This window comes from Chromobacterium sp. W521, from assembly GCF_052805975.1.
Window position 1 is genome coordinate 336,365 of record NZ_JBRBAF010000003.1, and the last position, 57,179, is coordinate 393,543.

Annotated in this window: 47 protein-coding genes and 2 tRNA genes (2 of these 49 running past the window's edge); 28 read left to right on the forward strand and 21 right to left on the reverse strand. The window is 63.1% G+C overall.

Annotated features, from left to right (window positions below; translation table 11 throughout):
• From ACUXV1_RS06200 to ACUXV1_RS06230, 7 genes are all read left to right on the forward strand, one after another.
• Positions 1-210, forward strand: the 3' portion of a protein-coding gene (locus ACUXV1_RS06200) for an HU family DNA-binding protein (RefSeq protein WP_019101406.1). It extends 60 nt beyond the left edge of the window; only the last 210 of its 270 coding nucleotides appear in the window; the start codon falls outside the window, past its left edge; the stop codon is at positions 208-210.
• Positions 211-254: 44 nt separating this feature from the next.
• A tRNA-Val gene (locus tag ACUXV1_RS06205) sits at positions 255-330 on the forward strand.
• 6 nt (positions 331-336) lie between these two features.
• Positions 337-413 (forward strand) — tRNA-Asp (locus ACUXV1_RS06210).
• A gap of 72 nt (positions 414-485) precedes the next feature.
• Positions 486-2,321, forward strand: a complete 1,836-nt coding sequence (locus ACUXV1_RS06215) for a SurA N-terminal domain-containing protein (RefSeq protein WP_446015088.1) — start codon at positions 486-488, stop codon at positions 2,319-2,321.
• 370 nt (positions 2,322-2,691) lie between these two features.
• On the forward strand, positions 2,692-3,429 hold the full coding sequence (locus tag ACUXV1_RS06220) for a methionine ABC transporter ATP-binding protein (protein WP_052052234.1): 738 nt from the start codon (positions 2,692-2,694) through the stop codon (positions 3,427-3,429).
• A complete protein-coding gene (locus tag ACUXV1_RS06225) occupies positions 3,429-4,115 on the forward strand; it encodes a methionine ABC transporter permease (RefSeq protein ID WP_043641827.1) in 687 nt (228 codons plus the stop codon). Before ACUXV1_RS06220 ends, ACUXV1_RS06225 begins: the two co-directional genes overlap by 1 nt.
• Positions 4,116-4,183: 68 nt before the next feature.
• Positions 4,184-4,993 carry a MetQ/NlpA family ABC transporter substrate-binding protein gene (locus tag ACUXV1_RS06230; protein ID WP_019101410.1) on the forward strand — a complete coding sequence of 270 codons (810 nt, stop codon included), beginning with the start codon at positions 4,184-4,186 and terminating at the stop codon, positions 4,991-4,993.
• A gap of 268 nt (positions 4,994-5,261) precedes the next feature.
• On the opposite strand, the gene ACUXV1_RS06235 is transcribed toward ACUXV1_RS06230, so the two are convergent.
• Positions 5,262-5,537 (reverse strand): metal/formaldehyde-sensitive transcriptional repressor, encoded by a 276-nt coding sequence (locus ACUXV1_RS06235; protein WP_019101411.1) that lies wholly within the window; start codon positions 5,535-5,537, stop codon positions 5,262-5,264.
• A gap of 133 nt (positions 5,538-5,670) precedes the next feature.
• Between ACUXV1_RS06235 and ACUXV1_RS06240 the strand changes: the two genes are divergently transcribed.
• Positions 5,671-6,810: a HoxN/HupN/NixA family nickel/cobalt transporter gene (locus ACUXV1_RS06240; RefSeq protein ID WP_446015090.1), complete on the forward strand. Its 1,140-nt coding sequence runs from the start codon at positions 5,671-5,673 to the stop codon at positions 6,808-6,810.
• 381 nt (positions 6,811-7,191) lie between these two features.
• On the opposite strand, the gene ACUXV1_RS06245 is transcribed toward ACUXV1_RS06240, so the two are convergent.
• From ACUXV1_RS06245 to ACUXV1_RS06260, 4 genes are all read right to left on the reverse strand, one after another.
• Complete coding sequence (locus tag ACUXV1_RS06245) at positions 7,192-9,636, reverse strand: alpha/beta hydrolase family protein (RefSeq protein WP_446015091.1); 2,445 nt, start codon at positions 9,634-9,636, stop codon at positions 7,192-7,194.
• A 103-nt stretch (positions 9,637-9,739) separates the two neighbouring features.
• A complete protein-coding gene (locus ACUXV1_RS06250) occupies positions 9,740-10,735 on the reverse strand; it encodes an LD-carboxypeptidase (protein ID WP_446015092.1) in 996 nt (331 codons plus the stop codon).
• Positions 10,736-11,098: 363 nt separating this feature from the next.
• A complete protein-coding gene (gene fliD / locus ACUXV1_RS06255) occupies positions 11,099-12,457 on the reverse strand; it encodes a flagellar filament capping protein FliD (protein ID WP_043641832.1) in 1,359 nt (452 codons plus the stop codon).
• 286 nt (positions 12,458-12,743) lie between these two features.
• Positions 12,744-14,795, reverse strand: coding sequence for a site-specific recombinase (locus tag ACUXV1_RS06260; protein ID WP_143330169.1), 2,052 nt, complete (start codon positions 14,793-14,795; stop codon positions 12,744-12,746).
• A 229-nt stretch (positions 14,796-15,024) separates the two neighbouring features.
• Here ACUXV1_RS06260 and ACUXV1_RS06265 point away from each other — a divergent pair, with 229 nt between their 5' ends.
• The 3 genes from ACUXV1_RS06265 to ACUXV1_RS06275 are packed head-to-tail and all read left to right on the forward strand — an operon-like array spanning position 15,025 to position 16,972.
• Positions 15,025-15,609 (forward strand): TetR/AcrR family transcriptional regulator, encoded by a 585-nt coding sequence (locus ACUXV1_RS06265; RefSeq protein WP_081554726.1) that lies wholly within the window; start codon positions 15,025-15,027, stop codon positions 15,607-15,609.
• Positions 15,610-15,665: 56 nt separating this feature from the next.
• Positions 15,666-16,160, forward strand: a complete 495-nt coding sequence (locus tag ACUXV1_RS06270; protein ID WP_227108215.1) for a DUF4442 domain-containing protein — start codon at positions 15,666-15,668, stop codon at positions 16,158-16,160.
• Positions 16,157-16,972 (forward strand): crotonase/enoyl-CoA hydratase family protein, encoded by an 816-nt coding sequence (locus ACUXV1_RS06275; protein WP_446015094.1) that lies wholly within the window; start codon positions 16,157-16,159, stop codon positions 16,970-16,972. Before ACUXV1_RS06270 ends, ACUXV1_RS06275 begins: the two co-directional genes overlap by 4 nt.
• A gap of 111 nt (positions 16,973-17,083) precedes the next feature.
• Here the strand turns inward: ACUXV1_RS06275 and ACUXV1_RS06280 are convergent, their stop codons facing one another.
• The 5 genes from ACUXV1_RS06280 to ACUXV1_RS06300 all read right to left on the reverse strand — a co-directional run bounded on the left by ACUXV1_RS06280 (position 17,084) and on the right by ACUXV1_RS06300 (position 24,796).
• Entirely contained in the window at positions 17,084-18,307 is a 1,224-nt protein-coding gene (locus tag ACUXV1_RS06280) for a branched-chain amino acid ABC transporter substrate-binding protein (RefSeq protein WP_081554727.1), read from the reverse strand.
• Positions 18,308-18,586: 279 nt separating this feature from the next.
• A complete protein-coding gene (gene hemH / locus ACUXV1_RS06285; protein WP_446015096.1) occupies positions 18,587-19,675 on the reverse strand; it encodes a ferrochelatase in 1,089 nt (362 codons plus the stop codon).
• Positions 19,676-19,895: 220 nt separating this feature from the next.
• The gene (locus ACUXV1_RS06290) at positions 19,896-22,193 is read right to left on the reverse strand and encodes a DNA translocase FtsK (protein WP_081554729.1); all 2,298 of its coding nucleotides are present in this window, start codon (positions 22,191-22,193) and stop codon (positions 19,896-19,898) included.
• A gap of 171 nt (positions 22,194-22,364) precedes the next feature.
• On the reverse strand, positions 22,365-23,462 hold the full coding sequence (locus ACUXV1_RS06295; RefSeq protein WP_446015097.1) for an anhydro-N-acetylmuramic acid kinase: 1,098 nt from the start codon (positions 23,460-23,462) through the stop codon (positions 22,365-22,367).
• Entirely contained in the window at positions 23,462-24,796 is a 1,335-nt protein-coding gene (locus ACUXV1_RS06300; RefSeq protein WP_043641850.1) for a M23 family metallopeptidase, read from the reverse strand. The genes ACUXV1_RS06295 and ACUXV1_RS06300 overlap by 1 nt, the downstream gene beginning before the upstream one ends.
• A 241-nt stretch (positions 24,797-25,037) precedes the next feature.
• On the opposite strand from ACUXV1_RS06300, the gene ACUXV1_RS06305 reads away from it, so the two are divergent.
• The 10 genes from ACUXV1_RS06305 to ACUXV1_RS06350 all read left to right on the forward strand — a co-directional run bounded on the left by ACUXV1_RS06305 (position 25,038) and on the right by ACUXV1_RS06350 (position 35,689).
• On the forward strand, positions 25,038-26,045 hold the full coding sequence (locus ACUXV1_RS06305) for a hypothetical protein (RefSeq protein ID WP_446015099.1): 1,008 nt from the start codon (positions 25,038-25,040) through the stop codon (positions 26,043-26,045).
• Positions 26,046-26,051: 6 nt separating this feature from the next.
• Positions 26,052-27,767 (forward strand): single-stranded-DNA-specific exonuclease RecJ, encoded by a 1,716-nt coding sequence (recJ, locus tag ACUXV1_RS06310; RefSeq protein WP_446015100.1) that lies wholly within the window; start codon positions 26,052-26,054, stop codon positions 27,765-27,767.
• 28 nt (positions 27,768-27,795) lie between these two features.
• Positions 27,796-28,053 carry a hypothetical protein gene (locus tag ACUXV1_RS06315; protein WP_146176101.1) on the forward strand — a complete coding sequence of 86 codons (258 nt, stop codon included), beginning with the start codon at positions 27,796-27,798 and terminating at the stop codon, positions 28,051-28,053.
• A 110-nt stretch (positions 28,054-28,163) separates the two neighbouring features.
• Positions 28,164-29,534, forward strand: a complete 1,371-nt coding sequence (rmuC, locus tag ACUXV1_RS06320; RefSeq protein ID WP_446015101.1) for a DNA recombination protein RmuC — start codon at positions 28,164-28,166, stop codon at positions 29,532-29,534.
• Between the two features lie 134 nt (positions 29,535-29,668).
• Positions 29,669-32,380: a DNA gyrase subunit A gene (gene gyrA / locus ACUXV1_RS06325; RefSeq protein ID WP_446015103.1), complete on the forward strand. Its 2,712-nt coding sequence runs from the start codon at positions 29,669-29,671 to the stop codon at positions 32,378-32,380.
• Positions 32,377-32,844, forward strand: coding sequence for a PaaI family thioesterase (locus tag ACUXV1_RS06330; protein ID WP_043641856.1), 468 nt, complete (start codon positions 32,377-32,379; stop codon positions 32,842-32,844). The genes gyrA and ACUXV1_RS06330 overlap by 4 nt, the downstream gene beginning before the upstream one ends.
• Complete coding sequence (locus ACUXV1_RS06335; protein WP_446015105.1) at positions 32,841-33,281, forward strand: PaaI family thioesterase; 441 nt, start codon at positions 32,841-32,843, stop codon at positions 33,279-33,281. The genes ACUXV1_RS06330 and ACUXV1_RS06335 overlap by 4 nt, the downstream gene beginning before the upstream one ends.
• A gap of 104 nt (positions 33,282-33,385) precedes the next feature.
• Complete coding sequence (gene serC, locus ACUXV1_RS06340; protein WP_043642033.1) at positions 33,386-34,474, forward strand: 3-phosphoserine/phosphohydroxythreonine transaminase; 1,089 nt, start codon at positions 33,386-33,388, stop codon at positions 34,472-34,474.
• Between the two features lie 129 nt (positions 34,475-34,603).
• A complete protein-coding gene (locus ACUXV1_RS06345; protein WP_446015107.1) occupies positions 34,604-35,260 on the forward strand; it encodes an ankyrin repeat domain-containing protein in 657 nt (218 codons plus the stop codon).
• 84 nt (positions 35,261-35,344) lie between these two features.
• On the forward strand, positions 35,345-35,689 hold the full coding sequence (locus ACUXV1_RS06350; RefSeq protein ID WP_081554736.1) for an MliC family protein: 345 nt from the start codon (positions 35,345-35,347) through the stop codon (positions 35,687-35,689).
• Here ACUXV1_RS06350 and ACUXV1_RS06355 read toward each other — a convergent pair.
• From ACUXV1_RS06355 to ACUXV1_RS06390, 8 genes are all read right to left on the reverse strand, one after another.
• Positions 35,686-37,290: an EAL domain-containing protein gene (locus ACUXV1_RS06355; RefSeq protein WP_194426424.1), complete on the reverse strand. Its 1,605-nt coding sequence runs from the start codon at positions 37,288-37,290 to the stop codon at positions 35,686-35,688. The genes ACUXV1_RS06350 and ACUXV1_RS06355 overlap by 4 nt on opposite strands.
• A 33-nt stretch (positions 37,291-37,323) precedes the next feature.
• Positions 37,324-37,848 (reverse strand): DUF2165 family protein, encoded by a 525-nt coding sequence (locus ACUXV1_RS06360; protein WP_043641866.1) that lies wholly within the window; start codon positions 37,846-37,848, stop codon positions 37,324-37,326.
• Positions 37,849-37,997: 149 nt separating this feature from the next.
• Complete coding sequence (mgtA, locus tag ACUXV1_RS06365; protein ID WP_446015109.1) at positions 37,998-40,754, reverse strand: magnesium-translocating P-type ATPase; 2,757 nt, start codon at positions 40,752-40,754, stop codon at positions 37,998-38,000.
• Between the two features lie 257 nt (positions 40,755-41,011).
• Complete coding sequence (locus tag ACUXV1_RS06370; RefSeq protein WP_043641870.1) at positions 41,012-41,371, reverse strand: hypothetical protein; 360 nt, start codon at positions 41,369-41,371, stop codon at positions 41,012-41,014.
• 260 nt (positions 41,372-41,631) lie between these two features.
• Positions 41,632-41,997, reverse strand: coding sequence for a hypothetical protein (locus ACUXV1_RS06375; protein ID WP_081554739.1), 366 nt, complete (start codon positions 41,995-41,997; stop codon positions 41,632-41,634).
• Between the two features lie 295 nt (positions 41,998-42,292).
• Positions 42,293-42,664, reverse strand: coding sequence for a hypothetical protein (locus tag ACUXV1_RS06380; protein WP_446015111.1), 372 nt, complete (start codon positions 42,662-42,664; stop codon positions 42,293-42,295).
• Positions 42,665-43,194: 530 nt separating this feature from the next.
• A complete protein-coding gene (locus ACUXV1_RS06385) occupies positions 43,195-43,869 on the reverse strand; it encodes a glutathione S-transferase family protein (RefSeq protein WP_446015113.1) in 675 nt (224 codons plus the stop codon).
• Positions 43,870-43,883: 14 nt separating this feature from the next.
• Positions 43,884-44,357 (reverse strand): Lrp/AsnC family transcriptional regulator, encoded by a 474-nt coding sequence (locus tag ACUXV1_RS06390; RefSeq protein ID WP_176219467.1) that lies wholly within the window; start codon positions 44,355-44,357, stop codon positions 43,884-43,886.
• Between the two features lie 139 nt (positions 44,358-44,496).
• Between ACUXV1_RS06390 and ACUXV1_RS06395 the strand changes: the two genes are divergently transcribed.
• A complete protein-coding gene (locus tag ACUXV1_RS06395; protein WP_446015114.1) occupies positions 44,497-45,537 on the forward strand; it encodes a histone deacetylase family protein in 1,041 nt (346 codons plus the stop codon).
• Positions 45,538-46,077: 540 nt separating this feature from the next.
• Here ACUXV1_RS06395 and ACUXV1_RS06400 read toward each other — a convergent pair.
• Entirely contained in the window at positions 46,078-47,223 is a 1,146-nt protein-coding gene (locus tag ACUXV1_RS06400) for an acyl-CoA dehydrogenase family protein (RefSeq protein WP_446015115.1), read from the reverse strand.
• Positions 47,224-47,412: 189 nt separating this feature from the next.
• Between ACUXV1_RS06400 and ACUXV1_RS06405 the strand changes: the two genes are divergently transcribed.
• The 3 genes from ACUXV1_RS06405 to sbcC all read left to right on the forward strand — a co-directional run bounded on the left by ACUXV1_RS06405 (position 47,413) and on the right by sbcC (position 52,602).
• Positions 47,413-47,886 carry a hypothetical protein gene (locus ACUXV1_RS06405; RefSeq protein ID WP_043641881.1) on the forward strand — a complete coding sequence of 158 codons (474 nt, stop codon included), beginning with the start codon at positions 47,413-47,415 and terminating at the stop codon, positions 47,884-47,886.
• A 73-nt stretch (positions 47,887-47,959) separates the two neighbouring features.
• A complete protein-coding gene (sbcD, locus tag ACUXV1_RS06410; protein ID WP_446015116.1) occupies positions 47,960-49,180 on the forward strand; it encodes an exonuclease subunit SbcD in 1,221 nt (406 codons plus the stop codon).
• On the forward strand, positions 49,177-52,602 hold the full coding sequence (sbcC, locus tag ACUXV1_RS06415) for an exonuclease subunit SbcC (RefSeq protein WP_446015117.1): 3,426 nt from the start codon (positions 49,177-49,179) through the stop codon (positions 52,600-52,602). Before sbcD ends, sbcC begins: the two co-directional genes overlap by 4 nt.
• An 81-nt stretch (positions 52,603-52,683) precedes the next feature.
• Here the strand turns inward: sbcC and ACUXV1_RS06420 are convergent, their stop codons facing one another.
• Complete coding sequence (locus ACUXV1_RS06420) at positions 52,684-53,163, reverse strand: GNAT family N-acetyltransferase (protein ID WP_081574110.1); 480 nt, start codon at positions 53,161-53,163, stop codon at positions 52,684-52,686.
• Positions 53,164-53,186: 23 nt separating this feature from the next.
• Between ACUXV1_RS06420 and ACUXV1_RS06425 the strand changes: the two genes are divergently transcribed.
• Positions 53,187-54,185: a LysR family transcriptional regulator gene (locus ACUXV1_RS06425; RefSeq protein ID WP_446015118.1), complete on the forward strand. Its 999-nt coding sequence runs from the start codon at positions 53,187-53,189 to the stop codon at positions 54,183-54,185.
• 170 nt (positions 54,186-54,355) lie between these two features.
• Positions 54,356-55,021, forward strand: coding sequence for an O-methyltransferase (locus ACUXV1_RS06430; protein WP_446015119.1), 666 nt, complete (start codon positions 54,356-54,358; stop codon positions 55,019-55,021).
• A 192-nt stretch (positions 55,022-55,213) separates the two neighbouring features.
• Here ACUXV1_RS06430 and ACUXV1_RS06435 read toward each other — a convergent pair whose 3' ends face one another.
• Complete coding sequence (locus ACUXV1_RS06435) at positions 55,214-56,767, reverse strand: MFS transporter (protein ID WP_446015120.1); 1,554 nt, start codon at positions 56,765-56,767, stop codon at positions 55,214-55,216.
• A gap of 159 nt (positions 56,768-56,926) precedes the next feature.
• On the opposite strand from ACUXV1_RS06435, the gene ACUXV1_RS06440 reads away from it, so the two are divergent.
• Positions 56,927-57,179: the 5' end (the start) of a LysR family transcriptional regulator gene (locus ACUXV1_RS06440; RefSeq protein WP_446015121.1), read on the forward strand. The gene runs 710 nt beyond the window's last position; the window shows 253 of its 963 coding nt (coding positions 1-253); the start codon lies at positions 56,927-56,929; the stop codon falls past the right edge of the window.

The following is a 57,179-nucleotide window of genomic DNA, read 5'->3' on the forward strand; positions in this document are numbered from 1 at the left end:
GCCGCCAAGGCGCTGGATGGCATGGTGGCCGCTGTAACCGACGCTCTGAAAAAGGGCGACACCGTGACCCTGGTGGGCTTCGGCACCTTCTACGTTGGCGAACGCGCTGAACGCAGCGGCCGCAACCCGAAGACCGGCGCCACCATCAAGATCCCGGCAGCTCGTTCGCCGAAGTTCCGTGCTGGCAAGGCACTGAAAGACGCGCTATAATTAGCGGCCTTGGCAGCCCCTAGCGGCTGGCAAGGTGTTTCGAGGGGCGTTTAGCTCAGTTGGTAGAGCGTCTGCCTTACAAGCAGAATGTCGGCGGTTCGACTCCGTCAACGCCCACCACAGTCCGGAGCGGTAGTTCAGTTGGTTAGAATACCGGCCTGTCACGCCGGGGGTCGCGGGTTCGAGTCCCGTCCGCTCCGCCAGAACTCACAAAAAGGTGAACGAAATTCAGCGTTCACCTTTTTTTTTGACAAGGGTGGCTCAAGCCAATCGCCATGTTCGAGTTTGTCCAGAACAATAAAGTCTTCATTCAGGTTGTATTGGGAGCTGTTGCGTTGACCTTCGTGGGCTTCGGCGTGGGCAGCTATGAAGCAGCTTCCGACGACCCTTATCTCGCCAAGGTAGGTTCCTCCAAGATTTACAAGCGCGATCTGGATCGAGCCTTGGAAGGCCAGCCCACCGATCCGGCCAGCCGTCAGGCCGCGCTGGAAAACCTGATTCGTCAAGAGCTGCTGCTGTCCGACGCACACGACCGCGGCGTCACCGTCAGCCCCGAGCAGTTGCGCAAAGTCATTGCCTCCATTCCCGCCTTCCAGGACAACGGCAAGTTCAGCCCGGAACGTTATCGCGAGTTCCTGCAAAACCGCTACCCGTCGCCTGAGGCATTCGAAACCCAGGTCAAACGCGACCTCGTGCTGCAAAGCCAGCTGACCGGTATCGCCGGAACCGAGTTCGTCGCGGGCACGGTGGTCAATCGCTTGGCCGGCCTGTTGGGCGAGGGCCGCGAAGTGCGTTCCTTGCTGTTGAAGCCGGCGGACTTCGCCGCTGAAGTCAAAACCGACGAAGCATTGCTCAAGGCCTTCTACGACGCTAATTTGAAGCGTTTCCGCGTGCCGGAGCGGGTCAAGCTCGATTATGTGCTGCTGTCCCAGGACGCGTTGGCTCAAGGCGTCAAGCCCAGCGACGCCGAGCTGCAGAAGTACTACGAAGAACACAAGGCCGAGTTCAGCAATGAGCAGCGCCGTGCTTCTCACATCTTGCTGACGGTGGCCAAGGACGCCAAGCCGGAGCAGAAGGCCAAGATCAAGGCGGAAGCCGAGGCGTTGTTGAAGGATGTTCGCGCTAATCCGGCTCGTTTCGCGGAGTTGGCCAAGGCCAAGTCGCAAGACCCGGGTTCCGCGGCCAATGGTGGCGATCTGGGCTTCTTCGGCCATGGCATGATGGTGAAGCCTTTCGACGACGCGGTGTTCCGGATGAAGCCGGGCCAGATCAGCGAAGTGATCGAGACCGAGTTCGGTTATCACATCATCAAGCTGGACGAGGTCAAGGCGCAGGACTTCACCGAAGTGAAGGCGGCTATCGCCGAGAAGCTGCAGCGTCAGCAGGCGGGCAGCCTGTTCCGCAGCCAGGTCGACAAGCTGACCGAGTTGGCTTACCAGCAGGGCGACTCATTGAAGGCTCTGCAGGAGCAACTGAAGCTTCAGCCTCAGCATTCGGATTGGCTGAGCCGCGGCAAGCCGGCGGCGGACCCTCTGCTCAACAGCCCCAAGGTGCTTGAAGCGGCGTTCAGCGAGGACGTGCTGAAGAAGAAACACAATAGCGAGCCAGTGGATATCGGCAACAACCGCCTGTTGGTAGTGCGCGTGGCCGAGCATCAGCCGGAACGTCAGCAGTCGATGGACGAAGTGCGCGATGTAATCAAGGCCGAACTGGTGGCCAAGGAAGGCGCCAAGTTGGCCGAGAAGAAGGGCCAGGCCCTGTTGGCTGAGCTGAAGGCGGGCAAGGGAGATGGCAAGGCCTGGGGCGAATCCAAGACCCTGCTGCGCCGCGATCCGGCCGGGTTGCCGATTGCCGACGCGCGCGCCGTGTTCGCCGCTCAGGCGGGCAAGCTGCCGGCCTTCGCCGGCGCCAAGCGTGATAACGGAGAATACGCGCTCTATCGCATCGACAAGGTGATTCCTGCGCCAGCGGCCAGCGAGGCCGAACGCGGCCAACTGAGCGCCATTTTGGGCGAGATGAACGCCAACGCTCAGTTGTCCAGCTATCTCGACACGCTGCGTCAGAAGTACAGCGTGACGATGGGCAAGCAGGGTTTGTCCGACGCTCAATAAACCCGTGTTGGAGTTGTCTCATCGCCGCCGTCAGCGCTTGCTGGCGGCGGTTTTTCATATGTTTTGCGCTGATTTGTTTATAGCTATTCCCGCTAAGAGAGACGTTTTTTTGAACTGGATGAGACAATTTCAATGTTTTTTGGGGCGGGGCTATTGACTGAAAACGAAAAAAGATGTTCAATCATAAACAAATTTAGTCGCCGATTTGAACACAGCTTGCGGGCGTAAAACAGCTAAAGCGTGGGTAAGCAGACCCAGGAAACAAACCAGCATCTGCTTACAGTAATCTCGATTCAGCAGTGATTCCGAAGATTCCCATGCAAGGCCCGCCAAGTTCATTGGCGGGCCTTGTGTTTTTGGAGTGTTTGGAATGATTCATCTGCAAAATGTTCGTAAGCGTTTCCGTCATCCCGAGGGTGGCTGGTTCGACGCGGTCACGGACACCTCTCTTACCATTCGTCCGGGCGAAGTCTTCGGACTGATCGGCTTTTCCGGCGCCGGCAAGTCCACTTTGCTGCGCCTGATCAATTTACTGGAGCGCCCGGACCACGGCGCGGTCATCGTCGATGGCGAAGACCTGACCAGCTTGTCCGCCAAGGCTTTGCGCCGCGCGCGCCAGAATATCGGCATGGTGTTCCAGCAGTTCAATTTGATGGCCAACCGCACCGTGGCCGGCAATGTCGCCTTCCCGCTGGAAGTGGCGGGCTGGGCTAAGACGGACATAGACAAGCGCGTCAACGAATGTCTGGAAGTGGTGGGTTTGCTGGACCGCGCCAACCACTACCCGGCCCAATTGTCCGGTGGTCAGAAGCAGCGCGTCGGCATTGCCCGCGCCCTGGCACCCAGCCCCAAGGTGATTCTGGCCGATGAGCCCACATCGGCGCTGGACCCGAAAACCACTCAAGCCGTGTTGGAGTGCCTGAAAGACATTAATCAACGCTTTGGCGTCACTATCGTCATCGTCACTCATGAGATGGGCGTGGTGCGGGCGATCTGCCATCGCGCGGCGGCTTTGGACGCCGGCCGAGTGGTGGAAGTGGTGGATGTGTCGGATAACGAAGTGGCGGCGGATTCCGATCTGGCGCGCTCGCTGCTGGAGGCCGCGTAATGGATGCCGCAACCCTGAACGAAGCATTGCAAAACCTGGCGAGCATGGGGCCGGAAATCTGGCAGGCCTTCCAGGAAACGCTGGTGATGCTGGGCATAGGCCTGAGCGCGGCCGTCTTGCTGGGCGGCCCGCTGGGCATCGTGCTCTACCTGACCCAGCCGGGCCAGCAGTTCGCCAACCGCGCGTTGAACGGCGTGTTGGGCTGGGTGGTGAACCTGGTGCGTTCCTTCCCCTTCATCATTCTGATGGTGTCGTTGGTGCCGCTGACGCGGGCGCTGGTGGGCAGCACCATTGGTCCGGTGGCGGCTTCGGTGCCGCTGGCCTTCGCCGCGATTCCGTATTTTGGTCGTCTGGTCGAGCAGACGCTGCGCGAGATTCCTCGCGGAGTGGTGGAGGCGGCCGAAGCGATGGGCGCCAGCCCGCTGCAGATCATTTGCAAGGTGCTGCTCAACGAGGCGCGCTCCGGCCTGATTTCCAGTCTGACCATCCTCACCATCAGCTTCCTGAGCTATACCGCGGTGGCGGGGGTGGTGGGCGGCGGCGGCATCGGCGACTTGGCCATCCGCTATGGCTACTACCGTTATCAGACCGATGTGATGGTGGCCATGGTGCTGATGCTGGTGGTGCTGGTACAGATCATCCAACTGCTGGGCAACCGGCTGGCGGCCAAGCTGGACAAACGTTGACATTCGCCGGCGCTTGGCGCCGGCATGGTGGACCTTTTACCTATCAATGGACAAAGCAGGAGAAAAAAATGCGTAGATTCGTGATCAAGGCAGTGGCGGCTTCGGTATTGGGATTGGCGGCGGCGGGCGCGGCGCTGGCGGCGGACCCGGCCAAGAAGGACATCGTGATTGGCACCACCGTCGGCGATTTCGGCGACATGGTCAAGCAGTCGATCAAACCGATTCTGGAAAAGCAGGGCTACAAGGTCAAGCTGGTGGAGTTCACCGACTATGTCCGCCCGAACCTGGCTTTGCAGGAAGGCGCGCTGGATGTGAATGTGTTCCAGCACAAGCCCTATCTGGACAACTTCGTCAAAGAGCACAAATTGAGCCTGAAAGAGGCTTTCCAAGTGCCGACCGCGCCGCTGGGCATTTACGCTGGCAAGATCAAGGCGCTGAAAGACGTCAAAGTGGGTTCCACCGTGGCCGCCCCCAATGATCCGTCCAACTTTGCCCGCGCACTGGTGATGCTGGCCGATCTGGGCTGGGTCAAGCTGAAGCCGGGCATCAACCCCTTGACCGCTTCCGAGCGCGACATCGCCGTCAATGTGAAGAAGATCAAGATTATTCCGCTGGAGGCCGCGCAATTGCCGCGTTCGCGCAGTGATGTGGACTTCTCGGTGATCAACGGCAACTACGCCACCAGCTCCGGCATCAAGCTGACCGAGGCGGTCTATCAGGAAAAGAGCTACGCCTACGTCAACTGGGGCGCGGTGCGCACGGCTGACTTGAGCAAGCCCTGGGCCAAGGACGTGGTGGCGGCTTATAACTCGCCGGAGTTCAAGGCTTTCGCCAAGCAGAAATACGCTGGCTACAAGCTTCCGCAGAACTGGAAGTAAGCGAGATTGTTATTCGCGCGCCGGCCAACGGCCGGCGGCGCAGGATTTCTTGTAACACTCCTGGCTACAAGACTTGGTGGGAGGGCTCAGCCCTCCCTATTTTTTTGCGCGCTTAGAACCTGTTCAAAGTCTGCCGCGCTTCGTGGAGCGTTGTACGGTGAGCATAAGCTCAAAATGCTCATGTACCACGTGACCATTCCGCTTTTTCGCTCATTTTCGCCTTGTCTCGCCCTTGCTCGCGAGACTTTGAACAGGCTCTTAGGTGCTCTTATTTCAGGTAGGAGCGCAGCACACTCGTCACCTGTTCCAAGTCTTTGCCGCGCTGTGCGGGGTCGACAGCCTCCGGGCCCAGGTGCTCGCGCAGATGGCCCTCGATCACTTCCATCATCAGTCCATTGACAGCGCCGCGCACTGCGGCGATTTGTTGCAAAATCGCCGAGCAATCAACTTCCTGTTCCAGTGCGCGTTCCAACGCTTCCGCCTGGCCTTTGATGCGCCGGACGCGGGTCAATAACTTCTTCTTGTCTTTCACGGTATGCGGCATGCGAGTGGACGTCCCTTATTGTTGATAATATACTGGGGTATAGTATATGGGCGCAGCTTTGCTGCGGTGTCGCCGGTTTGCCCCTCCGAGAGCGGGGAGGCCGGCATGAACGTATTGTAAAAGAAGGCTGAAGATGCCGCCAATCGCCGAGCTGATTCAACAAGGAAGTATTAATCTCTGGTTGTTCATTCCTTCCGCCATCCTGCTGGGGGCGCTGCACGGGCTGGAGCCCGGGCATTCCAAGACCATGATGGCTTCTTTCATCATTGCTATCCGCGGCAGCATCGGCCAGGCCGTGCTGCTTGGCCTGTGCGCGGCCTTGTCGCATTCGCTGATCGTTTGGCTGCTGGCTGCGCTGGCGCTCAAGTACGGAAATCAGTTGATTGCCGAGCAGGCGGAGCCTTATCTGATGCTGTTTTCGGCTGTCGTGGTCATGGTGGTGGCAGCCTGGATGCTATGGCGTACTTGGCGAGACAATCTAGCCGCTCGGGCCATGCTGAAGCCGCCTCAGGGCGGCCGCATGATAAACACCGGCCATGGCTTGATGGAGGTGCTGCCCGTGCGGGAGGAGGGGCTGCGCGTGGCCTTGTACCAGTACGACACCGGTTTGCGACGGCTGAAGCCTGATGGACGTGGCTTGTCGCTGGCTTGGCGGCGCGGCGAAGAGCAAGGAGTGCTAGGTTTTGAAACTGAGGGGGAGTATCTGCTCAGCCCGTGTTTGCCCGCTGGAGCGCTTGTAAGCGCTTTGCTCTTGAGTCACGGCGGTCACGCTCATCGCTACCCTTTGCAGCTGGAGGCAATGGGCGGCGCCGAGCGCGCCGGGCCCTACCGTCGGGCGGAGGGCGCGGGGTCGACACAACGAGCGCGTCGCGCGTCGGCTGCGCTGCCCGTTTATCAAGACGCGCACGAACGCGCGCACGCGGAACAGATTCAGAGGCGCTTTGCGGGCAAGGAGGTAGGCAATGTTCAGATTGCGTTGTTTGGCCTGACTGGGGGCTTGATACCGTGCCCGGCCTCGGTGACTATTTTGCTGCTATGCCTGCACCTGAAGCACTTTTCTCTGGGGGCTACCATGGTGGCTGCGTTCAGCCTGGGTCTGGCCTTGGCGCTGGTCAGCGTTGGGGTGTTGGCGGCCTGGGGCGTGCGTCAGGCGAGCGCCCGCTTTGGCGGGCTGGGCGAATGGGCGCGGCGCGCGCCCTATCTATCTGCCGGTTTGATGTTGCTGGTTGGGTTGGCGATGGCCGCGCAAGCCGCGCGCGGCCTGGTCGCTTAGAACCTGTTCTAAGCGTCTGTTTACGATCTCGCGAGCTAAGGCGAGACAAGGCGAATGGCCGAAGAAGCGGAGTGTGCAGTGGTACATGAGCATTCTGAAGCGGTTTTCAACGCCGTATCGCTGATGCGCAGCAGATCGTAAACAGGTTCTAGGACCCGCTAAGCAAACATCTGATCCTCCCTTGCGCCTCTTTGTCGTTGCCTGCGTCCGCGCGCCTAGGCTCAGGTTCTCCGCGAGGTTTGGTTAGCGGCTTGAAGTCCGCGGCGCATCGTAAGACGTGGCGCGGCGAGTGCTCCTTGCGAAATGCGCATGTACCCCATGTGCATTTCGCCTTTTCTGCGGTTTTCGCGATGTCCCGTTCCGAGACTTTGAACCGGGTACTTAGGATGGCCTCCGCGCGGTGCCGGCGCGGCCCAGGTATCGCTCCAGCCAGCGGTCCTGCTCCCACAGCATGTGCAGTATGGATTCGCGCGCGCGGTAGCCGTGGCTCTCCGCCGGCAGGGTGACCAGCCGCGCCGTGGCGCCTAGTCCCTGCAGCGCTTGATACAGCCGTTCGCTCTGTAGCGGGAAGGTGCCGGGGTTATTGTCCATCTCGCCATGAATCAGCAAGAGCGGGTCTTTGATCTGATTGGCGAAGTTAAACGGCGACATGGCTTGGTAGACCTCTTTGGCCTGCCAGAAATTGCGTTCCTCCGATTGGAAGCCAAAGGGTGTCAGCGTGCGATTGTAGGCGCCGGAGCGGGCGATGCCGGCATGGAACAGCCGGGTGTGAGCCAGCAGGTTGGCAGTCATGAAGGCGCCGTAGGAATGGCCGCCGACGGCGATGCGGGCCGGGTCGGCCACGCCCAGTCGAACCACTTCGTCCACGGCGGCCTGGGCGTTCATTTTCAGTTGCGGCAGGTAGCTGTCGTTCGGCTCTTTGTCGCCTTCGCCGACGATGGGCATGCCTGGGTCGTCCATCACTGCGTAGCCGCGCGCCAGCATGGCCAGCGGCCCCCAATAGCTGACGCGGTTGAAACGGTAAGGGGACTCCGTCACCTGGCTGGCTGCGGCGGCGGTTTTGAACTCGGTGGGATAGGCCCACATCAGCAGCGGCAGCGGACCATCGCGTTTGGCCTCGTAGCCGGGCGGCAGGTAGAGGGTGGCGGTCAGCTTCACTCCATCGGCGCGTTGGTAGCGCAGCTGCTTTTTGGAGACGTTTTTCAGCTGTGGTGTTGGGTGCGGCATATGCGTTAGGGCAAGCGGTTCGGCGGCGTGCCCCAGCGTCAGACGGTAGAGATTGGGCGGCTGGTCGACGGATTCGCGGCTAAGCAGAAGCTCTTGGCCGGCGTCGTCCAGCAGTGCGGCCGGCTGTTCAAACCAGGGCGCTTGCGATTGCCATAGCCGCGTGGCGCGTTTATCGGCTAGAGCGTAGCGGTCGACGAAGGGGCGGTCGCCGTCGGGGCCGGCGCCTTCGCCCAGCAGATAGACGGACTTGCCGTCCGGCGTGGTTTGCAGCACGGATTGGCCGTTAGCGTTGCTGACCATGGCCGCCTCGCCTGGGTCGCTGTAGCGGTCTTCCGATTTGCGGCTGCTCAACAACTCCGGCGCGACATCCTGATCCGGGCGCGCGCGCCAGACTTTCAGTTCACGGGTTTTCCACCAGTGCTCGCGCACCAGAGCCAGGTCGCCGCGGCCCCAGCGGACGTCGGCGAAGCGGCTGGCTAGCCGCAGCAGCAGCCGCGGGGCTTGTTGAAACGGCGCGGCTTGCAAATAGAGCGCGTCGCGTTCGGTTGCTGCGCGGCCGGGGTCGCCTCCGTCCAGCGCCTCAACCCAAAATAGAGAGGCTGGAGCGTCGGCGCGCCAGGCGATTTCGCGCGGACCAGCCTCCACCGCGTCGTTGCCGGACGGCATGCGTTCCAGCAGCGGCCGCTGAGTCACGGTGTGCGCAATACGGCCATGCCGGTCCAGCACATCGATGCGTTTAGGGAAGCGGGATATCGGCACCAGGCCGGAGTAGGGGCGCTGCAGGCGGGTGGCCAGCAGGTGTTGGCGGTTGGGAGAGCCGCTGACGCTGAGATAGCGGTCTGGTTGACCGATCGTACTGAGCTTGCCGTCCAGGCCGACCAGCGCCAATTGGCTTTGTAGTTGATAGTCGAGCAAGTCGGCGTCGTACGGGGTCTTGAGCAGATCGGGATAGGTCCGGGTTTGGGACAGGATGCCGCCTTCGCTTTGCTGGATGTTGGGGCCGCTGGGCGCTTGGGGTTGCTGCGGTGCGGGGCCTTGCTTCGCGGGCACGCGCTTGATCAGCAATTGTTCGCCGAACCAGGCGAAGCCGGAGCCGGTGGCGGCGTTGAGGTGGAAATCGCCCAGCCGGCGGGCGCGGGCGTCGGCGACATCCAGCAGCCACAGCTCCACGCCCTTGACGCCCCACAAGCTGAAGGCCACTCGGCTTTCGTCGGCGGACCAAGCGGTATCGGCGATGCGGGCGCCGGCCGGGAGGCCGCGCACCGTGCGGGCACGGCCTTGTTTCACGTCCAGCAGGGTCAGCGCGTTGCCAAAGTCGAAACGGCTGGCGGCGCGCATCGAGGGATTCAGGCGCAAGCCGGCCAGTTTGAGTTCAGGCTGAGCGACGTCGGCGATGCCGGGCAGGCCGGGGCGATGGATTTGCAGCAAGTTCCGGCGTTTGGGCCCCAGGCTTTGCAAGGGAGGGCGCGGCGCGTCCACTAGCGCTTGCAGCTCCGCGGGCGGGGTTTGATAGCCGTGCTCGGCGGCGCTGAGCGGCGCGGCGGCCAACAGGCCGACAATGAGCGGCGCGCCGGTCAACAGCGGGGAACGAAGGGACATGCGGGACTCCTGGCGAAGAATGGCGGGCAAGTCAAAAAACTTGCCCTAGTCTTGCCGGAGCGTCAAGGCGCGCCGCGCGCGCGGGGCGGCGGCCGAGTGCGCGCTAGAGCGGCGAGGCGGTACTAAGCAGTTCTTTTTGCTGCGGATTTGCCGGTGTCACCGGGTAGTCGAAGAACTGCAGCGTCAGGCCGCCGCCGTCCGCGCTGAAGCGGGCGGGGAAGCCCAGAGGCAGCGTGGTCTTGTCGTGGACATGACCAAAAGGAATGCCTGTCAGCACCGGAACGCTGGTCAGACGGCGGATTTCTTCCAATACCGCGTCCAGGGTGTAGCCGGGATCGTAAATGTCGACTTGGCGGTTCATATTGAAATCGCCGATGAAAATGGCGCGTTGTTTAGCCAGTACGCCGGCGAGATGCAATTGCTGCAGCATGCGCTCAATGCGGTAGGGCTGTTCGGCGACATCCTCCAGGAACAGCAGACCGCCTTTGATCTCCGGCAGGTAGGGGGTGCCGACCAGGCTGCTGAGCACGCTGAGGTTGCCGCCCCAGAAAATGCCTTCGCCGCTGGCGTTGTGGCGTTGCGGCGTGTCGACGCGCAGTTGGCGGTTGGGCGTGGTGGTGGTGGTCAAGAACTCATTCAGCGTGAAGGCGCTGAGCTGCTTGGCTCCAAAGTCGCTGACCATGGGGCCGGCGAAGCTGCCCAGGCCGCCCTTGGCCAGCAAGGCCAGCTGGATGGCGGTGAAGTCGCTGTAGCCGATCAGTTGGCTGCCGGATTCACGCAGCAGCGGGCAGAGCCGGCCGTAGTCGATATGAGGCAGCAGCCGCGTGGCGCCGTAGCCGCCACGGCCGGCCACCAGCAACTGCGGCGCGCGGCGGCGCGAGATCAGCTGATTGAGGTCGCCCAGCCTTTGCGCGTCGCTGCCGGCGAAGCGCTGGTAGCGGCGGTCCAAGGCCTGGACGTTTTCAAGCTGGTAACCGGCCAAGCGCAGCCGCTCCACGGCTTGCTGTTTTTGGCGCGCGTCCGGCAGCGGGCCGGAGCAGGCGGTGAAATAGAGGCTGCTGCCGGCGGCGGCCGGCGCGGGAAGCGATTGGTCAACCATGGTGCGACATCCTTGCAAGAGGCCAAGGCCGGCGCTGAGCGCGCCCATCTGGAGTAGTTGGCGACGAGAGTATTGAATGCGGGCAGTCATTGAGTCCGGGGCCGGTAAGGGCTGGTGCAAACGAGGTTCGACAGCGCTAGGCTGCGTGAGTTGCGCCAGTATACGGCAAACGCGGCGACGATGCTGAGCGCCGCCGTCGTGGTGCACTTTGAACAGGCTCATAGAGCCTATTTGCGATCTCCCGAGCTAGAGCGAGACAAGGCGAAAACGGCTGAGAAATTGGAATGCACAAGTGGTACTTGAGCATTTTGAGCTTGTTTTTAACGCCGTATCGCTGAAGCGCAGCAGACTATGAACAGGTCCTTAGGCAAGCAGATTGGCCAGGCTGGAAGTGGACTGCTGCATGGCGGACAGTTCGCTGTTCAGCGAGGTGTACTGGTGCAGGAGCGAGCTTTTCTCATTGGCCAACTGGTTGTTGAGTTGGGACTGGAGATTGTTCTCGTCGCTGATCTTGGTGTTGATGTCGCCTTGTTCGGTGGTGATCATGCCGTTTGGCCCCAGCAGATTATTGATGGCGGTATTGAAGGTGTTGGCGTAGCCGTTGTTCTTGGCATTGCCAAACAGATTGGCCACGGCGCCGGGGTCGGCTTTTAGCGCGGAGGTGAAGGCTGTGGAGTCCAGTTTCAGCGTGCCGTCCGCCTGCTGGGTGATGCCGACCTGGGCCAGGTAAGCGTAAGAGGAGGTGGCGTTGACGCCTGGCACCGGGGTGCTGAGCAGGCCGGCTAATTGCTCTTGCAGGCCGATCACATCGCTATTGTTCTTCATGCTGCCGCCCAGCGCGGAATTGCTGGCGCTTATCACCTGATTGTAAGCGCTGACGAAGCTTTGCAGCGTCGAGGTGACATTGGCGGTGTTCTGGCTCATGTTCAGTGTTACCTGGCCCAGTTTGTTGAGGTTGACGGAGGCGCCGTTGATCACATTGCTCAGGGTGTTGCTGCTGCTGGACACGTTGACGCCGTTGACGGTCAGCAACGCGTCCTGAGCGGCCGCGGATTCGCTGGCGGCCGCGCTGCTCTGGCCCAGGCCGGCCAGGGTGTTGCCCGAGGTGCCGCCGCTATCGCTGCCGCCGGCGGAAATGCTGAAGGCGTTGGCGGGGCCGGATTGCGAGGAGGCCAGCACCAGCGAGTAATGGTTGTTGTACTGCACCACCGATGCGTTGACGCCGATGCCGGCGCTGTTGATGTTGTCGGCGATTGAGGAGAGCGAGATGGTGGAGCCGTTCTGGCCCAATTGCACCGTGCTGGTGGTGCCGTTGACGGTGAAGCTCAGTGCGCTGGGGGCGCCGGCCAGCGCCGCGTTCTGGTCGGTGATGGCTTGTCCGCCGGATGTTTGGTCGAACACCAGTTGCCGCGGCTGTGCCAGTTGGGTGACGTTAAGCGCGTAGTTGCCGGCCACGCCGCCGGAGGTGGCACTGGCGGTGGCGATGGTGTTGTCGGTGGAGGTGACCTGGAATTGTTGCAGGAAACTGCCCGAGGCCATGGCGGTGACCGAGGTCTGCAAGGCGGACAGCGCCGAGCTGATCTGACCGATGGAGCTGAGCTGGGACTGATAGTTGCTGACCCGGCTTTGGCTTTGGGCCAGCGGCCGGGACTCAATCGACATCAGTTGGCTGACGATGCTTTGAACGTCCAGCGGCCCAACGCTGGTGGTAATGGATGCCATGACGACTTCTCCCCGCGCGATCCGCTGCCATGGGCGCGCTGCAATGCTAGAGATTCAAGAGTTTTATTGTCGTAATGCGTCCGTCACGGTTGAGCCTCCGGCTGCCAGGCCGGCGCGAGCTTGCGCCGCAACTTCCATTGTAGAAGGCGGCGCGCTGCGCGTTGATGAAACCTTATCGACCATTCCCATCCGGACTTTAGCGCGGCGCGCGTGAATGAGCCGGCGGGGCGGTTTCCGTCATAACGCGGGCCGCGGCGGCGGGTTGACGTCGCCGCGGCTCGAGCCGTCACGAACCGTTCTTGAGTTCGGCGGCTTCGCCGGTTTCGCCCCCGTCTTCCGGCGGAGGGCTCTTGGGCGGCAGGAAGAAGGACAGCGGCGCGTTGAGGAAGCGTTTGAACAGCATGGGCACCAGCGGCCACAGCAGGCTGCCGGACAGCTTGCGCGAGCGCAGCGCCACCCACAGCGCCAGCGAGAAGCTGACCGCCAGGTTGGTCAGGCCGATCAGCGCCACGCCGGCGCAGCCCAGCAGCACGGTGGCCAAGGGCAATTGGAAGTCCTGCGCCACGGTGGCGAAGGCCAGGTTTGCGGCGGAAAAGGTGATGTGGCGGATGTCGATGGGCAGGCCGAGGATGAAGCCTATGGTGCCAGTCAGGCCCAGGAACATGCCAAAGTAAAAGTTGCCTGCCAGCGCCCCCAGATTGTGCTCGATATAGCTGCCCAGCTTCCAGGCGCGGTGCTCGCCCAGCAACCGCTTCAGGCCGGCGTGGGAGGCGATGCGTTCCGGGATGCGGCGGTAGATCGCCTTGTTGTCGTAGTAGCCGGCGATCAGGCCGGACAGAAACAGGAAGACGCCGGCAATGGCGGCGTGCGGCAGCGCTAGGCTGTGAATGGGGTCGATATCGTGCAGCAGGCTTTGCGCCTTGGCCACGTTCACCACCGGCGCGCCAAAGGCGGCTTGCCAGGCGAAGGCGATCAGGCCGGCGGTGGGGATGGCCAGCAACACGTTGCCGAGGATGGCGACGAACTGAGTGCGCATCACTTTGACCACCAAGTCGGCCAGGTCTTCCAGCTGCTTCTTCTGGCCGTGGTTTTCATGCAGCACCGCGGCGATGCGGGCGGCGGTCATCGCCGGCTGCTTGGTGGCAATGGTGAGGTGCAGGATCTGCACGATGATGAAGCCTATGGCGTAATTGAGACCGAAGGCGATGCCTTCCCACAACGGGGGCAAATGGCCGCGGCTGAGCATCAGCTTGATCAGCGCCATGAAGCCGACGATCAGGCCGGCGCCCATCGCCGCCTTGGCCATGGTTGACCACTCCTGGCGGCTCTCGGCGATATAGTGCTCGCCGTGGCGGCCGGCGTGCTCGGTGACTTGCAGCGCCAGCAGCTCCACATTGGACTTGAACAGATCGCGCAGGCTGTATTTGCGGTTCTCCGCGCGCGCGAAGGTCACGATGAGCTGGAACAAATGCGGCTCTGCGGCTGGGTCGTGTTCTGGGTCCAGTATCGCCAGCAGCGCGCGGATGCGGGCGATGCTCTGCGCCAGCCGCAGGCCGTGGTAGGTGAGGTTGACCGAGATGCCGAAGCGCCGCGCATTCTTGCGCACCTTGTTGAGAATGCTTTCACACTGGTCCAGCAGCACCAGCACGTGCTTGTCGTCCTCGGCGCGCGGCAGGCCCTCCACCAGGTCGCGGCGGTAGCCGTCGACATAGCGCTGAACCTCGGCGTTCAGGTTGAGAAAAGGGGATTCGAAGCGCTCGATGTCCGGATTGATGCGCACCAGTTCCGGCTCCAGGCCGATGGCGGTGATCTGGGCCGACAGCACTTGCACCGACTCCAACAATTGCAGCCGGGTCTGCTGCCAGCCATCGGCGTTGTCGTTCTCCTGCCAGGCCATCGCCCGCCACAGCGCGTGCCAGGTGGCGTTGGGGATAGCCGCCAGCCAAATGTAGTCTTGTTTCCAGCTGAACAGGCGGCTGAAGCGGTCTTGCAGCGAATCCGCCTTATAAGGCATGGGCAGGATGCGCTCGCCGACGCGGCGCAGCAAGGTGGAGCCGAAACCTTCGTTGGCCAGGATGCCGCATTCGGTATACAGCGGAATCTGCCGGGTTTCGGTCAGCAATTGCAGCAAGGCCTTGCGCAAGGCCGCGCGGTAATCGGAATGGTGCTCCAGCAGATAGGACAGCGCTTGCAGATTGACCACCGCTTGTTGCGGTTTGCCGGCGTCGTCGGGGCGCAGGCACTGCAGCAGGGCGGACAGGGCGTCGAGCTGGGCCGGCGCTTGGCTGATCTGGCGCAAGGCCTGTTCCAGGCTGGGGGACTGAATGTTTTCGCTCATCTAGGGTGCTGGTTTGGATGAAAGTGAGTGGTGGGGGGGCGCGACTCCGGCCTACGACCTTAATGGTAGGCGCAAGCGGCTGGATTTTCCGGCGCGGCGCGAGCGCCTGCTTCGAGGCGCGTGGAACCGGCATTGGGATTTAGAGATGGGGACGATTGATTCAGTTTCCAGCTTTGCTTGCAAAATCACGCAATTGACACCTTACTGACCAGTAAGTAGAGTGCTTCGCATGACTCAAAGCTCCGATCCCAAGACCGACACCCGCAAGCGCATTCTGGACATCGCCGAGCAGTTGCTGCTCAGCCGGGGCTTCAACGCTTTCAGCTACCAGCACATCAGCTCGGAGCTGGGCGTGCGCAATGCCGCCATTCATTATCACTTTCCCAAGAAAAGCGATCTGGGCGTGGCCTTGATCCAGCGTTACCGTCGGCGTTTCCAACGCTTCATCGACCAGCAGGCCGAGCTGGATCCCCGGGCGCAGCTGGAGGCCTACTTCGGCTTGAGCGACAGCTATTACCTGCAGCATCGGCAGATCTGTCCCAGCGGCATTCTCAGCACGGAGTTCCTGACGCTGCCGGAAGACATGCAGCAAGAGGCGGCGGCCTTCATCGACGAGATGCGGCTATGGGCGGTGGACATCACCCGGCGGGGGGCGGCCTGCGGTCAGATGCGTTACGCCGGCACGCCGGAAGCAATTGGCATGATGTTGTTTTCCGCCTTGCAAGGCGCGCTGCAACTGGCGCGCATCGACCAGCACGCGCTGGAGACCATCAAGCAGCAGGTGCGCTCGGTGCTGGGGCTGGACGGGCATTGAGTGCCGGAATCACGACAACAACAGAGGGGCGCTACATGGAGTACAAGAAAAACAGCATGAGCCGTATTGCCGACAAAGTGGGCAAGTTGCCGGCGGGAATGCGCAGCACCGTATTGAGTATGATGTTCGGCAAGATCGTGCCGTTTCTATCCACGGCCGGCCTGCGTTTCGAGGAAGTGGGCCATCAGCGTTTGACGGTGTCCATCCGCAACCGCAAGAAGGTGCAGAACCACATTCGCGGCGTGCACGCCGCGGCGATGGCCTTGCTGGCGGAGACTTCAACCGGCTTTGTCGTCGGCATGAACATGCCGGACGACAAGCTGATGCTGCTTAAGTCGATGAAGGTCAACTACGTGCGTCGCTCGCAAGGCGATATGCGTGCGGTGGCCAGCCTGAACGCGGAACAGATCCAACTGATGCACGACACGGAAAAGGGCGAGGTGCTGGTGCCGGTGCTTGTCACCGACGAATCCGGCGAATCGCCGATCGAATGCGAAATGCTGTGGGCGTGGATTCCGAAGAAGCGCCCGGAACAAGGAGCGGCGGCATGATCAATCTGGAAACGATGCGGATCGAACTGAACGAACATGTGGCGCTGATTCGTCTTAACCGCGCGGATAAGGCCAATGCCCTGAACCGGCAAATGTGGCGGGATTTGCGCGCCGCTTTCGAGTGGCTGGACGACACTCCCGAGGCGCGCGTGGGCGTGCTGGCCGGCGAGGGCAGGCATTTCTGTTCCGGCATCGATCTGGGCATGCTGATGGGCGTGCAGGCGGAGATCGCCGACGATTGCGAGGCGCGCAAGCGCGAAAAGCTGCGTAGGCTGATTCTGGAGCTGCAGGACTGCGTCAATAGCCTGGAGCATTGCCGCAAGCCGGTGATCGCGGCGGTGCATGGCGCTTGCGTCGGGGGCGGCCTGGATATCGCGCTGGCCGCGGATTTCCGCTTCGCCGCCGCGGATGCGGTGTTCTCGGTGCGGGAGATCGACGTGGGCATGGTGGCGGACGTGGGGTCGCTACAGCGGTTGCCCCGCGTGGTGGGCGAGGGCATGGCGCGCGAACTGGCGTTGACCGGCCGCGACGTGGCCGCGGAAGAGGCGCTGGCGATGCGTCTGGTCAACCGCGTGCTGCCGGATGCGGCCGCGGTGTTGGAAGCGGCGCTGGAGTCGGCGAGGCTGATCGCCGGCAAGTCGCCGCTGGCGATGCGCGGCTGCAAGGAAGTGCTCAACTACAGCCGCGACCATTCGGTGGCGGACGGCCTTAATTATGTGGCGAGCTGGAACGCGGCGATGCTGATCTCCGAGGATATCCAAAAGGCCGGCATGGCCATCCTGACAGGCCACGCGGCGCAGTTCCGCGACTGAGCGCGGGTTGTCCGTTCCCAATGGCGCCTGCGGGCGCCATTGTCGTTGGCGGCGGGCAAAGAAAAAGAGGCGCGGAGCGCCTCTTTTTGAGTCAAGCGGGTTCGGCAGCGCTTACTGAGCGGCGCTGGCGGCCGGCGCGGCGGCGGCTTCGCCGCCGACGGTGGACACCACTTCCCACTTGCCGCCCTTGACCTGATACACGGTGACGGCGCCGTTCTTGATATCGCCCTTGTCGTCAAAGGCGATCTTGCCGGTCACGCCGGTGTAGCCGGTCTTGCCCACTTCGGGCAGATAGGTCTTGGGGTCGGTGGATTTGGCGCGCTTCATCGCGTCCACCAGCACCATTACCGCGTCGTATTCATACGGCGCGTAGATCTGCACCTCGGTGTTGAACTGCTTCTTGAACTTATCGTTGAACGCCGCGAAGCCGGGCATCTTGTCGCGCGGCACGCCGCAGCTGGACGCGTATTGCCCGTCGGAGGCCTCGCCGGCCAGTTTGATGAATTCCGGCGTCTGCCAGCCGTCGCCGCCCATCAGTTTGGCCTTGAGGCCCAGGCGCTGCATCTGCTTGGCCAAGGGGCCGGCTTGCGCGTCCATGCCGCCGTAGAAAATCAGGTCCGGCTTGCTGGCCTTGATCGAGGTCAGGATGGCGTTGAAGTCGGTGGCGGTGTTGGTGGTGAACTCGCGTTTCACCACTTCGGCGCCCTTGCCCTTGACCGCTGCCTCGAACTGATCGGCGAGGCCTTGGCCGTAAGCCGTGCGGTCGTCAATGATGGCGATCTTCTTCGCCTTCAGCCCGGTGGCGGCGAATTCGCCCAACGCGCGGCCTTGCTGCACGTCGTTGGCGATCACGCGGAAGGTGGTCTTGAAGCCTTGCTTGGTGTAGTCCGGGTTGGTGGCGGAGGGGGAGATCTGAGGAATGCCCGCGTCGGAGTAAATCTTGGACGCGGGGATGGTGGTGCCGGAGTTCAAGTGACCCACCACGCCGGCGACGCCGGCGTCAACCAGGCGCTGCGCCACTTGGGTGCCGATTTTCGGGTCGCCTTGGTCGTCTTCCGACACCAGTTCGAATTTGAGCTTCTTCCCGCCTATCTCCACGCCGGCGGCGTTCAGATCGGCGATGGCCAGTTTGGCGCCGTACTCGTTGTCCTTGCCCAAATGGGAAATGGGACCGGACATCGGCGATACCTGGCCGATCTTGACGACGGCGCCGTCGCCAGCGGCTTGAGCCGGGGCCGAAGCCGCCTGATTGGCGGCTGGTTGCTCCTGCTTGCCGCAGGCGGCCAGGGTCATGGCGGCAGCGGCAATGACGCTGAGGCGGACATATTTGTTCATGTGATGTATCCCCTGATTCTCTATTCTGTAGACTCTAGTCATCTCTTTGTGGCCAACGGCATTTTGGTGAAATGACCGTTGGTTGCGTTTGATTATGGGTAGCTGTTTGCGCGAGTGTCAATGTCAAAACCGGGGAGGGATGCAACTATTTGTAAACTTCTTCGCCAATGGTGTGTCTAAAGCGCAAACGCCCCCTGGAATAATTGCCAGGGGGCGTTTCTTGTATTTCAAGTTTTTGAATTTAAAAGACTTGTTCGGATTTTTGCCGGCAGTCTTGTTTCAGGCCTTGGCGCCCAACGTCTGGGCTCGCTGCTGGCGCAGCAGGGCGTTTTCCTCCGGCGCTTCGCACCATCCCGACAGATTCTTTTTGATCATAGTCGAGATTGCGAGAATCCATTGCGGGTTTTCGTTCAAACACGAAATGTATCGATATTCGCCGCCCCCGTGGCTGAGGAAGGTTTCCTTGCCTTCCATCGCGATTTCCTCCAGCGTTTCCAGGCAGTCGGCGATAAAGCCGGGGCAGAGAATATCCAGCTTGCCGGTCTTCTCCTTGCCTAGTTGAGTCAATACTTCGCTGGTATAAGGCTGCAGCCATTCCGCGCGACCGAATCGGCTTTGGAAGCACACCTGGTATTCCTGTTGCGACAAGCCCAATTCTTCCGCCAATAAGCGGCCGGTTTTCTGGCATTCACAGTGATAAGGGTCGCCTTTGTCGCGGGTGAACCGGGGGACGCCGTGAAAGCTCATCACCAATTTGTCGCCGCGGCCATGTTGGCGCCAATGCGAGCGCACTTGTTCCGCCAGCGCGCGGATATAGCCGGGATCGTCGTGAAAATGACGAACGGTGCGCAGCTCCGGCATATTGCGCAGTTTCATCAGGGAGCGGAATACCTGATCCAGCGCAGTGGCGCTGGAGGAGGCCGCGTATTGAGGATACAAAGGCACCACCAGCAGACGTTCCACGCCTTGTTCTCGCATGCGGGCGATCACGCTTTCCACCGAGGGTTCGCCGTAGCGCATGGCGAAATCCACGACTAAGTCGCGCAGCCCCATTTCACCCAACTGGCCTTTGATTAACGCAGCCTGCTTGCGGGTGTGGGTATAAAGCGGCGAACCGTCCTTCTCCCAGATTGCCGCGTATTTTTTGGCGGATTGGGCGGGGCGGGTGTTCAGGATGACGCCGTTGAGGATCAGCCACCAGAGCGCGCGCGGGATTTCGATCACGCGGCGGTCGGAAAGAAACTCTTTCAGGTAGGGGCGCAGAGCCTTGGCGGTGGGGGCTTGCGGCGTGCCCAGATTCATCAGCAGCACACCGGTTTTGGGCGTGTAATCGTGGCGAAAAGGGGGTTCGGGCTTGAAATCCGCCATGCGTGACCTCTTGGTTGGTGCCGGGCGGCGTTGCGCCCGGTTGGGTTTTTAGGGGGGGCAGCGGCCGGGTGATCTTAAGACCTGTTTGCGATCTGCCGCGCGTCGTGAAACGAGGCTCGGTGAGTGCGCCATCCGGAATGCTCATGTACCGTGTGCACTCTCCGCTTTCTCAGCGGTTTTCACCTTGTTTCGCCTCAGCTCGCGAGATCGTAAACTGTTCTTAGTCTTCGCGGGACGGCGCCAGCACTGCGCGGTTGCCGTTGCTTTCCATCGCCGAAACCAGGCCGGCGGATTCCATCTGCTCAATCAGTCGCGCGGCGCGGTTGTAGCCTATGCGCAGATGGCGCTGCACAGAGGAGATCGACGCCTTGCGCGTCTTGAGCACAATGGCGACGGCTTCGTCGTAAAGCGGGTCGGCTTCGCCGTTCGCCTCGCCGTCAAGGCCGGAGGGCGAACCGTCTTCGCTGTCGCTCTGGCCGGTGAGAATGCCTTCCACATAGTCCGGGCCGCCGGTGCTTTTCAGGAACTCCACCACATGGTGGACTTCTTCGTCGGCGACGAAGGCGCCATGGACCCGGACCGGATAGCCGGTGCCCGGCGGCAGATAGAGCATATCGCCTTGACCGAGCAGGGTTTCCGCGCCCATCTGATCCAGAATGGTGCGGCTGTCTATCTTGCTGGATACCTGGAAGGCGATTCGCGTCGGGATATTGGCCTTGATCAGGCCGGTGATCACGTCCACGGACGGCCGCTGAGTGGCCAGGATCAGGTGGATGCCGGCGGCGCGGGCCTTCTGCGCCAAGCGAGCGATCAGTTCTTCTATCTTCTTGCCGGCCACCATCATTAGATCGGCCAGCTCGTCTATCACCACCACGATCAAAGGCAGGGTGTCCAGCGGCTCCGGGGTTTCCGGGCTCAGGCTGAAGGGGTTGGGGATCTTTTCGCCGGCCTTGTCCGCGTCCTTGATCTTTTGGTTGAACCCGGCCAGGTTGCGCACGCCCAGCTTGGACATCAGCTTGTAGCGGCGCTCCATCTCCGCCACGCACCAGTTCAGCGCGTTGGCGGCTTGTTTCATGTCGGTGACCACCGGGGCCAGCAGGTGAGGAATGCCTTCATAGATCGACAGCTCCAGCATTTTGGGGTCGACCATGATCAGCCGCACTTCTTTGGGCGTGGACTTGTACAGCAGCGACAAGATCATCGCGTTGATGGCCACTGATTTGCCGGAACCGGTGGTGCCGGCCACCAGCACGTGCGGCATCTTGGCGAGGTCGGCGGACACGGGTTGTCCGGCGATGTCCTTGCCCAAGGCCATGGTCAGCTTGGAAGCCATGTTCTGGTAGCCGTCGGAGCCGACGATTTCCGAGAGGCGCACGATCTGGCGTTTGGGGTTGGGGAGTTCCAGGCCCATATAGGTTTTGCCGGGAATGGTTTCCACCACCCGGATGGAAACCAGTGACAGCGCGCGCGCCAGATCCTTCATCAAATTGACGACCTGAGCGCCCTTTACGCCCACCGCCGGCTCCACCTCGTAGCGAGTAATCACCGGGCCGGGATAGGCCGCCACCACTTTGACGTCGACCCCGAAATCGGCCAGCTTGCGTTCGATCAGCCGCGAAGTGTATTCCACCGTGTCCTGCGAGACCGGTTCCTGTTGTTCCTTGGGCGCTTCCAGCAGTGTCAGGCCGGGCAGCGCGCCGTCCTTGGGGTCGGCGAACAAGGATTGCTGCACTGGCTTTTGGGCCTTGGTGGACAGCGGCACGTCCAGCACAGGAGGTTCGATCCGCAGCGGGATTTTCTCCTCGTTCTTCTTTTTCTCGGTGGTGATCTTGGCTTCGCGCTTTTGCGCGATTTCTTTGCCGATTTCGCGATCTTTGCGCGCCTGCCAGTTGTGCCACAGTTTCAAGGCGCCGTCTTCCAGCGCGCCGCCCAGCCGCTCCATGATGTCGAGCCAAGACAGGCCGGTGAACAGGGAAAAACCGATGGCGGCGAGCACGCTGAGCAAGAGGTAGGCGCCAGACAGGCCCAGGCCGTGGGCGATGCCGAGGCCGATGAAATGCCCCAGCATGCCGCCGGCGGACAGCGGCAGATTGAGCGCTTTTTCCGCCAGGATGATGGCCTCTATGCTGGCGCTGGAAAACAGCAGCAGCAGAAAGCCGCCGATGGCGGCGACGGTGATGGGGTTGAGCTTGAAGCCCAGTGTTTCCATGCGCTGATAGCCCCAGGCGATGGCCACCAGGCAGAACACCACCAGCCACCAGGCCGACAAGCCGAATACGTAGAGCAACATATCGGACAGCCAAGCGCCGAAAGCGCCGCCGTAATTGCGCACGGTGGGATCTGAGGAGCTATGGGACCAGGAGGGGTCTTGCGGGGAGTAGCTTGCCAGCACCAGTACCAGGTAGACGGCCAATACGGCCATCAGCAACCACCACGCCTCGCGCAGCAGCGAGGCCAGCTGCGGCGGCAACGGGGTCTGGCTGTTTTTGACTACGGCTTTGCGCTTGAAAAGTCGCATTTTTCTCATGTTCGGCTATGACTGTCGCTAATTATAGCCTGACACGCCTCGTTTAAGCGTGTCGGAATGTATTCAGCTTTGCTGACAAGTCTTGATGGCGTTCCCTTTAGAGACTGTGTATCAAAGTCTCTTGTGTTGACACGCAAGGCTTTAGAACAGGCTTTGAGGCGCTTATTTGGGGTATAGCGCGCCGAGTACGCGTTCGCCGGCGGCGCCGGTCACTTCCGGCAGGTTGCCGGCGAGGCGGCGCAGGAAGCGCCAGCCCAGCCAGGCGAAGGCGGCGGCCTCCACTTGGTGTTCGGGCAGGCCCAGCGCGGCGGTGCCGGCGATGTTTTGTTCCGGCAGCAAGGCGCTCAGGCGACGCATCAGCGCGCCGTTGCGCGCCCCGCCGCCGCAGACGAAGATAGCCTGGTTTGCCGGGCAATGCAGGGTGATGGCCTGAGCGATGCCGCGCGCGCTCAGCTCCAGCAGCGTGGCTTGCACGTCGACGGCGGGCACATGGCGGCCTAGCAGTTTTTGCTCCAGCCAGGGTAAGTCGAACAGGTCGCGACCGGTGCTTTTGGGCGGGGGCTGACGGAAGAAGGGTTCGTCCAGTAGCGCCTGCAGCAGAGAAGACTCCACCACGCCCTGGCTTGCCCATTGGCCGTCGGCATCGTAAGGATGGCCCTGATGGCGTAGGCACCAGGCGTCCATCAGCATATTGCCGGGACCGCAGTCGAAGCCGATCACCGCTTGGTTTGGGTGAAGGCGGGTCAGGTTGCTGATGCCGCCGATGTTGAGAATCACCCGGTTTTGCTCCGGCGCGCCAAACACCGCCTGATGGAAGGCCGGCACCAGGGGCGCGCCCTGGCCGCCGGCGGCCAGGTCGCGGCTGCGGAAATCGGCGATCACATCGATGTGGGTCAGCTCGGCAAGGCGGGCCATATTGCCTATTTGCCAGGTGTAGCCGGCGTCCGGGGCGTGGCGTATGGTTTGGCCGTGGCTGGCGACGGCTGCGATGTCCGCCGGCTTCAGCTCTTCAGCGGCCAGAAGGCCGTTAACCGCCTGGGCGTAGAGCTCGGCCAACTCATTGGCCAGCCGGGCGGCGCGATCCAGCTCATTGTCGCCGATGGTCTGCAGCGCCAGCGCCTGTTCGCGCAGTCGCGGCGGGTAGGCGACGAAGTAGTCGGCTTCGACGCGGAGCGCGCCTTGTTCGTTGAAGCGCACCAGCACGGCGTCGACGCCGTCCAGGCTGGTGCCGGACATCAGTCCGATCAAGCGTTGATTCATCAGTCTAGCAATGCGATGTTGGTGGGCAGTTCGCGCAGTAGTTTCAGGTGCGCGGTCAGCGCCTGGTTGCCGGATTTGAATTCGGCCAGCTGAGTGGCGCTCAGGCCCGGCGTCGGCAAGGCGTTGGTGGCCGGGTCCACCGCCTGGCCGTTGATCCGCACCTCAAAGTGCAGATGGGGGCCGGTGGAGCGGCCGGTGCTGCCGACGTAGCCTATCACCTCGCCGGCCTTGACGCTTTTGCCGGAACGGGCGCCAGGGGCGAAGCGACTCATGTGCGCGTACAGCGTGGTCATTTTTTGATTGTGGCGGATTTCCACCATATTGCCATAGCCGTTTTGGCGTTCCACCTTGACCATGGTGCCGTCGGCAGGGGCAATGATGGGAGTGCCGCTGGCGGCGGCGTAGTCCACGCCGGAATGCAGGCGCAAGGAGCGCAGTATCGGATGCTTGCGGAAGCCGAAGCCGGAGCTGATGCGTGCGTTGGCCACCGGCTGATGGCTGAAGCCCTGTTTGATGGGCTTGCCCAGCGCATCGTAATAGGCGCCGGACTCGCTGTCGTGGGCAAAGTAGAAGGCTTGGTGAAGCTTGCCGGAGCGTTGAATTTCCACCGCCAGCAGATTGCCGGCGGCGATGGGCGCGCCGTTGTAGAGCAGGGTTTCGTACACCAGATTGATGCGGTCGCCCTTGCCCAGAGAGTTGATGTTGAATTGATCGGCGAAGATTTCCGTCAGTTGGGCGCGGATGTCGCGCGGCACTTGGGCTTTGGCCAGCGCGGCGCCGACCGAGCGGGTGATCAGCAGCGAGCGCACCGTCTGCACCGCTTCGGTGGCGATCGGGTCGGCGCTGGCCTGCCATTCGCCGTTGACCTTTTCGATGGCCACCAGCACTTGCTCGCCGTTTTCGTCGTCATTGAGAAAACGCAGGCCGAACAGTTCGCCCAGGTCGTTGGTTTGCACCGACAGGGTGGCGCCGGTCTTCAGCTTGAGGAGGTCCTTGGACAGGGGGCTGGAGTGCAGAAAGCGGTTGGCTTCGCTGTCGCGAATGCCCAGCCGGTTCAGCACGCGGGCGATGGTGTCGCCGCGCTTGATCGCCTCGTCGCGCCAGTAACGGGTGGCGCTTTCGTTGAAGGAAAAAGCCGGCAGGGTCAGCTGCTCGGTCACTTCTTTTTGCAAAACTTCCGGCTTGGCGGGCTGGGCGCCGTTCTGAGCCACGGCGAAGGCGGTGGCCATGCCGAACAAGGGCAGGGAGGCCGCCGCGCCGATCAAGCTCAGATGATGGTTCATCAGCTTGTGGAAGCATTTTTGCGGGATATGTAGCAGTTTGCGATAATCCATCGTTCACAATAATTAAGGCTGGCCTTGGGCCAACCTTTGTAAATTCCGTATTTGCCAATCACAGGCCTTGCGGCCGCGTCTCAACATTTGGGGAGCTTGCGCGGCATAAGTTCCTGTGCAAACTGTAAATTATAGCCGCGATTCCGGATGCTATCCGCCTGATTTTGTCGGGCGCCCATGTCAGGGCGTTTTTGCAAGGCTTTGATATTACTTCGATCTCGTCATCCAAGTGTAGCGATAAATGAAATTGACATTGTTGTTGCCCGGTCTGCTTTGGCTGGACGGCCACGACGGCGCCGATGTGTGCAAGGGGCTGGAACTTCCCGCCCTGCAGCGCTTGTTGGGCCAGGGAGAACGCGCCGCCGGACCGGCGACGCTGAGCGAACTCTTGACCGCGCCGTGGCGCTGCTCCGTGGACGGCCTGGCGAGGCTTCGGGCGCGCCAGGCCGGTTTGCCGGCGGAACAGGGAGATTGGCTGCTGGCCGATCCGGTGCATGTGCGCGTGGACCGTGACCGCGCCTTGCTGGCTGATGTCGGCGTGATGAGCTTGAGTCAGGCCGAAGCCGAGACCTTGGCCGACGCGGCGAATCGCCATTTCGCCGATGACGGCTGGCGCATCCATCCGCTGGAGCCGGGCCGTTGGCTGTTGCAGCTGGACGCGCCCGCGGCGGCCAGCTTCAGCCCGCTGCCGGATGTGGTGGGCGAGGATATTAACGCGCATTTGCCTCAGGGCGAGCGCGGCCTGGACTGGAGCCGCTTGCTGAACGAGTTGCAGATGCTGCTGTACGCCCATCCGCTGAACGATGAGCGCGAGGCGCGCGGGGAACTCGGCGTCAACAGTTTATGGCTGTGGGGCGGCGGCGTAGAGCCGGGCTGGCGCGCGCCGGCGGAACAGGTGTTCGCCGACGAGGACTGGTTGGGCTGGATCGCGGCCGAGGCCGGCGCGCCGTGCCTGCCGGCGCCTTACGACTTCGCCGGCTTCGTCGAGCAGGCCGGCGTCCGCGACTGCCTGGTGGCGCTGGACGCCTTGCAGGCGGCGGCGCAGTACCGTGACGCCTGGGGCTGGCGCGAAGCGTTGCAACGACTGGAGCGCGACTGGTTCGCTCCCTTGTTGCGGGCGTTGCGTCAGGGCCGGATCGATAGCCTGGTCTTGCGCGCGCACGGTCACGGCGGGCTGGAACTGAAGGTGCGCCGCAACGACCTGTGGAAATTCTGGAAGCGGCCGCTGCCGTTGTCCGCCTTGTATTGAGAGAACATGTCCCAAATCGTTTCCCGAAGCATTCCCGCCGATACTCATGAACAATTGCTGCGTCAGGGCTTGAGCCCGTTGATGGCGAGGCTGTACGCCGCACGCGGGATTTGCGACTGCGCCGAGCTGGATTACGGCCTCAAGGCGCTGCTGCCCTATCAAAACCTGAAAAACATCCAGCCGATGGCGGAGCGCCTGGCCGACGCCATCGCCGGCCGTCAACGCCTGTTGGTGGTGGCGGATTACGACGCCGACGGCGCCACCGCCTGCGCGGTGGCGGTCAAGGGCTTGTCCATGCTGGGCGCGCGCGTTGACTTCATCGTGCCAAATCGCTTCGAGTACGGTTACGGCCTGACGCCGGAGATCGTCGAGCTGGCTGCGCGTCAAAACCCGGACATCATTGTCACCGTGGATAACGGCATCGCCAGCGTGGACGGCGTGCTCGCCGCCAAGGCGCTCGGCATTGAAGTGCTGGTCACCGATCACCACCTGCCTGGCGACGTGCTGCCGGAGGCCTTGATCGTCAACCCCAATCAGCCCGGCTGCGAATTTCCGTCCAAGAACCTGGCCGGCGTGGGGGTGATGTTCTACGTGCTGCTGGCGCTGCGCGCCGAAATGCGCCGGCGCGGAGTGTTTGACGAGCGTAGCCAGCCCAATCTGGGAGAGCTGCTGGACTACGTGGCGCTAGGCACGGTGGCCGACGTGGTGCGGCTGGATCAGAACAATCGCACCTTGGTGGAAAACGGCCTCAAGCGCATGCGCGCCGGCCGCATGGCGCCAGGCATCGCCGCTTTGTTCCGCGTCGCCGGCCGCGCGCATTACAAGGCCAACACTTTTGACCTGGGGTTCACACTGGGCCCGCGTTTGAACGCTGCCGGCCGGCTGGACGATATGAGCCTGGGCATCGCCTGCCTGCTGGCCGCCAATGAGGAGCAGGCGATGCGGCTGGCGCAACAGCTGGACCAGCTCAACCGCGAACGGCGCAGCATAGAGCACGGCATGCAGGACGAGGCGCTGGCGGCGTTGTCCGGCATCGATGCCGACAACCGCTACACGCTGACTCTGTTCCGCGACGACTGGCATCAGGGCGTGGTCGGCATCGTCGCCTCCCGACTCAAGGAGCGCTTCCATCGGCCGGCCATCGTGTTCGCGCCCGGCGACAACGGCGAGATCAAGGGCTCCGGCCGCTCGATTCCCGGCTTCCATCTGCGCGACGCGCTGGACTTGGTGTTCAAGCGGCATCCCGGCCTGATTCTCAAGTTCGGCGGCCACGCGATGGCGGCCGGCCTTAGCCTGCAACAGGCGCGCTTTGACGAGTTTCAGCACGCCTTCGAGGCAGTGGCGCGCGAGTTGTTGGAAGAGCGCCATCTGACCCGCACCATAGAAACCGACGGCAGCCTGGCGCCGCGCGAATTGAACCTGGCCTTCGCCGAGCAATTGGCGGCCGAGGTATGGGGCCAGGGCTTCCCCGTGCCTTACTTCCATGACCGTTTCGCGGTGATGAGCCAGCGCGTGGTTGGCGACAAGCACTTGAAGCTGCGCTTGGCGCGCGACGGAGAGGAGTTCGACGCCATGTTGTTCAATCAGGTGGAATGGCTGCCGGACAATGTCGACGCGGTGTATCAGTTGATCGCTAATGAATGGCAGGGCCGCAAGGAGTTGCAAGTGTATTTGCAGCATTGGTCGGCGGTGGGTTTGGAGAGGGAGGGGCTGGGTGTTTAGCGGTCTAGCCCTTTGGGAATTGGTGTGGATGCTTGCCTTCCTGGCTTGGCCGTTGGTGCTGGCTATTCTGCTTTTGCTGATGGCCTGGGGTTTGCTGAGTAGGGGGCGGTTCGGCGCGGCGCTTAAATGGGGGGGCGGCGTTCTTGTCACAGCTTTCGGCGTTTGTGTGTGGTTCACCTCGGCCGAAGGCAATTGGCGCCAGCCCTTGCAACTATTCGGCGTGTTTCTCGTTCTGGCATTGTTGTTCTGGGGCGCCGCCTTGATTCATTTATGGAGAGCGCGGTAATGAGCATGCCGTTGGTAGCGATATTGGCTGCGCTAGTCGCTGGTTTGGGGGGCTGGGCTGCCGCCAGGATTGTGGACGCACGCAGGCGCGAATCGGAATTACAGGATTGGATGCAGCGTCTGGCTACGCTGACGGCGCAGCTGGAAAGCAGCAAGGAGTTGTTGCAGGAGGCGCGGCATAAGGAAGGGAAGTTGGCGGAGGCCCAACAGCAGGCGGCCGCCTATTGGTCGGCGATGCAGGAGCATGTCAAGCAACTAGAGGATATGCGTCAGCAGCGTAGCAGGCAGGCGGAACGGCTGGAGCAACTGAACACGGAGTTGACCCGGCTCACCGCCCGCGAGCAGGAGCTGATGACGCTGCTGGAGCAGGAGCGCGGCCAGAACGCCGAGAAGTTGGCCTTGTTGACCGAGGCGCGCGAAAGCATGGCTGGGCAGTTCAAGGCGCTGGCCGGGGACATCCTGGAAGAGAAGGCCAAGCGTTTCACCGAGCAGAATCAGCAGAACCTCGGTCATCTGCTCGGGCCCTTGCAGCAGCGGCTGCAGGATTTCGGCAAGCTGGTGCAGGACAGTTATGAAAAAGACAGTCAGGGGCGCTTGTCGCTGGAGGCGGAGCTCAAGCGCTTGCAAGAACTCAATAGCCGGCTGGGCGACGACGCCATCGCGCTGACCAAGGCCTTGACCGGCGCCAGCAGCAAGGCGCAGGGCTCTTGGGGCGAGATGGTGCTGGAACGGGTGCTGGAAACCTCCGGCCTGCAGAAGGATCGCGAGTACCGGGTGCAAGTGTCCGATGTGGTGGCCGGCGAAGACGGCAACCGCCGCTATCAGCCGGACGTGGTGATAGACCTGCCGGAAGGCAAGCAGCTGGTGGTGGATTCCAAGGTATCGCTGAACGCCTATGTGCGCTACACCGCCGCAGAGGACGAGGCGGAACGGGCGACGGAAATGAAGGCCCATGTCGCGGCCATCCGCAACCACATCCGCACGCTGTCGGAAAAGCGTTACCAGGACTTGTATCGTTTGAACACCCTGGACTTCGTGTTCATGTTCATTCCGGTGGAGCCGGCCTATCTGTTGGCGGTGCAGCAGGATATGAGCTTGTTCAACGAGGCTTTCGAGCGCCGCATCATGATTGTCGGCCCCAGTACCTTGCTGGCGACGCTGCGCACAGTGGCCAGCATCTGGCGCTACGAATACCAGAATCAAAACGCGCAGGAGATCGCCCGCCAGGGCGGGGCGATGTACGACAAATTCGTCGGCTTCGCCGCCAATCTGGAAAAACTGGGCAAGCAGTTGGACGTGGCTCGCGACAGTTTTGGCGACGCGATGAAGCAGCTGTCCGGAGGCCGCGGCAATCTGGTGGCCAGCGCCGAGCGTCTGCGCAAGCTGGGGGTGCGCAATAACAAGCAACTACAGCAGCATCTTAAACTGGGCGCGATGGAAGACGAGGGCGAGGAAGGAGCGGGAGAGCCCGGCCCGGACTGACGGAAGTCGGTTGGAGATGACCGTTTCGTGATAGAATACGAGCTGTCATTACCTATGCTGGCCGCCCTGTGGCGGGCGCGTGAATGCACCCGCAATCGCAGGGCGGCCTGTTCATCCTTACGAATCAAGAAACTATGACCGATAACCTGTTCGCCAAGGAAACCATCCCCATCAGCCTCGAAGAGGAGATGCGCCGCTCTTATCTGGATTACGCGATGAGCGTGATCGTGGGCCGCGCCTTGCCTGATGTGCGCGATGGCCTGAAGCCGGTGCACCGTCGGGTGCTGTACGCCATGCACGAGCTGTCCAACGACTGGAACCGCGCGTACAAGAAATCGGCGCGTATCGTTGGCGATGTGATCGGTAAATACCACCCGCATGGCGACACCGCGGTGTACGACACCATTGTGCGCATGGCGCAGGACTTTTCGCTGCGCTACCCCTTGGTGGATGGTCAGGGCAACTTCGGTTCGGTGGACGGCGACAACGCCGCCGCGATGCGTTACACCGAGATCCGCATGGCGCGCATCGCCCATGAGCTTCTGGCAGACATCGAGAAGGAAACCGTGGACTTCGGTCCCAACTACGACGGCTCCGAGCACGAGCCGCTGATCCTTCCGGCCAAAATCCCCAATCTGCTGATCAACGGCGCCTCGGGCATCGCCGTGGGCATGGCCACCAATATTCCGCCGCACAACCTCAACGAGGTGGTGGACGCCTGCCTGGCCTTGCTGGCCAACAGCGAACTGACCATTGACGAGCTGATCGACATCATTCCGGCGCCGGACTTCCCCACCGCCGGCATCATCTACGGCACCGCCGGCGTCAAGGAAGGCTATCGCACCGGCCGCGGCCGCGTGATCATGCGCGCGCGCGTTCATTTCGAAGACATCGGCAAGGGCGATCGCCAGGCCATCATCGTCGACGAGATCCCGTATCAGGTGAACAAAGCGCGTCTGCTGGAGCGCATCGGCGAGCTGGTGCGCGACAAGCAGATCGAAGGTATTTCCGACCTGCGCGACGAATCCGACAAGTCCGGCATGCGCGTGGTGATCGAGCTCAAGCGCGGCGAAATGCCGGAAGTGGTGCTCAATCACCTGTACAAGATGACCCAGCTGCAGGACAGCTTCGGCATCAATATGGTGGCGCTGGTGGACGGCCAGCCGCGCTTGCTGAACCTGAAGCAGATCCTGGTGGAGTTCCTGCGTCACCGTCGCGAAGTGGTGACCCGACGCACCATCTTCGAACTGCGCAAGGCGCGCGAACGCGGCCACATCCTGGAAGGCTTGGCCGTGGCGCTGTCCAACGTCGATGAAATCATCGCGTTGATCAAAGCCTCGGAAACTCCGCCGCAAGCCAAGATCGCGCTGATGGACCGCGAATGGCGCTCGCCTCTGGTGGAGGAAATGCTGTCCCGCGTCGATCAGGACAAGGCGCGTCCAGACGGGCTGGCGGAAGAGTTCGGCCTCAAGGCCAACGGCTACCGTTTGTCCGACGCCCAGGCCCAGGCCATCCTGGAAATGCGCTTGCAGCGCCTCACCGGCCTGGAGCAGGACAAGATCGTCGCCGAATACCGCGACATCATGGCGGTGATTCTGGACTTGCTGGACATCCTGGCCAAGCCGGAACGCATCAACCAGATCATCAGCGATGAGTTGTCCGCTGTTAAAGCCCAGTTCGGCGACGCGCGCCGTTCCGAGATCGAACCTTTCGGCGGCGATATCAATATCGAGGACCTGATCACCCCGCAGGACATGGTGGTGACCATTTCCCACACCGGCTACATCAAGGCCCAGCCCATCGACGACTACAGCGCCCAGCGCCGCGGCGGCCGAGGCAAGCAGGCGGCGGCCACCAAGGACGACGATTTCATCGACACTCTGTTCGTGGCCAATACCCACGACTTCGTGCTGTGCTTCTCCAGCCGCGGCCGCTGCTACTGGCGCAAGGTCTACGACCTGCCGCAGGGCGGCCGTCAAAGCCGCGGCAAGCCCATGGTCAACGTGTTGCCGCTGGAAGAGGGCGAGAAGATCAACGCGCTGCTGCCGGTCAAGGAGTTCCGCGACGACCAGTACGTATTCATGGCCACCGCCGACGGCACGGTGAAGAAGACGCCGTTGCGTGCCTTCTCCAAGCCGCGCGCGGCGGGCATCATCGCCATCAATCTGGACGAGGGCAATTACCTGGTGGGCGTGGCGCTGACCTGCGGCAAGAGCGTGGCAGGCCAGGGCGATGAAGATGACGAGGCCATCGTCGAGGAGGACATGGCAGGCGAAGGCGAAGTGATCGAGGATGGTCTGCCGCTTGAGGGCGACCAGGTCATGTTGTTCTCCGACGCCGGCAAGTCGGTCCGCTTCAGCGAAAGCCAGGTACGGCCGATGGGACGCACTTCCAGAGGCGTTCGCGGCATGAAGCTGGGCGAAGGCCAAAAGCTGATTTCCCTGCTGGTGACCAATTCCGAAGACCAGATGGTGCTGACCGCCAGCAACGGCGGCTACGGCAAACGCACCCGCATTGGCGATTTCCGTCTGACCAGCCGCGGCACCCAGGGCGTGATCGCCATGGATCTGACCGACAAAACCGGCCTCAAGCTGGTGGCCGCCAGCCTGGTGGAAGAAACCGACGATGTGATGCTGATCACCACCGGCGGCGTGCTGATCCGCACCAAGGTGTCCGAAGTGCGCGAAACCGGCCGTTCCGCTCAGGGTGTGCGCCTGATCAATCTGGACGAAGGCGAGCAGCTGATCGGCCTGGAAAAAGTGGCCGAGGGCGATAGCGACGACGAGACGGAGGCGCTGGAAGGCGAGGACGGCGTCGAGGCCGCGTACGAGGGCGGCGAGGCATGATTCCAACGCCGGCCAATCCCGAAGTGCTGGAGGCGATGAGCCAGCTTTTCGTCTCCTTTCCGCACTGTCGCACTCTGGGTTTCCAGTACATCGGAACCGAGGGACGCCGGCCCACTTTGAAGGTGGACTGGCGCGAGGATCTGGTCGGCAACCCGGTCACCGGCACTTTGCACGGCGGGGTGATCACCTCGCTGGTGGATACCTGCAGCGCGGTGGCGGTGATGGCGCATCTGCCTGAGCTGGAAACCATCGCCACGCTGGATCTGCGCATCGACTACCTGAGGGCGGCCACGCCGGGAAAGCCTATCTTCTGCAGGGCGGAATGCTATCGCCTGGCCAGCCAGATCGCCTTTACCCGCGCCGTGTGTTATCACGAATCGCCCAGCGATCCGATCGCCCACGGCGTGGCCACCTTCATGCGGGAATCCAGCCGGACGCCGATGCTGCCGGAGGCCGCCGCATGAGCCGCTTCATGGAACGTTTCAACACCTTGCGCGATCAAAAAGCCTATGCGCTCATCGTGGACGAGCTGCCCTACATCAAGCTGATGGGGGTGGAATTGGGCGAGGACGACGCCGGCGAGTTGCTGTTCCAGTTGCCGTTCTCCGAGCGCAATGTCGGCAATACCGCTCTGCCGGCATTGCACGGCGGGCTGATCGGCGGTTTTCTGGAAAGCGCGGCAATGCTGCATCTAATGTGGATACGGGAGTCGCAGGAAACGCCTAAGATCGTCGACTTCTCGCTGGACTATCTGCGCCCGGGCCGGCCGCAAACCTTGTACGCCAAGTGCGAGATCACCAAGCAGGGCAAGCGGGTGGCCAATGTGCTGATCGAAGCCTGGCAAGAAGACCGGCGAAAGCCGGTTGCCGTGGCGAGAGCCCACTTCCTGCTCAGTCAGTAAACTATAACAAAGGCCCGGCGCTTAGCGATCGGGCCTTCGCATACCAAGGCCCGGAGTTCGCCGGTGCGGGCGCCAAGGGCTGTCAACGCAAATAGAGGATGAACATGGCCAAAGTGTACAACTTCTCCGCCGGCCCCGCCGTGCTGCCTCATCAGGTGCTGGCCGAAGCGCAAAGCGAAATGCTGGATTGGCACGGCTCCGGCATGTGCGTGATGGAAATGAGCCATCGCGGCAAGGAATTCATGGAAATCATCCATGACGCCGAGCACGACCTGCGTGGGTTGATGGGCATTCCCGCCAACTACAAAGTGCTGTTCCTGCAGGGGGGCGCATCGCAGCAGTTCGCTCAGGTGCCGCTTAACTTGCTGGGCGAGCGCGACAGCGTGGATATCGTCAATACCGGCCACTGGTCCAAGCTGGCGATCAAAGAAGCGCGTCGCTACGCCAAGGTCAATGTGGCGGCCAGCAGCGAGGACCGCAACTTCGCCTACGTGCCGGACGAAGCCGGCTGGCAGCGCGACCCCAAGGCGGCTTATCTGCACTACACCTCCAACGAGACCATAGGCGGCTTGCAATTCCCCTTCGTGCCGCAAAGCCTGCCGGACGTGCCGCTGGTTTGCGACATGTCCTCGGACTTCCTGTCCAGGGAAGTGGACGTCAGCCAGTTTGGTCTGATCTACGCCGGCGCGCAAAAGAATATCGGCCCGTCCGGCCTGGTGGTGCTGATTGTGCGCGAGGATCTGCTGGGCAAGGCCCGCGCCGATCTGCCCACCATGCTCAATTACCAGGTCCACGCCGACGCCGACTCGATGTACAACACTCCGCCCACCTTTCCGATCTACATCTCCGGCCTGGTGTTCAAATGGTTGAAGGAGCAAGGCGGCGTCAAATCCATCGCCACCCGCAACGAGGAGAAGGCCGGCTTGCTCAATCATGTGATCGAGTCCAGCGAGGGCTTCTATCACACCCATATCGACGCGCCGTTCCGTTCGCGGATGAACGTGGTGTTCCGGCTCAAGGATGAGGGGCTGGAAGAAACCTTCCTGCTGGAAGCGCGCAAAAACGGCTTGATCCAGCTGAAGGGACATCGCGCGGTGGGCGGCATTCGCGCCTCCATCTACAACGCGATGCCGATAGAGGGCGTCAAATCGCTGGCCAACTTCATGCAGGACTTCGCCCGCATGCACGGCTGAGTTTTCGCTGCAGTTCTGTCATAGCCCGCCGGTTGGCGGGCTTTGTTTTTGTCCGGCTGGCTTGGCGCGGCATGCCATGCTACGGTGGCGCTTCCATTTGAATCGTTTGCAAGGAGCGAGGAGAGGGCAATGCATTGGCAAGCTAAAATCCTGTTATCGACGGTTTTGGCCGTCTCCATCCCCGCAGGAGCCGGCAGTGGCCAAGCCTTGCTGGCGGCGGCCGGTCGCGGAGACGCGCCTGAAGTGCGGCGCTTGTTGCGCGCGGGCGCGCCGGTGGATGTCCGCGATGCCAGTCAGCGCACGCCATTGCTGCTGGCGACTTGGGGCAATCACCCGGAGGCGGCGCGCTTATTGATTGAGGGCGGCGCGGATGTGAACGCCAAGGATAAACAGCAGGACAGCCCCTATTTGTTGGCCGGCGCTCAGGGCAGGAATGACATCCTGAGCATGACGCTGCGGCACGGCGCGGACTTGGCCAGCACCAACCGTTATCAGGGCACGGCGTTGATCCCCGCCTGCGAGCGAGGGCACGCGGAAGCGGCGCGGCAATTGATTGCCGCCGGGGTCAAGCTTGATCACGTGAACCGGCTGGGTTGGACCTGCTTGCTGGAAGTGGCGATTTTGGGAACGGACAGCGCGCAGCATCACGACATCGTCCGGCAACTGATCGCGGCCAAGGCGGATCTGAATCTGGCGGATCGCGACGGCGTAACCGCCTTGCAGCATGCTCGCCGCCGAGGGCTGACCGGCGTTGCCGCCTTGCTGGCGGAGGCGGGCGCCCGCTGAACTGCGCAGAACAAAACCGAGCGAGCCCGGTCTATCCCCATTTGCCAAGAGCAAGCCGCAGTTCGTCATTCTAGGAGTTAAAACATGAAATCCATCTTGTTCGCCGTGCTGACCTTGAGCAGCGCCGCCGCGCTGGCCAAACCGCTGACCTTGCCGGATATCCCGGCTGGTCAGCGGCAGGTCGTCCGCTACGTTTGCGCCGACGGCGCCAAGTTGACGGTCAAGTATTACAACGTCAAAAACGGGCAGAGTTTCGCGGTATTGCCGATCAAGGGCAAGACCATGTTGTTGAGCAATGTGGTGTCCGGTTCCGGCGCCAAATACGCGGCCGAGCAATACAGCTGGTGGACCAAGGGGCCGGAAGGTTCGTTGCGCGACGAAATCACCGACAAGGCCTTGCTGGACGACTGCAAGGAGAGCCGCCGCTAAAGCGCCGGACCGGTGTCGGACGCCGCCGCGCGCGCGGCGTCCAGTTCCGGACGCAGCAGGAACTCGCGTAGCGGCATTGGCCGCGCAAACAGATAGCCTTGCAGCCAGCCCACGTCCAGACGGGTCAGGTAGGCGCGCTGGGCTTCGGTCTCCACCCCTTCCGCCACGATTTCCAGTTCCAATTTGTGCGCCAGCTCGGTCACGCTGTCGACGATGTGGCTGGACGGCGCGTCCGCGCCGATGCTGGCGGTGAAGCTCTTGTCTATCTTGATGCAGTCCAGCGGCAGCTGTTGTAGATAGATCAGGCTGGAGTGGCCTGTGCCAAAATCGTCTATCGCTATCTTCACACCTAGTTCCCGCAGCCGAGCCAGCCGTTCGCAGGCTTCGGGGGTGGGCTCCAGTATCTCTCTCTCCGTCAGTTCCAGTACCAGATTCAGTTCCCCAGGCGGGAAGTGGGCGAGAAACTGTCGGCAGTCCGCCAGTAAGGCGTCGTCCCGCAGGTGCGCGGCGGTGATGTTGATGCCCAGATGGAACTGAGGCGGCAGTCGGCTCCGTCCCAGGGTACGCGCCAACTGGCGCATCATTTGACGCGTCATCGGCACGATCATGCCGCAATCCTCGGCGCGTGGAATGAACAGGTCCGGCCGGATCAGTCCATCCCGCGGGTGACGCCAGCGCATCAGCGCTTCCGCCCCTTGCCAGCCTAGCCCGTCGGAACGCACCACTGGTTGTAAAAAGGGCTCGAATTCCCCGTTGTCCAGCGCGCGTTGCAGTTCGACGGTGGGCGACGCCGGCCGGCTTAGTTGCCAGCGCAGGGCCGCGGCCAGCGCCAGCCCCAGCGCAGCCATGCTGAGAAAGACCAGTTCATAGCTGCTGGCCATCTGGTGGTACAGGTCGCGGCGATTGAAGCCGCTAATCAGGGTATAGGGATGACGGGAGGAGGCGCGTTCTATCGTAAGCAGGTCGAAGGGCGGGCTGGGGTTGGGGTGTACCGCGTGATCCGGCCCTATCCAGAGCGGCCCCACGCGCATGTAAACCGGGCTGTAGTCGCTGGCCATGTCCAGACTGAATTGCAGGTGCACGCCGTCAATGGCGATGTAGATCGCCGTCGGCCCCGATTGCTTGCGGTAAATGATCAGCGGACGGCCCGGGGTCAGCTCGTTGCCGGACTTCAAGCGCAGCTCGGTTTCCGGGCGGGGTTTGTCCGGCGAGGAGATCTGTCTGTGGTAGACCCCGAACAAAGAGGAGCAGTAGAGAATGCCGCCGCGCTCCAGCGTGACGCTGCGGATGAAGGGCACCACGGTGACTTGTTTGCGCAGCGCCTGTTCTATTTGCGGACAAGGCTGGTTGGTGAGCGGGGCCACGCTGTCGGCGGCCTGAGCCGCATAGTCCAGCATCAAGTCCAGCATGCTTTCCGCTTGGCCTGTTTGCAAGGTGGCCTGCTGCCGCAGCCGGTTGCTTTCCTGCCAATAGACAATGGGGGTGATGACGGCCAGCGGCAGCAGCGCGGCGACGCCGATCAACAGCCAGCGGCTGATGCGGGCGGGCAGGGTTAGGCGGCGGGACATCATGGCGCGTATGGGGGAGTCGGCATGGTTCATGATATACGAGGGCCGCCGCCGTTGCCGGGAGGGCTAGCGCTCAGCGGCTTCCGGCTGCGACAGGTAGGCCAGGCTTAGCAGGATGAAGCCGATGAAGGCGTAGGCCTTCATTTGGCCGTTCCATTGGCTGGCCCACATGGCGAAGTATTCGCCGCCTATCACCGCAAAACCGGTGTACCAGACCAGCAGCGCCGGAATGCAGCCCAGCGTGAACAGCGTCTTGCCTCGCAGATAAGCTTCCTCGCGTCCGCAGAGCGCGCCGCGCAGCATGGCGCCGCCGCCCCAGGCGCATATCAAGCCGAAGGCCAGTTCGCCGGCGATGATGGCTAGGTAAGCGGCTTGCTGCCAGCCCGGGTGAGTGACGGCGCGGCCTTTCAGCGCTTGGCCGTTAAACCAGGGTTCCATGCTGTCCATGGCCAGCACGTGGCGGACGAACTGCCAGTTGCTGTCGTAGTCCAGAATGTTGCCGCTGGCGGCCAGCAGGCCGAACAAGGCGATGGAAAGCGCGAGCAGGCTTTTAAAGCATTGCTGGGCGCGGCGCAGGGAGGGGAGGCGCATGGGGTTTCCTTATGGTGGGGATAAGGGATTGTGCCAGTGTGGCAAGACGCTGGGAATGGCGGGAGACGGCGTAAAAAAGCCCCGCGAGAGCGGGGCTGGAGTTACGGGGTCAAGGCGCTTAGAGCCTGTTCGCGATCGTAAGCGCGTTCTTAGAACCAGCGGCCGTAGCGTTTGATATAAATGGTTTTGACGATTTGAGTCAGCGTCATATAACCCATCATGGTGGCCAGCAACCACCAGAAGTAGCTGGTATCCAGTTTGATGAAGCCAATGCTTTCCGCCAGCGACGAGAACGGCAGGTAGCAACCGATGGCGATGGCCACCGAGGTGGACAGCATGACCGGCAGCGAGGCGGTGCTTTGCAGGAAGGGGATCTTGCGCGTGCGCAGCATGTGCACCACCAGGGTTTGCGAGACCAGGCCTTCGATGAACCAGCCGGAGTGCATGATGTTGGCGCCGCCGTCGCTGACGCCGTGGGCCAGGCCGGCGTAGTAGGCCGCGCCGGCGCCGAACACCGTCCACATCAGCGTGTAGGTGGTGATGTCGAATACCGAGGAGGTGGGCCCCAACCACAGCATGAAGCGCTTGATGTTGTTGGCTTCCCACTTGCGCGGTTTTTTCAGGAACTCCGGATCCATCTTGTCCCACGGCAGGACCATCTGCGATACGTCGTAGATCAGGTTCTGGATCAAGAGATGCATCGCCAGCATCGGCTCCCACGGCAGCCAGGCCGAGGCCACCAGCACCGAGAACACGTTGCCGAAGTTGGAACTGGCGGTCATGTTCAGGTACTTGAGAATATTGCCGAAGGTTTCCCGGCCCTTGATCACGCCTTCTTCCAGCACCATCAGGCTCTTTTCCAGCAGGATGATGTCCGCGGTTTCCTTGGCGATGTCCGCGCCGCTGTCCACCGAGATGCCGACGTCGGCGTCGCGCAGCGCCGGCGCGTCGTTGATGCCGTCGCCCAGGAAGCCCACGGTGTGGCCGTTGGCCTGCAGGGCTTTGACCACGCGGGACTTTTGCAGCGGGGTCAGCTTGGCGTAGATGGTGGTGTGTTTGACCGCGCTGCACAGCGCCACATCGTCCATCGCCTCGATGTCTTTGCCGACCAAGGGCACGCCGGGGCTGAGGCCAACGTCGCGGCATACTTTGGCGGTGATGATGGGGTTGTCGCCAGTCAGGACTTTGACCGCCACGCCGTATTCCTTCAGCGCGCGGATGGCCGGAGCCGCGGAGTCCTTCGGCGGGTCGAGGAAGGTCAGGAAGCCGCGTACCACCAATTGGGCTTCGTCATTGGTTTTGTAGTTGCGCTTGGCTTCTTCGGCCGGAATGTCGCGGGTGGCGACCAGCAACACGCGATAGCCCTCGGCGTTATAGTCCTGGCTGCGCTTGAGCAGGGCGGCGCGCTCCTCGGCGGTCAGCGGTTTGATCTGTTCGCCGTCCTGAACATGGCTGGAGACGGCCAGCATTTCTTCCACCGCGCCCTTGGAGATCATCAACTGGCGGCCGCGCTGGTTTTCCACGATCACCGACAGCCGGCGGCGCACGAAATCAAACGGCATTTCGTCCACCTTGCTGTACCCGCTGGGTTTGACGCGGTCACCCAGTTCGTCGGCGTGTTCCACCACGGCAATATCCATCAGGTTCTTCATGCCGCTCTGGTGGAAGCTGTTCAGCCAGGCCAGTTGCAGCACGCCCTCGTCTTTGAGCCCATGGATATTGTAATGGTGCTCCAGGATGATCTTGTCCTGGGTCAGGGTGCCGGTCTTGTCGGTGCACAGCACGTCCATTGCGCCGAAGTTCTGCACCGAGTTCAGGCGTTTGACCACAACCTTGCGCCGCGCCATCGCCACCGCGCCCTTGGCCAGGTTGGCGGACACGATCATGGGCAGCATTTCCGGGGTCAGGCCCACGGCCACCGCCAGCGCGAAGGTGAGGGCGGACATCCAGTCGCCCTTGGTCAAGCCGTTGATCATGAATACCACGGGCACCATCACCAGCATGAAGCGGATCAGCAGCCAGGATACGCTGCTGACGCCGCGGTCGAAGCTGGTTTCCACGCGTTTGTGGCTGACCACGCTGCGGGCCAGCGAGCCGAAATAGGTATCGGTGCCGGTGGCCACTACGAGAGCGGAGGCCTTGCCGCTGACCACATTAGTGCCCATGAAGCAGATATTGGGCAGGTCTAGCAGGTCCGTATCGCCATTGGCTTGACCGTTGGCGGACTTCTCCGCCACCGCGCCCAGGGTGTCGTACTTTTCCACCGGCAGGGCTTCGCCGGTCAGCACTGCCTGGCTGATGAACAAGTCGCGGGACTCCAGCAACTTGATGTCGGCGGGGATCATGTCGCCGGCTTGCAGGTGGACGATGTCGCCGACCACCAGTTCGCTCATCGCGATTTCCTGGCGAATGGGGCTGCTGCCGTTGGCCGGGCGGCGCTGTACGGTGGCCGTATTGCGCACCAGCGATTTGAGCTTTTCCGCCGCCTTGGCGGAGCGGAATTCCTGCCAGAACCGCAGCAGGCCGCTGATGCCCACCATGGTTAGCAAGATGATGATGCCGGTCCACTCTTCGTCGCCTGGGGTGGCGAAATAGACGTCGGTGAAATAGCTGATGGCGGCAAGCACCATCAGGACGACGACAAAGGGGTTCTTGAAGGCTTGCGCCAGTTGAATCAGCGGATGCGGCGCCTTGTCGTGAGCCACTTCGTTGGGGCCGAACTGGGCGTAGCGCTGATGCGCCTCCGCCATGGTCAGGCCGTCTTGGTGGCCGCGTACGCGTTGCAGGGTTTCTTCTACGGAGCTGTCGGCTTCCTGTACCGCGCGGATGACCGGTTTTTCCTGTTTTGCGCTAGGGGTGGCGACATAGCCTTTCAGCTTGTGTCGGCTGCTAGTGTGTTTCATCATTGTTTCGTCTCCTGCGCGCGTGTCCCGCGCAGTACGGCTGGGGCTGTTCAGGCCGGCCGGATATCTGGCGGACGCAGCACGGGGGGTGTTGCGGGTGTTCTAGGTTCGAGGTGGGCGCCCGCCTGCGTTGTTGTCTGTGTGTGCAGGGCGGGCGGTCGCGGGTAACTGTCGTCAGTCATGGTGTTTCCTTGTAAGAAATGGGAGCTTGAAAATCCCGCGCCGCCGCGGAAGAGCGGAGGCCGGCGTGGGACGATGAATCAGGGTTGAGCCAGAGGGCGGACCCCGGCGGACCACTCTGGCCGGACCTGACCGGGCAAAATGTCCAGTCGGACCCGGGCCAGCGGCAGATTGCCTAGCCTTTGCATGATGGCCTCGAGAAAGTGCATGGAGGCGTCGCTGCGGGAGCGGAACTCCGTGGCCAGCATCCAGTTGGCGGGCGCGCCGGAGGCCTGGCACTCGCCCACCAGCAGGGTTTCGTTCCAGCTGGACACTTTCAGCCCGTGCCCTTGCGCGGCGGCACGGATTTCCCGGCGGGCGGCCTTCACCGCTTGCGTGGGGCAGATGACCGACAGCTGATAACGCTGCGGCCGGATGTTGTGGCGGATGATGTCGTTCATGGCGATCTCCTTGCAATCCGGCTTCCGTCGCGTGAGGACGTACCGGTCCCTGCCTTACGGCATGCAAGCAATGACAGGGCTGTGTTTGACGGTGGCGAGGCGCGCGAGCCTATCTCGCCGCCGTCAGGCGGGGGAGATCAGGCGGTGCGGGCGGCCTCGGGTCTGCAAGATCGGGGTTCCGGTTCTTCAGACATGGCTGGCCTTTCGTGGCGAAGAGGGTTAAACGGCGCGCAACAGCGCGGCGGACATTGATCGAATGCTCAGGCGCTGGCCGCCCAGCGACGGGGCGTTGCCCGCGTCTCCGGCTTGCGACGGCCCCAGCGCACTCGATGGATTTCCGGTATTTTGCTCAGGCGCAGCGCCATTTCGTTGAAGGCGCGGCGCAGGGCCACAGGGCAATCCAGCCGTACGCTCAGGCAGGCTTGTCCTGCGGCGGAGGCGGGCGTGATGGTGACGTGGGTCGCCGTCAGGCCCAGGGTGTGCATTTCCCAGAATAATTGTTTGCGCAGCGCGGTAATCACCGGGATGTCGCAAATCACATTCAGATGGCAGCTGGTTTCGTCTTGGCGTTTGCTTGGGGTGCGCGCGAGATAATTAAATAACCAAGCCAGTTTATTGTGGCGCATGTTTCACTCCCTCATTTTCATTTTGAAAATGCGACAGACAACATTATTCCCTTTCTGTGTTTTATAGACGCAGAAATGAAAATATATTCAAGGGTCGATTGCGATGGTCGGCGGCGGCTAATTGGCCGGTCCCGCTGTCGCAATAAGGGAGAGGCTCAGATCAGCAATACGCCAAAGGCCGGCACGGTCGCGGTTCAGGGTCTTCAATCAACATCAGAACCTCCTGCTGGCTGGCAGCGTGTGCGTTTCAAGAATGCGCGCGGATGTGCCCGCGCCCGGAAAGAATTGGGGCTGGTCAGTGCGCCAAGTGGGCACGTTGGGCCAGCAAAAAGGCGCGATTGGGCACGCGCGGGCGCTGTGCGTGGCGCGCCCAGTGAACTCGGTTCACCTGCGGCAGCTGGCAAAAATGCGCGGCGAGCTGATTCAGGCAACGGCTAGCCACATCGGGGCAAGCGAACAGCACGCTCAAACAGGCCAGGTCGTTGTCGCCGGCGGTCAGGGCGATGCGTTCCACTTCCAGGCCGCGGGCGTGCAGCTGTTTGGCTGCTTGCACGCGCAGCATGGTCAGGTCCGCATGGACGCAAAAAATGTTCAACTGATAAACGGCGGCCGGGGCGATGGTTTTGCCTGGGCGCAGCAAGGCTACCAGTTTGGTGATCAAGCGCATGATGATTCCTCCCGTTGGCGATGCAAGGAGGACGCGACGAAGATCCGAAGGCAAGCGCCGTCAAAGGGAATCCGTGCGCAATGAGGCGGCAAACCGCCCGCGCGGCGCGAATCTGGGGATGTCTGAAATTGGGAGGCCGTTTGGCCTGGGTTCCGGCTCGCACTGGACTGCGCAGTAGGCGCGCCGCTGATGTGCGTTGTTGCCGAATTTTTAGACACCACACCCTGTCATTGCAGGATGTGGCAGAGAAAAGGTTCTGCTAAATCCTGCAAGACGGCGTTGCGATACAAGATCGACTACTTCCGTCGTTGTCCACGATGAACCTTTGCAGTATTTGAGATGCCCGGATTATAGGGGGCTTTGAGAGGATAGGCAATCCTTAATCAGACTTTTTTACATTTTTGTGTGCGCCGCAACACTAAATAAGCCGTGAGCATGGAGGGAAATGAAAACGCGGGCTGCATTGTCTTGAGCAAGCCGGCCCATGTTGGAGATATTCTCTGGCTTTGATGTTAATTAATATCACGCCTTCAATCGGCGCCGTAAGCGTAAGGTCCGCCTTTTTCCAGCGCGATTTGATAAGCCGGGCGGGCGTGGATGCGTTGCAGGAAGTCCAGCGCATGAGGATGCTCTTGCGTCAGAAGGCCGCGCGCGCGCGCCGCCTCCAGCGGAAAACTCATCTGGATGTCGGCGGCGCTGAAAACGGGGCCGGCAAACCAGCCGTTGCGAGCCAGGCTGCGGTCGGCATGACTCAACAGCGCATCCAATTGAGGCTTCAAATAGGCGTGGCGGACGCCGTCTGCCAATTTGCGCGCCAATGGCCGCAGCAGCCAAGGCACCGGCGGCTGGTCCAAGCGCGAGAACACCAGGCTCATCACCAGCGGCGGCATCAGCGAGCCTTCGGCGTGATGTAGCCAAAACAGGTAATCGCTGTGTTCCGGCGCGGCTAAGGCGGGTTTGAGCCGTCCTGAGCCGTAGGTGTCCACTAGGTATTCGACGATGGCGCCAGACTCGGCCAAGCTCAGTTCGCCGTCGCTGATCACCGGAGACTTGCCCAGCGGATGTATCGCCTTGAGTTCCGGCGGAGCAAGCAGGGTGTGCGGATCGCGCTGGTAGTGTTGAATTTGGTAGTGAAGATTCAACTCCTCCAGCAGCCAGAGCACGCGTTGCGAGCGGGAGTTGTTCAAGTGATGGACGGTAATCATGGGCGGTTCTCCTTTTAGATAGGGAGCCGGCTGCCGGCTTTGACTTCGCGCAGCGCCAGGCTGGAATGGATGGAGTGCAGGCCCGGCGTGCGGCGCAACACGGTCTCGATGAAGTCGCTGTACGCATCCAGATTGGGCGCGACTACTTGCAGCAGGTAGTCGGCGTCGCCGGTGATTTTGTGGCAGGACAGCACTTCCGGGCGCTCTCGCATCTGATCTTCAAAGCGGTTTGGGGCATCATCGGCGTGTTCCCCGAAGCTGAGCCGGACGAAGGCCAGTACGTCGTAGCCCAGTTTGCGGCGGTCCAGATTGGCCTGATAGTCCTTGATGTAGCCGGCTTCCTCCAGCCGTTTCAGGCGGCGCCAGCACGGAGTTACGCTGAGGGATAGCCGCTCGGCCAGCTTGGGATTGGACATGGCGCCATCCTGTTGCAACAGTCTTAGAAGAGTTAGATCCGTTTCATCTAGTGAATTTTTGAGTCTGTTCATGCTCAATTTCCGCCAATATTGTTGATTTCTTGCCCGAGATTAGCGCCTGAGGCGGCGTAAAAGCAAAACTATTCCAGCGGCCGCGGCGCATACTGGGTCTTTCCTTATTTATTCGAAAAGCAAGCAAGGAGGGCTGACGATGCTGACAATTTACAGTGACGCGCACCATCTGCATCACGGTTGCGAGTTGAAGGATGGGGTGTTGATGCCTTGTTTTGAGCAACCGGGGCGGGCGGATACCATCTTGGCGCGCGTGAGGGCGACGGGGCTGGGCCCGGTGGCCGCGCCGCGTGAATACGACAGCGCGCGCTACGCCCGGGTTCATAGCCCGCGCTATGTTCGTTTTTTGGAGCGGGCCTGGGATGAGTGGACAGCAAGCGGGCGCAGCCATGATGCGCTGCCGTTGATTTGGCCGGTGCGCGATCTGCGCGGCGATATCGAGCCGGAGTTTATCGATGGCAAATTGGGTTTTTACGCGATGGACGCCGGGGTGGCGATCACCGCGGGAACCTGGAAAGCGGCGCGCGCCAGCGCCGACGTGGCCTTGACCGGAATGGATGCTTTACTGGCAGGCGAGAGAAGCGCCTTCGCCTTGTGCAGGCCGCCCGGCCATCACGCGGCGGCGGAGTATATGGGCGGTTATTGCTATCTGAACAATGCGGCGATCGCCGCGCAGTCCTGCCTGGACGGCGGTGCCGGCAAGGTGGCTTTGCTGGATGTGGATTACCATCACGGCAACGGAGGGCAGAGCATTTTCTACCAGCGCGAGGACGTGATGTTCCTGTCCCTGCACGGCGATCCCAAATATTCCTATCCGTATTTTTCCGGCCATCGCGACGAAACCGGGGCGGGTTCCGGCCTGGGCTTCAATCACAATTACCCGCTGCCGCATGGCACCGGTTGGCCGGCCTACAGCGAAGCCTTGAACCATGCTTGCGGTCGGATAGCCGCCTATGCGCCGGATGCGCTGGTGGTCTCGTTGGGCGTGGACACCTTCAAGGATGATCCGATCAGCCAGTTCCGTCTGGAGAGCGAGGACTTCCTGCGTTTGGGGGCGCGCATAGCCGAACTGGGTCTGCCGACCTTGTTTGTGATGGAGGGGGGCTATATGGTGGACGACATCGGCGTCAACGCGGTGAATGTGCTGGCGGGCTTCCAGGCGGGCGGTATTGGTGTTTGACCTGGGTCAGTCCGGCTGCGAATAAAGCGCTAGACGGGCTGTCGGCAAGCCGAGCTTGTGAAAAAAATGTAAAAAGCATAGAGTGGCGGGTGTAAAATTGCTTACACCCGACAACTTCAGAGTTATTTCTCATGAAAAGCGGCCATTCCGACTCCGCGGATCGAAGTCCCAGCGCGTTTTATCAGCATTTTTCGCCTCATATATCCTTGGCTGGCGCCAAGCGCCAGGCCAAATGGAGGCTCAGCGCCCGGCAAGAGGAAGTTTTGCTGCATGCGGCGCTGATCGCTTGTATCGCATTGGTGGCGCTGTTTGCTTACCTGCGCCACTAAGAAACTGTTCAAAGTCTGCTGCGCTTCGTGAAGCGTTGCACGGTGAGTACAAGCTCAAAATGCTCATGTACCAATTGGCCATTCCGCTTTTTCGCTGGTTTTCGCCTTGTCTCGCTCTTGCTCGCGAGACTATGAACAGGTTCTAAGCGTCTACCCAACATTTTGAGCGCAAAGCCTGCGCCGTCGATGCGCGGCTGACATTGAACCGGTTCTAAGCCGGCTGCGGCTGTTCCGCGTGGTGAATCTCACGGCGCAGCTGCTTCAGCGTAGGCGTCACGATGGCGATGAAGCTGGCTTCGCGCAGCCGGCGTTGCGCCGGGCTCGACAGCAAATAACCGGCGGCGCCGGCGTGCAGTTGGGCCGACATCGCCGCGCGCAGGCACAGTTCGCTGACCTCTGCGCGCAGCCGCAACACGCGAGGCGGCGCGGCCTGGCCCGCCTCCGCCAGCGGCGCCAGCGTTTTTGCCTCGCGCCACAGCGCGGCCAGTTCCGCCGCCAACTCCTCATAAGAATGATCCAACCAGCGGTTTTGCTCGCCGTCGCGCAGATTGGCGGCCTGGATGTCGTCCAGACAACCCTGCACGATGCCCAGGCCAACCGCCGCTTGAGCCAGTACGAAGCCGGGGCGCACGCGGCGGATGAAGCCGACGAAGGCCGCCGGTTCTGCCAGTACGCGTTCCGAAGGAATCAACACCTGATCCAGCTTCACGCACAAGGTGCGGGTGCCGTTCATGCCGGCGATGGGCGGGCCGGCGTTCAACCGTACCCCTGGGGCATCGCAGTCTGCGAGGAAAACCAGTTTGCCGCCGTCGGAGCAGCTTGCCGCCGCGACGAACAGATGGCCGGCGCCTAGGTTGGACACCCACGGCAGTTCTCCGCTGATCCGATAACCCTGAGGGCAGAGCTCGGCGCGCAAGCGCATAGCTTCCAGGCCGGCAAGGTGTTTGATGGCGTTGGACAGGCCGGGGCCGCCCAGCCGGCGGCCGGCGGCCAGCTCGGACAGCGTCGCGCTCAACTCCTCCCGCGGCGCGGCATGGCGCAGCAAGTAGACGCAAGCGCTTTGACACCAGGCGAGGAAGGCGGTGCTGCCGCACGCCGCGCCCACCTCGGAGATGGAGGCCATCAGCGTGGCCAGGCCCTGGCTGCTGCCGCCTTGCTCGGCGGGCAACAGGGCGGCGTAGGCGCCGTCCTCGCCCAGGCCGCGCAGCATGGCCTGGGGGTAGAGCGCTTGTTGGTCGATGGCTGCCGCCTGCGGCGCCAACTGTTGACGCACGCGCTGATCAATGCGGCGAAGCAGGGCTAAGGATTCGGCTTGATGCATGGCGCTGGGCAAGGGTAGTTGAAGAATCAGCGGCATTCTGGGCGCGATGGCCGTCGCTGTCCATGCCTACAGCATGGCGTCTGTGCGTATGGATCGCGCGCTCGGGCGGAACTTGGCGGCGTTTCATGGCTCTATCCTGCTTGCCCGTCCCCTGTCTTCATTCACACCGTTCCCGCCGCGCCTATGGCGCGGGAAATCAATATCGCGGAACGGGGAAAGGTTCCAATGAGAGCATCTCCCACCCTTACCCTTGGTCTGCTGCTGGCCGCGCTGGGCCTGGCAGACCCCAGCCTGGCGCTGGACCTGGATCTCAAACCGGCTCCGACCGAAGCGCCCAGCCCGGCGGTCAAGCCGCTGCCGGGCTGGAGCCAGGGGTATGACAGCAAGCGCTTCAGCTATCCGCCGTCCGAACAAACCCGTAGGCTGGCGGACCAGGCGCTGCAAAGCAAGCAGGAGCCCAAGACGCCCGTGGATTGCCAAAGCCATCCCGGCTACGCCTATTGCGAGCCCAAGAACGCGGAACGCAGCCACATTCCCGCTCCGCGCTCGCCCATGGGCAGCGCCAAGCTCTGCGACCAGGACCCCTATGCGCCGCAGTGCGCGGACAGCGCGTTGCAGCTGCACACCCGCAACAGCAATTGCGCGCCGGACGATAGAAACTGCCAGGGGCTGGGTCTCAGCCTCAAGTGGGGCGACTGAGCCGAGGCCCAGGGCTGGACGAGGCCCGGCAAGCGGGTAAACTGCCGGGCATTGATTCCATTGAGCGGCCGGCATGCGCATTCTCCACACCTCGGACTGGCACCTGGGCCAGCATTTCATCGGCAAAACCCGCTTGGCGGAGCACCAGGCCTTCATCCACTGGCTGCTGGAGCAGGCGGAAAGTCGCCAGGCCGATGCCGTGCTGGTGGCCGGAGACATCTTCGACACTGGCGCGCCGCCCAGTTATGCGCGCGAGCTCTACAACGGCCTGATCGCCCAGGCTCACCGTGCCGGCGTGCAACTGGTGCTGCTGGGCGGCAACCACGACTCCGTGGCCACGCTGGCGGAAAGCCGCGCGCTGCTGTCCTATCTGTCCGCTTGCGTGGTGCCGGCCCTGAGCGAAGACCCTGCAGAACAAGTGTTGATTCTCAAACGCCGAGACGGCGAACCGGGCGCGTTGCTGTGCGCGCTGCCCTATATCCGCCCGCGCGACGTGTTGCGCAGCCAGGCGGGCCAGAGCGCGGAGCAAAAGCAGCAATCCTTGCAGGACGCCATCCGAGAACGCTACCAGCAGGTGTACGAGCAGGCGCTCCGCCTGCGCGAGTGGCTGGGCCGGCCGCTGCCCATCATTGCCAGCGGCCATCTGACCACGGTGGGCGCCAGCGCAAGCGAATCCGTTCGCGAGATCTACGTTGGCGCGCTGGAGGCCTTCCCCAGCAACGCCTTCCCGCCTGCTGACTACATTGCCCTCGGCCACATCCACCGGCCGCAGAAAGTGGGCGGCCACGAACATATTCGTTACAGCGGCTCTCCCATCCCGCTGAGCTTCGACGAAGCCTGCCAGGGCAAGGAGGTGCTCTTGGTGGAGCTGGACGCCCAGGGCTTGCGCGGCGTGACGCCGCTGGAGGTGCCTTGCTTCCAGCCCTTGCGTTCGGTGCGCGGCAGCCTGGCCCAGCTGCCGGGGCTGTTGGCCGAGGCGGCTGAAGCCGGCTCCGCCGAACGGCCGGTGTGGCTGGAAGTCGTGGTGAGCGCCGACGACTACTTGAGCGACCTGTCCGCCCGCGCGCAGGCAATGTGCGCGGAACTGCCGCTAGAGCTGTTGCGCGTGCGGCGCGAGCGCGGGCAGGCCGCCTCAGGACTAGCCTCGACCGCCGGCGAAACCCTGGCAGAGCTGACGCCGCTGGACGTGTTCGAGCGCCGGCTGGCGCTGGAAACGCTGGAGCCGCCGTTACAGGAGCAATTGCGCTTGCGCTACCGCGAAATCCTGGCCTCGCTGCAGGAGGAACAGGCATGAAAATCTTGACCCTGCGCCTGAAAAACCTCAATTCGCTGCAAGGAGAGTGGAAGCTGGACTTCAGCGCCGAACCCTTCGCCGGCAGCGGGCTGTTCGCCATCACCGGCCCCACCGGAGCCGGCAAATCCACATTGCTGGACGCCATCTGCCTGGCGCTTTACCACAAGACGCCGCGGCTGGACGCCGTGACCCAGGGCAGCAACGACATCATGAGCCGGCACACCGCGGACTGCCTGGCGGAGGTGGAGTTCGAAGTCAAAGGCCGGCGTTACCGCGCCTTCTGGAGTCAGCGCCGCGCGCGCGACAAGCCGGACGGCGCGTTGCAGGCGCCCAAGGTGGAGCTGGCCGAAGCGGACGGCGCGATCCTCAGCAGCCAGGTGGCGGACAAGCTCAAGCGCATCGAAGCCATCACCGGGCTGGATTACGAGCGCTTCACCAAATCCATGCTGTTGGCGCAAGGCGGCTTTGCCGCCTTCCTCAATGCCGACGCCAATGCGCGGGCCGAATTGCTGGAGGAACTGACCGGCAGCGAAATCTACGGGGTGATCTCGCAACAGGTGTTTGAACGCGCCCGCGATGCCCGTCAAACTCTGGAGCAATGGCAGGCGCGCGCCGATGGAGTGGAACTGTTGGCGCCGGAGCAGCGTGAGGAAATGGAAGCGAGGCTGGCCGAGCTTGGCGTGGCCTCGCGCCAGGCGCAGGCGGATTGGGAATTGGCGCGCAAGCAGTGGCAGTGGCGCGAAGCTCTTGAGCAGGCGCGGCGTCAGAGCGCGAAAGCCGACGGCGAATGGCGGGAGGCCTGCGAGCGAGAAGCGCAGGCGGAGCCGGAGCTGGCGCGTTTGCGTGGCGACGAACCGGCGCGGCGCATCCAGCCGCAGTGGCGCGAAATGGAACAGGCGCGGGCGGAACTGCGGCGTCTGGAGGCGGAGGGCCAGGCGCTGCGGCAAGAACAAGCGGCGTTGAACACCGACTGGCAGGCCGGCCACTGGCGAGCCTTGAGCCTGGCCCGTCGGTTGGAGCGGACTGAAGGCGCGCGTCTGGACGCGCTCAAGGCCGTGGCGGATGAGCAAGAGGCGGCCGCCCGGCGTCTGGGGCATCACGCTCGTTTGGGCGAACTGCTGGAACGCTGGCGCGCCGGCTTCGAACAACAGGAACGGTTGCGCCAACAGCGCGACGGCTGCGCCGCGCGCATTGCGGAATTGGACGCGCAAACACTGCGCCAGCGGCGGGATCTGGCGGCCTTGAGCGCGGAAGTCGAGGCGCAGGAGCGGCGAGGCCTCGAGGCCGCCGACCAGCTGCGGCGGGTGGAAGAGAACGGGCGCGCGGCGCTGGACGGCCGCAGCCTGGCCGAATGGCGCGAGCAATGGCAGATCACGCTGCGGCAAACCACGGTTTTGCGCGGCCTGGCGACGTTGGCCGCCGAACTGAAGCCGCTGGAAGCGCGGCTGGCCAGCCGGCGCGAGGAGAGGGCTGCGCTGGAAGCCGAACATGCCCGCCATGACGCGGACTTGCAGCGGCTGCGCGCCGATTATCGACAGGCGCAGGAGCAAGTGGCGGACAAACGGCGGTTGCTGGAACAGGAACGGCGCATTCTCAGCCTGGGGCAGCACCGGGCCGCTTTGCGGCCGGGCGAACCCTGCCCGCTGTGCGGCGCCAGCGAGCACCCAGCGGTGGCCGCTTATCAGTCCCTGGACATCGGCGCCGCCGAGGCGGCTCTGAACGCCAAGGAGGCCGCGCTTGAAGCCCTGCGCGAACAAGGCCAGCAGGCCGCGGCGCAACTGGCGCGAGACGAAGCGCGGCTGCGGCAGTTGGATGAATCGACGGAACAGGAGCAAGCGCGCCGCGAGCGTTTGGCTGAACAATGGCTGAGCGAGGGCGCGCCCTGGGGGCTGGCGGAGGGGGACTGGAGCGGGCCCAGGCTGGAACAAGTCAGCCAGGATGCTGAGCGGCTGCAACAGCGGCAGGAAAGCGCGCTGCGCGCCGCGGAACAGGCGGAAGCGGCGCTGGAACAGGCGCGCGGGGACGCGCGGCGTCAGAGCGAGGCCGTCCAGGCGCTGAGCCAGGAGCGGGTGTTGCAACAACAAGGTCTGCAGAATCTGGAGCAAAGCCTGCACACGCTGCGGGGCGAGCTTGCGCAGCGCGAGGCCGAGTTGCGGGAACTGGCCGATGGGCGCGACGCCGACATCGCCGCCGCGGGATTTGTTGCGCCGGAATCCGGACGGGAGGCGGGCTGGCTGGAACAGCGCGCCGCCGACTGGCAAGCCTGGAAGGATTTGGAGCAGGCCCGCCGGCAAGGGGAGGCAGACGCGAAGGTCCAGGCCGCCGCGCATCGGTTGGCCGGCGAACGCGTTGCGGATTGGGAAGCGCGTTGGCGGAAGCTGGAGCTGCCGGACGGCGCGCCCTTGCCGGACGATGCCGACGTCGAGGCCGCTTGGCTGGCCGCCGTCGCGGATTGCGAGGCGCTGGCGCGGAGCTTGGCCCGGAATCGGGGTGCGCTGGAACGGACGGAAAGCGACGCCGTGCGCCAACGGCAACGCGCGGAGGAGGCGGAGCAGGCTTGGGACAGGACCTTGGACGCCAGCCCGTTTGCGGACGCCGCCGCCTTCCTGGCGGCGGCCTTGCCGGAGGAGGAGCGCGAGCGTTTGGGCGCATTGAGCCGACAACTGGAACAGGAGCGGCTGCGCGCTGCGGCGTTGCGGCAGCAGGCAGCGGAACGGCTGGAAACGCTGGAGCGGGAAAACGTTTCAGACCAGCCAGAGCCGGAGCTGCGCCAGCGAATGGAGGCGCTGGATGCCGAGCGGCAACGCCTGGCCGGCGAGGACGGGGCCTTGCGCGCCTTGCTGAACAACGATGCCGCGCGCCGCGACGGCCAGCGAGAGCTGTTTGCCCGCATCGACGGCCTGCGCGACGAGGCGGATGTCTGGCAGCGGCTGAACGGCTTGATCGGCTCCGCCGCCGGCGACAAATACCGCCGCTTTGCTCAAGGCCTGACGTTGGAGCATCTGGTCGCGCTGGCCAACCGCCATTTGAGCCGGCTGCACGGCCGCTATTGGCTGCGCCGCCGCGCAGACGGTGAGTTGGAGCTGGAAATTGTAGACAGCTGGCAGGCTGATGCGGCGCGGGACACCCGTACCCTCTCCGGCGGGGAAAGTTTCCTGGTCAGCCTGGCGCTGGCACTGGCGCTATCCGACCTGGCCAGTCACAAAACCTCGATCGATTCCCTGTTTCTGGACGAAGGCTTCGGCACCCTGGACGGCGAAACGCTGGAACTGGCGCTGGACGCTTTGGACGCGCTCAATGCCGGCGGCAAAACCATAGGCGTGATCAGCCATGTGGAGGCGCTGAAGGAGCGCATCCCGGTGCAGATCCGGGTCAGCCGCGCGGGTGGCGCCGGTTGCTCCGTGCTGGCGGTAAGCGGCTGAGCACCTGTTAATGGTCTTTCGCGTAGAACGCCTTGCCTCGCTCTTGCTCGCGAGAGCATAAAGGCGTTCTATTGGGCAGATTCAGCCGGCGGCGAAGTCGGAGAGGGCGGCGCCGTCCATCCGGTAGCGTACCCATTCCGCCTGCGGCTTGGCGCCGATGGACAGGTAGAAATCGATGGCCGGCTGGTTCCAGTCCAGCACGCTCCATTCAAAGCGGCCACAGCCTTGCTCCACCGCCAGCTGTGCTAGGCGGCGCAGCATCAGCTTGCCGGCGCCGCCGCCGCGCTGCCGCGGCGAAATATACAGATCCTCCAGGTACAGCCCCTTCTTGGCTTGCCAGGTGGAGTAGCTGAAGAAGTAGACGGCGTAGCCGGCCGGCTCGCCGTCCACTTCGCAGATCAACGCCCGCGCCGGGCTGTCCGCGCCAAACAGACTGGCGACGATGCCGGCCTCGGTGGCGGCAACCTGATCGCCGGCGCGTTCGTAAACGGCCAGCTCCTTGATAAAGCGCAGAATCAGCCCGGCGTCTTGGGCCTGGGCGGGACGGATGTGGATGGACATGGGCGGGGCCTGAATCGTAGTGAATGGATAAGCCGCTATACTACGGCCAAGACAAACTGCATGTGCTGCATTGTTTTCAATTCATGATGAACATTTTGCATTCCGATCTGCGCCGTTTGGATCTCAACCTGCTGCTGGTCTTCGACGCGCTGCTGCGCCAGCGCTCGGTCAGCGCCGCCGCCGACGAACTGGCGATGAGCCCGTCCGCGTTCAGCCACGCGCTGGCGCGGCTGCGAGCCGCCTTGGGCGACGATCTCTTCGTCCGCATCGGCAATGCGATGCAGCCCACGGCCTACGCCGAGCGGCTGGCCGGCGCGGTGAGCGCCGCGCTGGAAACGCTGTCGCAAGGGCTGGCTCAGGCCGGCGGCTTTCAGCCGGAACGCAGCGAGCGCGCCTTCGTGATGGCGGTGACCGACTACACCGCCTTCGCGGTGATGCCGCGCCTGCTGGCAGGTTTGCAGCGGGCCGCGCCGTGGCTGCGCTTCAAGCTGGTGCACTCGCGCGGCCGCGAGTCCGCCGAGGATCTGGCCGCCGGCCGCATCGACTTCGCCCTGGGCTATGTAGAAGACATCGCGGAACCCGCTGCCGGGATCGAAAGCTTCGATTGGCTGGAGGACCGCTACGTGGCCATCGTCAGCCGCGCCCACCCCGACATTCGCGGCAGCCTTAGCCTGGAGCAATACCTGGCGGCGCGCCACGTGGTGGTGACGCCATGGGGCGAAACCCGCGGCGGCATCGATCGGGCGCTGGAGCGGCGGGGCCTGCGCCGCGACGTGGCGCTGCAACTGCCGTCGGTGCTGGCCGCGCCTTTCATCATCGCGGAGTCAGACTGGGTCATGACCCTGCCGCGGCTGGCGGCTGAGGCCTTGAGCCAGGCCGCGCCCATCGCCGTCCACCCCGCGCCTTTCGATATTCCGTCCTACACCCTCAAGGTCTATAGTCACGCCCGGCACGGCCGCAGCGCCGCCCATGATTGGCTGCGCGCGCAATTACGCGCCTGCGCGCCCTTGCTCCAGGACTAGCCGATCCTCGTCGCCTTGATATCGGTCATAGCCTTTCCCATGAGGGAAAACCCCCTGGGCGCAATGACAGGCTCGGCGTTGCTTGAGCCCGCAATGCGCTTATCATGTGGCTTCAACCATGCGCGGCCAAGACGGGCCATCGCCCAGGGCGGCTGCGAGAGGAGAAGCCGATGCAAGCAGAATGGAGCGGCCTGGACCGCTATTACACCGCGGCGCTGCAGGTAGAGGACAGCGCCTTGAACAGCGCCTTGTCGGCCAACGCCGCCGCCGGCCTGCCGGCGCAGGACGTGTCGCCGCTGCAAGGGCGCTTTCTGCACATCCTGGCGCGCTTGATGCAGGCGAAGCGGGTGCTGGAGATTGGCACCCTGGGCGGCTATAGCACCATCTGGCTGGCGCGTGCGCTGCCGCCCGGCGGTAGGGTGGTGACGCTGGAAGCCAATCCCGCGCACGCGGACACGGCGCGGGCTAATCTGGCCGCCGCCGGCGTGGCGGAGAAGGTTGAGTTGCGCGAAGGGCCGGCGCTGGACAGCCTGCCGCTGCTGGCCGGGGGCGAACCCTTCGACCTGATCTTCATCGACGCCGACAAGCCCAATAATCCGGCTTATCTGGAGTGGGCCTTGAAGCTGGCGAGGCCCGGCGCCGCCATCGTCGGCGACAATGTGGCGCGCGGCGGCGCGGTGGCCAATGTGGTCAGCCAGGACCCCAGCGTGCGCGGCGTACGCCGTTTCCTGGAAGACATGGGCGCCGAGCCGCGGCTGACCGCAACCGCGCTGCAGACGGTAGGCGTCAAGGGTTGGGACGGGTTTTCCATCGCCATGGTCAATGAAATGGCCTGAGAACCTGTTTACGAACCGCTGAGCGTTGTGAGACGTGGCACGGTGAGTACCGTTTCAGAATGCTCATGCGCCACTTGCACACTCCGCTTCTTCAGCCATTTTCGCCTTGTCTTGCCTTGTCTTGCCTTGGCTCGCGAGATCGTAAACACGTTCTGCGCGCCGGTTCATGGGCGAGCAAACCGGCGCCCGCGCTCAAGAGCCGGCGGAATCCAGCGCCGGATCCGTGGCCGTCTGCTCCGCTTGCGCCTGGCCGGCGCCGCGCAGGAACAGCGCCACCACCAATGCGCTGAGCACGGTGAGGCCGGACAGCACCGTCAACAGCCGCTGGAAAGCGGCGGCGTAGCTCTGGCTCAAGGTTTCCGGCGACAGGCCGGGCAACAGCTCGCCGGCGGCGGACAGCTTGCCCAAGGCGCCCTGGCTGGCGGCCGCGGCCAGAGTCTGCGGCTCCACCGTGGACACAGCGGCCAGCCGCTGTTGCAGCAGCGCCGCCAGCAGCGCGCCCACCAGGGCCAGCGCAATGCCTTCGCCCGCCACCCGCGTGGTGCTGAAAATCCCGGCGGCCATGCCGGCGCGCTCCTTGGGCACCACGCTGACAGCCAGGCCATCCATCAGGCCCCAGGGCAGACTGATGCCCACGCCTATCAGCAGCAAGGGCCACAGTGTCTGCTGCAACGCGGACAGTTGCGGGTAACGGCTCAGCCACCACAGTCCCAGCGCGCACAGCAGCAAGCCGCCGGCGGACAAAGCCGCGGCAGAAAACCAGCGCGTCAGCCAGGCCGCGCACAACGGCAGCGCCAGCATGGGCGCGGACAAGGCCAGCATCACCCGGCCGGCCTCCGCCTCGCTAACGCCTTCCGCGGCCACCAGACGCAGCGGCAACAGCACCAGCAACACCACAAAGGCGTAAGCCGGCGCGGCGGCCAGGCATTGGACGCCAACGAAGCGCGGGTAACGGAACAGGCTCAGGTCCAGCATCGGGCGCGCCGCGCGGCGCTCCAGCGTCACGAATAGCCAGAACGCCGCCGCGGACCCCAGCAGTAGGCCAATCACCAGCGGGCTGTTCCAGCCCCGCTCCGGCGCGGCCAGCGCGCCGTAAGTCAGCAGGCTCAGCGCCAGCGTGAAGCTGAGCGCGCCCGGCCAATCCAGGCCAGTGGCCTGCGGATCGCGCGATTCGCGCATGCAATAAGCGGCCAGCCCCAGGGCGAGCAGACCCACCAGGCCGGCCAGCGCGAAAATGGCGCGCCAGCCCAAGGCCTGGATCAGAAGCCCGCACAGCAAGGGGCCGAAGGCCAGGCCGATGCCGAAGGTGGTGCCTATCAGGCTGAAGGCGCGCGTGCGCGCCGCGCCGGCGAAGCTTTGCGCCAGCGCCGCCAGTCCGCTGGCGAAGGACAGCGCCGCGCCCAGGCCCTGGACCGCGCGCCATATATCCAGCCATAGCAGGCTGCCCACCAGGAACAAGCCCAGCGAGGACAGCGAGAACAAACCGACGCCAAGCAGAAACACCCGCTTGCGGCCGTATTGATCGGCCAGCGCGCCGGCCGCCATCAGGCTGCCGCCGAAGGTGAGCATGAAAGCGTTGGTGACCCAGGTTAGCGCCAGCGCGTCGCCGCCCAGCTCACGGCCTATCGCCGTCAGCGCCAGCGCCGGGCCGGTGAAGCTGAGCGGCATGGTCAAGGCGGCCAGGCATACGGCGGCCAGGGTTAGAAGATGGGCGCCTTGGGAGGGCGCCGGTTTGGAAAGCTGCATGAGTTCGCCTTTTCAAAGAGTGGGACAAGCGCCCGCGCGCTGCTTGCGGGCGGATACGGATGGTCATTGGGCGAAAACATGATAATTTGGCGGCAATTGACGAAAAATAGGCTATCCGTCCAAACTAGGCGGACAAAAACTCCGCAATAAGGGCGTTTCATGGATAGTTTGAGCGGCTTGGCCGCCTTTGTGCGCGCCGCCGAGGCGCAAAGCTTCGTCGGCGCCGGCCGCGCGCTGGGGGTGTCCTCGTCCGCCGTGGGCAAGAGCGTGGCGCGGCTGGAAGAGAAGCTGGGGGTGCGGCTGTTCCAGCGCAGCACCCGCCACGTGCGGCTGACGGCGGAGGGCGAGCTGTTCTACGAACGCTGCCGCCGCATTCTGGACGACATTGACGACGCCGAGGCCGAATTGGCGC

Bases quoted from the DNA above. Each gene is read 5' to 3' on its own strand.
- ACUXV1_RS06335 (WP_446015105.1), top strand. From the start codon at position 32,841: ATGAGCCGCTTCATGGAACGTTTCAACACCTTGCGCGATCAAAAAGCC.
- hemH (WP_446015096.1), bottom strand. From the start codon at position 19,675: ATGGCGGATTTCAAGCCCGAACCCCCTTTTCGCCACGATTACACGCCC.
- ACUXV1_RS06315 (WP_146176101.1), top strand. From the start codon at position 27,796: ATGCTTGCCTTCCTGGCTTGGCCGTTGGTGCTGGCTATTCTGCTTTTG.
- ACUXV1_RS06370 (WP_043641870.1), bottom strand. From the start codon at position 41,371: ATGAACGACATCATCCGCCACAACATCCGGCCGCAGCGTTATCAGCTG.
- ACUXV1_RS06275 (WP_446015094.1), top strand. From the start codon at position 16,157: ATGATCAATCTGGAAACGATGCGGATCGAACTGAACGAACATGTGGCG.
- ACUXV1_RS06350 (WP_081554736.1), top strand. From the start codon at position 35,345: ATGAAATCCATCTTGTTCGCCGTGCTGACCTTGAGCAGCGCCGCCGCG.
- ACUXV1_RS06435 (WP_446015120.1), bottom strand. From the start codon at position 56,767: ATGCAGCTTTCCAAACCGGCGCCCTCCCAAGGCGCCCATCTTCTAACC.
- ACUXV1_RS06385 (WP_446015113.1), bottom strand. From the start codon at position 43,869: ATGATTACCGTCCATCACTTGAACAACTCCCGCTCGCAACGCGTGCTC.
- rmuC (WP_446015101.1), top strand. From the start codon at position 28,164: ATGCAGCGTCTGGCTACGCTGACGGCGCAGCTGGAAAGCAGCAAGGAG.
- ACUXV1_RS06355 (WP_194426424.1), bottom strand. From the start codon at position 37,290: ATGAACCATGCCGACTCCCCCATACGCGCCATGATGTCCCGCCGCCTA.
- ACUXV1_RS06375 (WP_081554739.1), bottom strand. From the start codon at position 41,997: ATGCGCCACAATAAACTGGCTTGGTTATTTAATTATCTCGCGCGCACC.
- ACUXV1_RS06430 (WP_446015119.1), top strand. From the start codon at position 54,356: ATGCAAGCAGAATGGAGCGGCCTGGACCGCTATTACACCGCGGCGCTG.
- gyrA (WP_446015103.1), top strand. From the start codon at position 29,669: ATGACCGATAACCTGTTCGCCAAGGAAACCATCCCCATCAGCCTCGAA.
- serC (WP_043642033.1), top strand. From the start codon at position 33,386: ATGGCCAAAGTGTACAACTTCTCCGCCGGCCCCGCCGTGCTGCCTCAT.
- fliD (WP_043641832.1), bottom strand. From the start codon at position 12,457: ATGGCATCCATTACCACCAGCGTTGGGCCGCTGGACGTTCAAAGCATC.
- ACUXV1_RS06395 (WP_446015114.1), top strand. From the start codon at position 44,497: ATGCTGACAATTTACAGTGACGCGCACCATCTGCATCACGGTTGCGAG.
- ACUXV1_RS06250 (WP_446015092.1), bottom strand. From the start codon at position 10,735: ATGGTTGACCAATCGCTTCCCGCGCCGGCCGCCGCCGGCAGCAGCCTC.
- ACUXV1_RS06390 (WP_176219467.1), bottom strand. From the start codon at position 44,357: ATGAACAGACTCAAAAATTCACTAGATGAAACGGATCTAACTCTTCTA.
- ACUXV1_RS06245 (WP_446015091.1), bottom strand. From the start codon at position 9,636: ATGTCCCTTCGTTCCCCGCTGTTGACCGGCGCGCCGCTCATTGTCGGC.
- ACUXV1_RS06300 (WP_043641850.1), bottom strand. From the start codon at position 24,796: ATGGATTATCGCAAACTGCTACATATCCCGCAAAAATGCTTCCACAAG.
- ACUXV1_RS06295 (WP_446015097.1), bottom strand. From the start codon at position 23,462: ATGAATCAACGCTTGATCGGACTGATGTCCGGCACCAGCCTGGACGGC.
- ACUXV1_RS06230 (WP_019101410.1), top strand. From the start codon at position 4,184: ATGCGTAGATTCGTGATCAAGGCAGTGGCGGCTTCGGTATTGGGATTG.
- sbcD (WP_446015116.1), top strand. From the start codon at position 47,960: ATGCGCATTCTCCACACCTCGGACTGGCACCTGGGCCAGCATTTCATC.
- ACUXV1_RS06380 (WP_446015111.1), bottom strand. From the start codon at position 42,664: ATGCGCTTGATCACCAAACTGGTAGCCTTGCTGCGCCCAGGCAAAACC.
- ACUXV1_RS06225 (WP_043641827.1), top strand. From the start codon at position 3,429: ATGGATGCCGCAACCCTGAACGAAGCATTGCAAAACCTGGCGAGCATG.
- ACUXV1_RS06270 (WP_227108215.1), top strand. From the start codon at position 15,666: ATGAGCCGTATTGCCGACAAAGTGGGCAAGTTGCCGGCGGGAATGCGC.
- ACUXV1_RS06280 (WP_081554727.1), bottom strand. From the start codon at position 18,307: ATGAACAAATATGTCCGCCTCAGCGTCATTGCCGCTGCCGCCATGACC.
- ACUXV1_RS06265 (WP_081554726.1), top strand. From the start codon at position 15,025: ATGACTCAAAGCTCCGATCCCAAGACCGACACCCGCAAGCGCATTCTG.
- ACUXV1_RS06330 (WP_043641856.1), top strand. From the start codon at position 32,377: ATGATTCCAACGCCGGCCAATCCCGAAGTGCTGGAGGCGATGAGCCAG.
- ACUXV1_RS06290 (WP_081554729.1), bottom strand. From the start codon at position 22,193: ATGCGACTTTTCAAGCGCAAAGCCGTAGTCAAAAACAGCCAGACCCCG.
- ACUXV1_RS06400 (WP_446015115.1), bottom strand. From the start codon at position 47,223: ATGCCGCTGATTCTTCAACTACCCTTGCCCAGCGCCATGCATCAAGCC.
- ACUXV1_RS06360 (WP_043641866.1), bottom strand. From the start codon at position 37,848: ATGCGCCTCCCCTCCCTGCGCCGCGCCCAGCAATGCTTTAAAAGCCTG.
- ACUXV1_RS06235 (WP_019101411.1), bottom strand. From the start codon at position 5,537: ATGCCGCATACCGTGAAAGACAAGAAGAAGTTATTGACCCGCGTCCGG.
- ACUXV1_RS06420 (WP_081574110.1), bottom strand. From the start codon at position 53,163: ATGTCCATCCACATCCGTCCCGCCCAGGCCCAAGACGCCGGGCTGATT.
- ACUXV1_RS06260 (WP_143330169.1), bottom strand. From the start codon at position 14,795: ATGAGCGAAAACATTCAGTCCCCCAGCCTGGAACAGGCCTTGCGCCAG.
- ACUXV1_RS06215 (WP_446015088.1), top strand. From the start codon at position 486: ATGTTCGAGTTTGTCCAGAACAATAAAGTCTTCATTCAGGTTGTATTG.
- recJ (WP_446015100.1), top strand. From the start codon at position 26,052: ATGTCCCAAATCGTTTCCCGAAGCATTCCCGCCGATACTCATGAACAA.
- ACUXV1_RS06305 (WP_446015099.1), top strand. From the start codon at position 25,038: ATGAAATTGACATTGTTGTTGCCCGGTCTGCTTTGGCTGGACGGCCAC.
- ACUXV1_RS06425 (WP_446015118.1), top strand. From the start codon at position 53,187: ATGGATAAGCCGCTATACTACGGCCAAGACAAACTGCATGTGCTGCAT.
- ACUXV1_RS06220 (WP_052052234.1), top strand. From the start codon at position 2,692: ATGATTCATCTGCAAAATGTTCGTAAGCGTTTCCGTCATCCCGAGGGT.
- ACUXV1_RS06405 (WP_043641881.1), top strand. From the start codon at position 47,413: ATGAGAGCATCTCCCACCCTTACCCTTGGTCTGCTGCTGGCCGCGCTG.
- ACUXV1_RS06345 (WP_446015107.1), top strand. From the start codon at position 34,604: ATGCATTGGCAAGCTAAAATCCTGTTATCGACGGTTTTGGCCGTCTCC.
- sbcC (WP_446015117.1), top strand. From the start codon at position 49,177: ATGAAAATCTTGACCCTGCGCCTGAAAAACCTCAATTCGCTGCAAGGA.
- ACUXV1_RS06240 (WP_446015090.1), top strand. From the start codon at position 5,671: ATGCCGCCAATCGCCGAGCTGATTCAACAAGGAAGTATTAATCTCTGG.
- mgtA (WP_446015109.1), bottom strand. From the start codon at position 40,754: ATGATGAAACACACTAGCAGCCGACACAAGCTGAAAGGCTATGTCGCC.